A 56,873-nucleotide genomic window follows, 5' to 3' on the forward strand; every position below is an offset into this window, starting at 1 on the left:
GGGTTCGGGCGGCTTCGGGCCGGGGTCTGGCGGCTTGGGGGTTGGCGGCTCAACCCGTGGTGGCTCAACCCGCGGCGGCTCAACCGCGGGCGGCTTGATGGACGGGGGTTTCGGAAGCTCTCCCGGTCTGACGCCACCGAGCGCATCGAGAGCACCGTGACCTACCTTGCCCACCTTGGAGAGCGGCCCGCCCGGGAGGAACAACGTCAACACGTCGAACACGGATTTGCCGGCCGCTTCCGCAGGATTGGATTCCCATTCATCCCAGTGAGTGAGGCTCTTACCGACCCGCTTCCACGACTCCCAGACGCCAGGCCCCCCGTCGGGGCCCAACCCGACGAGCGGCAGAGAGCCCTGGACCATCCCGCCCATGTCTTTGGCATAGCCCACCGGGTCAAACAGCAGCCGCAGCTGACTGATGTCGTAGAGCCCCTTAACGAATCCGCCGGCCTCCGAATACACGCCTTTGGCGTACTGCCCCACTTGGTTGATGGCTCGGCCGACGTCGGTGCCGTGCAGGAACTGATCCCAATCCCGCGAGGCGTAGTCGCCCATCGTCGTAAGGATCGTTTCTGCCTCACCCACGGTGGCGGCGATCTCGGCTCGCAGCGCATCGACCTCTGCGGTGAATTGGTTCACCACCATGCGAATGTCGTCGGCGATCTTTTTGATCTCGTCTTCGTCTTCGTCGGTGAGAATGTCCCAGACCTCTTTGATCCCGGTCATCGGATCACAGATGCGGGCCAGCAGATCCAGGATCGCCGCGTGCACCTGGTCGACCTTCGCCGCGTAGTTGCTGAGTTGGGCGGCGATCTTCTGAGACTGCTGCACGATGCCGGTGGTGCTGCTGTAGGCCTCGGTGAACGCGCGATCGATGGCCGGGCCCTCCGGGATCTGTTGGCCGCGAATGGCTCCCATCGGACCGCCCGTCCCGAGGATCTCGGCGACTGCGAACTGTGTGCCCGCCGCGCTCCACGCCGCCGCCGCGGCGCGTAACTTCCCCGAATCCGCGCTCGGCCAAATCATCCCGATGAACGGGGCGACCCAACCCCAGCCGGCCGGGGCGCCGTCGCCGGTTCCGACCGATGAGGGCGGGGACCCCGCCGAGATCGGCCCCGTCGGGCGCGGCGCGGGAAGCGGGCTGCCATGGCCGGAAATGTCGGACTGCGCTTCGGCCAGCGAGTAATTGTGCGCCGACATCCGAACGCCAACACCCAGACCGCACAAGCCGTTTCGGGTGACCACCATCGCTTGGACGAGCTTGGCCGCCGACCCGTCGTAGCTGCGGCCGAGCGCCGCGCCGGCGGGATCTTCGCCGGCCATCCCGGCGCACCCGGACAGCGCCGCCGTCAACGTCGAGATCACCGAGCCCAGACCCTCGCCTGCCGTCACCACCTCGGCGCCCGCGCTATCGAGGGCCGCGGTGTCAACCGCCAGCGGCGCCATTAGCTCACGACCACATGCTCAAATTCTTGGCCATGGCGCCGGTGTAGTTGCCGTGCGCGGTATGCGCGGCTGCTCGCAATTGGGCCAGCGCCTCGCGCATCATCGCCTCGCCATGGGCCCAGTGCCGGTGCGCCTCGGCGTGGGCCGTTGCGCCTTCACCAGTCCAGGTCACGTGCAAATTGCTTACCAGAGAATCGATTTCGGACAGCATGCTTTCGGCGTAGCGCTGAAATTCGGACATCCGCTCGACCGCGTCGGCCAGCGCGTCGGGATCTACCTGAAACGCGTCAGCCATTACGCACCGCCCGCAACGCCTGCGCCGAGCCGGCCTCGTTCTGCTGATAGCCCGCGCCGGCCTGGGCGATCGCCTTTGCCAGCATCGACAAGCCCAGCTCCACCTCGGTGGCTCCGCGATGCCACATCTGCCACGCCGAGCCGTAGGCGTCGCCGGACGCGCCGCGCCAGCCCCCCAGCATCTCGCCGACCTGACCGTCGAGTTCGGCCAGCCGACTCCGCAGATCCTCGGCGGCGCCGCTCAGGCTTTGCGCGAATCCCTGCATCACCTGGGGATCTACGCGCAGATTGTCGTTAGCGGCCACAGCCGAAACCTAATCATTAGGGGGCGCGTCCACAATTCACCGCCAGGGCCGGTGCCACACTGGTGCCATGTCCCAGCCCGCACCTCGGCCGCAGGTGGAACTGCTGACCCGCCACGGGTGCAGCATCTGCGCGCGGGCACACGCCCGGCTGGCGGAACTGGCTGCTGAGCTGGGCTTCGACCTCTCGACGACCGACGTCGACGCCGCCGCCGAAGCCGGCGACCCGGAGCTGCGCGCCGAGTTCGGGGATCGTTTGCCGGTGATCTTGCTGGACGGCAGCGAACACAGCTACTGGGAGATCGACGAGCCCAGACTTCGTGCCGATCTAGCCCGGTGAGGATGCGGGCCGCCCGCCCCTAGGCGCCGGGCGATTATTTGGTAGCCCACCTGATAAACGTTTACCGTGGACACCAGTTCAGTTACTGGAGGAAGCAAGGGAGCTGGCCAGGTGATGCTGCCGTGAGCATCCTGCTTTTCGGAGTTTCGCACCGCAGTGCGCCGGTTTCCGTCCTGGAACAACTCAGCATCGACGATGCCGATCAGATCAAGATCGTCGATCGGGTGTTGCAGTCCCCACTGGTGACCGAGGCCATGGTGCTGTCGACATGCAACCGGGTCGAGGTCTACGCGGTGGTGGACGCTTTCCACGGCGGTTTGGCGGTGATTGGGCAGGTGCTGTCCGAATACTCCGGCATGTCGATGGGCGACCTGACCAAGTACGCCTACGTGCGCTACAGCGAGGCCGCCGTCGAGCACCTGTTCGCGGTTGCCAGCGGCCTGGATTCCGCGGTCGTCGGCGAGCAACAGGTGCTGGGCCAGGTCCGCCGCGCCTACGCCACCGCCGAGACGAACCGCACGGTGGGCCGGGTGCTGCACGAGCTGGCCCAGCGGGCCCTATCGGTCGGCAAGCGCGTGCATTCCGAGACCGCCATCGATGCGGCCGGCGCCTCGGTGGTCTCGGTCGCGCTCGGCATGGCCGAACGCAACCTGGGCGGGCTGACCGGCAAGACAGCCGTCGTGATCGGCGCCGGGGCGATGGGCGCGCTGTCGTCGGCGCACCTGGCCCGCGCCGGCATCGGGCACATCCTGGTGGTCAACAGGTCGTTGTCCCGCGCGCAGCGGTTGGTCCGTAAGATCCGCGAATCCGGCGCCAAGGCCGAGGCGCTGCCCCTCGACCGGCTGCCCGGCGCACTGGCGGAGGCCGACGTCGTCGTCAGCTGTACCGGGGCGGTAAGCCTCGTGGTTTCGCTGGCCGACGTGCACCACGCGCTCGCCGCCGCCCGCCGCGACGAAGCGACCCACCCGCTGGTGATCTGCGACCTGGGCATGCCGCGCGACGTCGATCCCGCGGTGGCCGGACTGCCCGGTGTCTGGGTCGTCGACGTCGAGCGCGTCCAGCACGAACCTTCCGCCCACGCGGCGGCGGCCGACGTCGACGCCGCCCGGCACATCGTGGCGGCCGAAGTCGCCGCCTACCTGGCCGGACAGCGGATGGCGGAGGTCACCCCGACGGTGACCGCGCTACGCCAGCGAGCGGCCGACGTCGTCGAAGCCGAGCTGCTGCGGCTGGAGAACCGGCTGCCCGGCCTGGAAAGCGCCCAGCGCGAAGAGGTCGCCCGCACCGTGCGCCGGGTGGTCGACAAGCTGCTGCACGCGCCGACCGTGCGCATCAAACAACTCGCCAGCGCCCCCGGCGGCGACAGCTACGCCGAGGCCCTGCGCGAGCTGTTCGAACTCGACCAGACCGCTGTCGACGCCGTCGCGGCCGGCGAATTGCCAGTGGTATCAACCGGATTCGATGCCGGCACCCCGCAGCAGCCCGCCGAGTAGCCGATTGGCACACGTGATTCGGATCGGCACGCGGGGCAGTCTGCTGGCCACCACTCAGGCCGCCGGCGTCAGGGACGCCCTGATCGCCAACGGCCACCCCGCCGAGTTGGTGACGATCAGCACCGCGGGCGACCGGTCGTCGGCGCCGATCGAAAGTCTCGGCGTGGGCGCCTTCACCACCGCACTGCGTGAGGCCATCGACGACGGGCGCGTCGACGCTGCCGTGCACTCGCACAAGGATTTGCCGACGGCCGAGGATCCCAGGTTCCTGGTGGCCGCGATACCCCCACGCAACGACCCCCGCGACGCGGTGGTGGCCCGCGACGGACTGGTGCTCGCGGAGTTGCCGGCCGGTTCGCTGGTGGGCACGTCCTCGCCGCGGCGGGCCGCACAGCTTAGAGCATTGGGTCTCGGTTTGGAAATCCGCCCCCTACGAGGCAACCTAGATACCAGGTTGAACAGGGTAAGCAGTGGTGATCTTGACGCCGTCGTCGTGGCCCGGGCCGGTCTGGCCCGGTTGGGCCGCCTCGGCGATGTCACCGAGACGCTAGAGCCGGTGCAAATGTTGCCAGCACCGGCTCAGGGCGCGCTCGCCGTCGAGTGCCGCGCCGATGACGAGTTAGCGGCGGTGCTGGCGGAATTGGACGATGCCGACACACGCGCGGCGGTCACCGCGGAGCGAGCCCTGCTGGCCGAACTGGAGGCCGGGTGCTCGGCGCCGGTGGGAGCGATCGCGGAAGTGGTCGAGTCCATCGACGACGACAACCGCGTCTTCGAAGAGCTGTCGCTGCGTGGCTGTGTGGCGGCGCTGGACGGATCCGACGTGATCCGCGCGTCCGGCATCGGCACCTCCGGTCGGGCACGAGAGCTGGGGCTCTCGGTCGCCGCGGAGCTGTTCGAGCTGGGCGCCCGTGAGCTGATGAGGGGAGCGCGGCAAGACCCCGCGCGAGGAAATTGAGTGGGAGCGACAATGACGACGCGAGGGCGTAAGCCGAGGCCGGGCCGCATCACGTTCGTGGGCTCCGGTCCGGGCGACCCCGGACTGCTGACCACGCGGGCCGCCACGGTACTGGCGAACGCGGCACTGGTGTTCACCGATCCCGACGTGCCCGAGGCGGTGCTGGCGCTGATCGGCCAGGACCTGCCGCCGGTCTCCGGCCCGGCGCCGGCCGACCCGGCACCCGGCAAGTCCGACGAGGCCGCCGGCGCGGACCCGGGCCAGGGTGCGCCCGCGGTGCTGCCGGGCGGTCCCGACATTCGCCCGGCGCTGGGCGAGCCCGCCGAAGTCGCCAAGATGCTTACCGCCGAGGCCCGTTCGGGCGTCGACGTGGTGCGGCTGGTGGCCGGTGACCCGCTGACCCTCGACGCGGTCATCACCGAGGTGAACGCCGTCGCGCGCAGCCACCTGCACCTCGAGATCGTGCCGGGGCTGGCCGCCACCAGCGCGGTCCCGACGTACGCCGGACTGCCGCTCGGCTCGGCGCACACCGTGGCCGACGTCCGTGGCGACGTCGACTGGGAGGCGCTGGCCGCGGCTCCCGGGCCGCTGATCCTGCAGGCCACCGCCTCGCATCTGGCCGATGCGGCGCGCACCCTGATCGAGCACGAGCTCGCCGAGACCACGCCGTGCGTGGTCACCGCCCAGGGCACGACCTGCCAGCAGCGCTCGGTGGAAACCACGCTGCACGGGTTGACTGACTCGGCCGTGCTGGGCGCCACCGACCCCGCGGGTCCGCTCACCGGACCACTGGTGGTGACCATCGGCAAGACGGTGAGCAGCCGGGCCAAGCTGAACTGGTGGGAGAGCCGCGCACTGTACGGCTGGACCGTCCTGGTGCCGCGCACCAAGGACCAGGCCGGCGAGATGAGCGAGCGGCTGACGTCGTACGGCGCCCTGCCGATCGAGGTGCCGACCATCGCCGTGGAGCCGCCGCGCAGCCCCGCGCAGATGGAGCGCGCCGTCAAGGGTCTGGTCGACGGCCGCTTCCAGTGGGTCGTGTTCACCTCCACCAACGCGGTGCGCGCGGTGTGGGAGAAGTTCGGTGAGTTCGGTCTGGACGCGCGCGCGTTCTCCGGCGTCAAGATCGCCTGCGTCGGCGAGTCGACGGCCGACCGGGTCCGTGCCTTCGGGATCAGCCCCGAGCTGGTGCCCGCCGGGGAACAGTCCTCGCTCGGCCTGTTGGATGATTTCCCGCCCTACGACAGCGTTTTCGACCCGGTGAACCGAGTCCTGCTGCCGCGGGCCGACATCGCCACCGAGACGCTGGCCGAGGGTCTGCGGGAGCGCGGCTGGGAGATCGAGGACGTCACCGCCTACCGGACGGTGCGCGCCGCGCCGCCGCCGGCGGCCACCCGCGAAATGATCAAGACCGGCGGCTTCGACGCGGTGTGTTTCACGTCCAGCTCCACCGTGCGAAACCTGGTCGGCATCGCCGGTAAGCCGCACGCGCGCACCATCATCGCCTGCATCGGCCCCAAAACCGCCGAGACCGCCGCCGAATTCGGCTTGCGGGTGGATGTCCAGCCCGACACCGCCGCGATCGGCCCGCTGGTCGACGCGCTGGCCGAACACGCCGCGCGGTTGCGCGCCGAGGGCGCGCTGCCACCGCCGCGTAAGAAGAGCCGCAGGCGCTAGTGGCGTTCCCGCGGCAGCGCCCGCGCCGGCTCCGCTCCACCCCCGCGTTGCGACGCTTGGTGGCGCAAACATCCTTGGAGCCAAGGCATTTGGTGCTGCCGATGTTCGTCGCCGACGGTATCGACGAACCGCGCGCCATCGCGTCCATGCCGAAAGTGGTTCAGCATAGCCGGGATTCGCTGCGCAGGGCCGCACAAGACGCCGTCGCGGCCGGGGTGGGCGGGCTGATGCTGTTCGGTGTTCCCCGCGAACAGGACAAGGACGCGGCCGGCTCGGCCGGCACCGACCCCGACGGGATCCTCAACGTCGCGCTGCGCGACCTCGCCAAAGATCTCGGTGACACCACGGTGTTGATGGCCGACACCTGCCTGGACGAGTTCACCGACCACGGGCACTGCGGCGTCCTCGACGAGCGCGGCCGGGTCGACAACGACGCCACCCTGGCTCGCTACGTGGAACTGGCTGTGGCACAAGCGGAATCGGGTGCCCACGTGGTGGGGCCGAGCGGGATGATGGACGGACAGGTGGGCGCCATTCGCGACGGCCTGGATGCGGCGGGCCACACCGACGTGGTGATCCTGGCCTACGCGGCGAAGTTCGCCTCGGCGTTCTACGGACCGTTCCGCGAGGCGGTGAGCTCCAGCCTGTCCGGGGACCGGCGCACCTACCAGCAGGAGCCGGGCAACCTGCGCGAGGCGCTGCGCGAGATCGAGCTGGACCTCGACGAGGGCGCCGACATCGTGATGGTCAAGCCCGCGATGGGCTATCTCGACGTGCTGGCCGCCGCGGCCAACATTTCGCCGGTGCCGGTGGCCGCGTATCAAGTGTCGGGGGAGTACGCGATGATTTGCGCTGCGGCCGCCAACAACTGGATCGACGAGCGCGCCGCGGCGCTGGAATCACTGACCAGCATCCGGCGCGCCGGAGCGGATATCGTGCTGACGTACTGGGCCGCGGACGCCGCGGGTTGGCTTTCGTGAAGTGGGAACGGGATGGGCTTGCTTTGACATCACAGACACCAGCGAGGGGTAACGACCCGAAGCCATTGTTCTACGAACCCGGTGCCAGCTGGTGGTGGGTGGCGTGGGGCCCGGCGGCGGCGGGCGCCATGCTCCTGATCGAACTCTGGAGCGGTGCCCCGGTGTCGTTCGTCGTCCCGGCGATCTTCTTGGTGCTGGTGTCGGCGTTCGTCGCGTTGCAGGTCAAGGCGGCGCGCATCCATGTCTCGGTCGAACTGACCGAAGACGCCCTGCGCCAGGGCACCGAAACCATCCTGGTCCGCGAAATCGTCAAGGTGTATCCGGAACCCGAGCACCTCGAAGCGTCCGGTAAGGAGCTGGCGAAGTGGCAGTCGTCGCGGGCGCTCGGCGAGTTGGTCGGGGTGCCGCGCCGCCGGGTGGGCATCGGTCTCAAGCTCACCGGGGGCCGCACCGCGCAGGCGTGGGCGAGGCGTCATCGTCACCTCCGGGCCGCGCTCACACCGCTGGTCCAGGAGCGCGTGGAGCCCGCCCGGTCGGACGTCAGCGACATCGATCGTGACGACGACCCCGGCTTGGCGCCGTGATCGCCCGCTACCGAGGCCCGGTTGAACTTGTGCTGGCCATCGCCGCGGTGGTGGGCGCGGCGGTGAGCTGGTCGCATGCGCGCCACGCTGTGAGCGTCGCGCCCATCGCGGAGGGGCAGCCGTTCACCACGTCGTTGGTTTACGACCCTCAAGCACTGCTGCTGACCCTGGTCCTGCTGACGACAGCCGGCGTGCTGGCGGTCGTCGGACTGGCCAGGCTGCGCCGCGAGCGGGGCGCTAGGCCGACTTCTTGATCAGCGGCAGCACCAGCTGACGCCGGCTGGCGATCGCGTCGGCCAGGTCGTGCAGCGCCTCGGGCAGTGAGCGCGTCGCATCCCAACCGTCGCCCAGCAGCTCGATGACCGCCGGGCTGGCGACCAACGTCCACTGCGCCCCGGCGGCGCCGCAATCCTCGTCGAGCATCTGCAACAGCGTGATGCCTGCCGGAGCAAAGTGCGTGACGCCGCTGAGATCGAGCACCACCGGGTTTTGCCCGACGATGAAGCGCCGGATGTACTTGCTGGCCCGATCGGCATTGACGGCGTCGATTTCGCCCCGGATGGTCACCACCGTCGCCAGGGAGCGACAGTGAGCGCGAATCTGGGCGCCACCGCAGTCAAAGGTGCAGTTTTCCTGTGGAGTCATGAGCGGCCCCATTCCCCGTGGCGTTGCGAAGGACGCAGCGCGACCATCCTGTTCCCCAACCAAACCAGCAGAATCTAAGGAGACCGAAAGCCACGTCTAACTCTTTGCTAAATAACCGGCGCCCCGGGACGGTTTCGGAGATCCGGGCAACGCCGAAAACGGCGATTTCCCGCGATTGGCACCCGGCGTGCCCCCAATTCGATGCCTTTCCGCGGCCAGCCACACCACGTGCTGTCCCGCCATCGCGGCGATCTCGCTGCTACGCTGCCATAGCTGCCGGTTGCTAGTCGGGGGGCTAAAAGCAGGGCGAAATCGCCCGGTCAGCCGGAGTAGAAGGCGAACGAAACAGCAGACTCCAAACGGAAAGAGCATCGTGCGCGGCGCAGAGATCAGGGGCGAGATCAGGGCCCTGACGGGACTCCGCATCGTCGCCGCGGTATGGGTGGTGCTGTTTCACTTCCGCCCGATGCTCAGCGACGCCTCGCAAGATTTCCGCGACGCTCTCGCCCCGGTGCTCAACTGCGGCGCGCAGGGCGTCGACCTCTTCTTCATGCTCAGCGGGTTCGTCCTGACGTGGAACTACCTCGACCGCATGGGCCGATCGTTCTCGGCGCGCGCCACACTGCACTTCCTGTGGCTGCGGCTGGCCAGGGTATGGCCGGTGTACCTGGTCACCCTGCACCTGGCCGCGCTGTGGGTGATCTTCACCCTGCACGTCGGGCACGTCCCGTCGCCGGACGCGGCTCAGCTCACCGCGATCAGCTACGTGCGCCAGGTCCTGCTGGTGCAGCTGTGGTTCGTGCCGTTCTTCGACGACTCCAGCTGGGACGGGCCGGCCTGGTCGATCAGCGCGGAATGGCTGGCCTACCTGCTCTTCGGTGTCCTCGTGCTGGTGATTTTGCGGATGAAGCAGGCGACGAGGGCGCGCAGCCTGATGCTGCTCGCGTTCGCGGCGTCGTTGCCGCCGGTGGTGATGCTGCTGAGCAGTGGTCACTTCTACACGCCGTGGAGCTGGTTGCCCCGCATCGTGACTCAGTTCACCGCCGGCGCCCTCGCGTGCGCCGCCGTGCGCCGGTTGCGGCTGACCGATCGTGGTCGGCGCGTTGCCGGTTACGTCTCGCTGCTTCTCCTGGCGGCCATGGTGGGCGTCCTGTACTGGTTTTCCGCGCACCCAATCAGCGGGGTCGTCGAGAACGACAGCGGCGGAGTGGTCGACGTGCTGTTCGTGCCGCTGGTGATCACGCTGGCAATCGGTCTGGGCAGCCTGCCGAAGCTGCTGTCGACGCGGGTGATGGTGTACGGCGGACAGATCTCGTTCTGCCTGTACATGGTGCATGAGCTGGTGCACACGTCGTGGGGTTGGACCGTCGAGCAGTTCGCTCTCGTGCCGCAGGACAATCCGTGGAAATGGAACGTCATCGGCCTGTTCGCGATCGCCGTGGGCATTTCGGTCGTGATGTATCACTTCGTCGAAGAACCGGCCCGCCGATGGATGCGCAAGATGGTCGACGTCCGGGCCGTGGACACCAAACCCGAGCCCGCCGAGCAGCCGACCCCCAAACTCCACCAGATCGACGGTGGGCTGGAAGCGGTGCCGGCACGCGCCGTGTGACAATTGCCACGATGCGCCAATGGTGCTGTGCCCCATACCCTCTCGAATACGGCCACGGTAGCGGCCAGCCGGGATTCTAGGGGCTCCGCCCGAATCGCGACCGCTAACCAGCGGGTTGACGCCGCTTCGCGTCGGTTTCCTCGTACGATTCCGTTGCTGAATGCGGCACACGAGGATGCCGTTCACGGGGAGGTAGTGGTGAGTCGTCTGACGACGTTCGTCATTAGTCTGGCTCTGCTGGCCGGAGTGGCCTTCGCGGACGTGGCGTGCCCGCCCCGCGTGCGCGCCTACGGTGTGCTGAGCGTGGATTCACGGCTCAACCACGTCGCGGTGATCGGTGACTCCTATACCACCGGCACCGACGAGGGCGGCCTGGGCCCGAATTCATGGACCGCCCACGCGTGGCAGGCGCTCGGCGCGCGCGGGCTGCGGATCGCGGCCGACGTCGCGGCCGAGGGCAAAGCCGGCTATGCCGTCCCCGGCGACCATGGCAGCGTCTTCGAGGACCTGACCGCCAGGGCGGTCAAGCCCGACGACACGCTGGTCGTGTTCTTCGGCTCGCGCAACGATCAGGACGTCGATCCCGGCCTGCTGACCGAGCGAGCCCGCAACGCCTTCGTTCTGGCGCGCCGCTTTGCGCCGCACGCGCGTTTCCTGGTGATCGGGCCGCCGTGGCCGACGGCCGACGTGCCCGGCTCCATGCTGATGATTCGCGACGTGCTCAACGGCGTGGCCCGGGCGGCGGGGGCGGCGTTCGTCGATCCGCTCGGCGACCGCTGGTTCGTCGACAGGCCCGACCTGATCGGGCCCGACGGCGTGCACCCCAACGACGCGGGCCACCAATACCTGGCGGACAAGATCGCACCGCTCATTCGCATGCAGTTGTCGAGGTGAGTGGCGGGCCGGCGGCCGAAACCGCCTGCCGCACAAGGTGTTCGGGTACAGACGGCGCGGACTTCAGTCGTCTGCGTGCCGGTCGTAGTCCCATTGCTCCAGACGCGATTGCAGGTGTGTAAGGCCTACTCCGACGACCGGTGTGGCAACGGCTATGCAGATCAGCAGCAGCGGAGTCATCTCCCCAAACCTCCAAAACCCTTCACTGATACGACGTTCGACTGCGATGAGAAGTTCATTGGCGGCTCATCCATTCGCCACCGCCCGGTCGGCCAGCGCGCCCATCAAAGGCGCCAACAGCTGCGCGTACTCGGTCGTCACGTGGTTGTCGTCGCGGAACACCAGTGTGTTGCCGACGATCATCGGGCAGCGGGCCGGGGTGCAGAACAGGTCGCTCAGATCGGCGTAGTGGCCACCGGCACCGCTCGTTGCCTTCTGCTCGGCGGCGATGCCGTCGCCGTTGACCGCGACCAATCGCGGTGGCGCGCAGGCGCTGGCGTCGTCGAGATGCGCGGACAGGCAGGCGGGCACCGAGGAACGCGGGTCCGCGACCGGCCCCAGGACTAAGACGGTAGAGCCGGCGTTGCGCAACTGATTGACGGTGCGGCCCAACGTGTCGACCCAACCCGCGTCATATGACGTAAAACCGAAATCCGCGCCGTAGCGCCGGCTCATGCTGAGCACCACAAGGCGCGGGTGTTCGGCCTGCAATCGCGCCATGATCTCGCCGCGCCACTGCTCGCACTCGGTGTACTCGCGGCCCAGATACGGGCTGTCGATGCGCAGATTCTGCAGCGGGCAGGTCACCTTGGCCAGCGTCTCGAGCCGCCAGTGCCGTTGCTCGGCGACCTGCTGGAAAGCCGGGTACCACATGGCGGCGTGCGAATCCCCGACCAGCGCCACCGTCGTCGGCGCGGCCGCGTCGCCGCCCGCGCACTCGGCTTGCCCGACGTCACGCCAGGACCGCGTGCAGCCGTTGACGAACACCGCCGCCTTGTCGGCCGGCGCGTCGGCGAGCGAGGGATCCAGGTTGGACGGGACGGCGCGCAGGTCCGCGGACGCCGCGACCGCGTCGCGCGCCTGCGCGAAGGCCTGGCGCACCGCCGCTTCCTGCGGGCTGACGTCGGGCGCCGGCGCCGGCGGCAGCGCGACGATGTTGGCCTTCGGGGCGGCCGTGCCGTGGCCCACCGGCACCGGTATGACGTTCAGCAGCAGCAGGCACGCGCACGCCGTGACGGCGCTGGCGCCGCCCGCCACCAGCAGGCTCGTCCGCGCCGATCGGCGCAGGGCGGCCGCGAACCGGCCGGGATTTTCGACCAGGTGCAGGGTGATCACGGCGAGCCCCGCCGAGACGACGGTCGCGCTCAGCCGGGCCGGCAATCCCGCGGGCATGCCCAGCAGCGGCGGCATCAGCAGCAGCACCGGCCAGTGCCACAGGTACCACGAGTACGAAATCCGGCCGATCGCCCGCATCGCCGGTCGGCACAGCACGCGGCCGGCCCCCAGGCTGCCGGTGACGCAGCCGCCGCCGATCACCAGCGCCGTGCCCAGGACGGGCAGCAGCGCCGCGGTGCCCGGGTACGGGGTGTGCGGGCCCAGCTGGGTGCAGGTCAGCGCGATCAGGGCCAGGCCGCCACATCCGACGATCGCCGCGGGCAGCAGCGGCAGCCGGCGCCATTGCCCGATCGTCAACGCCACCAGCCCGCCGACGGCCAGCTCCCAGGCTCGGGTGGGCAGCGAGAAGAACGCCCACGCGGGTGACGTGCGGGTCCACAACACGGCCGCCGCCAGCGACGCCGCGGCCACGACCGCGAGCACCAGCGCGTAGGGCGTCGCCGAGGTTTCAGGGGCGCGGCGGCGCAGCAGCGGGACCCGCCGCACCAGCCACGCGGCGCCGATGAGCAGCATCGGCCACACCAGGTAGAACTGCTCCTCGACGCCCAGTGACCAGTAGTGCTCGAACGGCGAGGGCGGCAGGTTCGAGGCCAGGTAGTCGGTGCCTTGCCGGGCGAACCGGTAGTTGCCGACGTAGAGGGCGCTCGCGACCCCGTCGACGAAGACGCTTCGCGCCTGCAACGGCGGCAGCACGATGGCCGCACCGATGGCGGTGGCGATGCCGGCGGTGGCCGCGGCGGGCAACAGCCGCCGCGCCCGCGCGCCGTAGAAGCGGCCGAGCCGGATGGTGTTCTCGGTGCTCACCTCGCGCCAGAGGATCCCGGTGATGAGGAACCCGGAGATGACGAAGAAGACGTCCACGCCGATGTAGCCGCCACTCACACCGGGTATGTCGGCGTGGTACAGCACGACGGCTAGCACCGCGACGGCGCGCAGGCCCTCGATGTCCGGGCGAAATCCGGTCCGCTTCACCGCCCGCTCCACTTGGCGGGGTGGGGGTGAGTTCCGCGGGATCGTCATCGGTCTCAGCTAGGTCGCCATCCAGGCTAGTTCGCCGGGCAATTGCGCGCGCCAGTAGTCCATGTCATGCCCCCCGTCCGAAAAGCCGCCCGCCGGAGGCTTTTTCAGCTGGTTGACGAATTGACGAGTGGCGAAGTAGAAGCGGTCACCGGTGCCGCAGTCGACGCGCAGCGGGATCTGCGACAGCGCCGGCAGCCCCACCACGCTGTTTTGCACCCAGTCGTCGTAGCTGTCGAACGCCCCCGGGGCGCTTCCGGTGTACGAGGTGTACAGCGCGGGACTGATCGCGCAGATCCCGGCCGTCCGCGACGGCCCCAGCTTGGCGCCCAGGTGCAGCGCGCCGTAGCCGCCCATCGACCAGCCCATGAAGGCCACCCGGGAGGTGTCGAAACCCATCGAGGACAGCATCGGCAGCAGCTCTTCGAGCACCATCGCGCCGGGGTCCTCGCCCGAGGCCCGGCGGTGCCAGTAACTGTTGCTGCCGCCGTCGACACCCACCACGGCGAAGGGGGGCTTGCCTTCCTTGACGAGTTGGGCGAGCGCTTTCTCCGCACCGCAGTCCAGCACCATGTTCGCGTTGCCGTCCTTGCCGTGCAGGGCGATCACCGGGCGCAGGGATCCGCTCTGGGAGTTCTGGCCGGGTGGCAGCGCGATCACCCAATTCGTCTTGACGCCGCCGCGGGCCGCCGAGATGAACGAGCCGCTGAGCTTGTTCGACAGGGTGCTGCCCGCCGCCGACGGCTCGAACGGCGCGGGAGCTTGCGGCAACGTCGCGGCTTGCGGCTCGAGCGGATCCAGGAGGCCGCTCAAAGCCCACAGTCCGGCGGCTCCCGCGCTGGCTCCGACGCCCATTCGCAAGATGGCGCGACGGGTCAGGTGAGGCATGGTCGCAATAATGCCGCGCTGAGCGGGTATTACCGGCCGAGCCACGCCGTATTGGAAGCATTGTGTGATCTCGTGTGATCACTCGGACACGAACCGGTTACCTTCGGTGCCGATTTGCGTCACCGTGGTAAGGCGAGGACGGCGGCCGATGAGGACCGGGACCACCGTCACGGGCGCGGTGACCGGCGGCGGTCGGTGAGCGTATTGCCTTCCGCCGCAGCCGAACACGAGGCGCCCCGCCCCAGCCCCATGCGCCGGGCCGCCGCCCCACGCCGAATCCCGCGCGGCCGGCCCGCCCCGGCTCCGGCGGCACCCGGGCCGGGATGCAATCTCGGCGGTTTCAACCCTCGCATGGCCCGCCGAGGTTTTACACGATGGAGCTTTCGCACAAGGGCCGACGGCTGACCGAAAGAGGATTGAATGAGCCTGGCATTTCACTGGTTTCTGCCGACCTACGGCGACTCCCGGAACCTGGTCGCGGGCGGGCACGGCACCGCGATGCACGGCGACAGGCCTGCGACGTTGCGTTACTTACACCAGATTTGCGCGGCCGCCGAGGACAACGGCTTCGAGGCGGTGCTCACGCCCACCGGATTGTGGTGTGAGGACGCGTGGTTGACGACGGCGACGTTGATCGAGGGCACCGACACGCTGAAGTTCCTGGTGGCGTTCCGTCCCGGGCTGCTCAGCCCGACCCTGGCCGCGCAGATGGCCGGGACCTTCCAGCGGCACTCGAACGGACGGCTGCTGCTCAACGTCGTCACCGGCGGCGAACCGCATGAGCAACGCGCCTACGGGGATTTCCTGGACAAGCAGTCGCGGTACGCCCGCACCGCCGAGTTCCTGCATGTGGTGCGGCAACTGTGGACCTCGACCGAGCCGGTCACCTTCGCCGGCGACCACATTCGCGTCGAGGGCGCGCAGCTGAACAACCCACCCGACCCGATACCCGCGGTGTTCTTCGGCGGGTCGTCGGGATCGGCCGGGCCGGTGGCGGCCAAGTACTCCGACGTCTACCTCACCTGGGGTGAGCCGCCCGCGGCGGTCGCGCAGAAGCTGGACTGGATCCGGGGACTAGCCGTCGACGCCGGCCGGGTTCTGCGGTACGGCTTGCGAATTCACGTGATCAGCCGACCCACCTCCGAGGAAGCGTGGGCGGAGGCCGACCGGTTGCTGGCGGCCGTCGACCCGGCGGATGTGGAACGGGTGCAGGCCAGCCTGGCGCGCAGCGAATCCGAGGGTCAGCGCCGGATGCTGGACTTGCACGGCGGCAGCGCCGACCGGCTACTGGTCGGGCCCAACCTGTGGGCCGGGGTGGGGCTGGTCCGCGGGGGAGCGGGCACCGCCCTGGTCGGGTCGCACGCCGAGGTCGCCGAACGGCTGGCCGAGTACGCCCAGCTGGGCATCAGCCACTTCATCCTGTCGGGGTATCCGCACCTGGAAGAGGCCTACTGGTTCGGCGAGGGCGTGCTGCCGCTGCTGGAGCGGATGGGCCTGTGGAAGCATCCCAGTCGTCAGTCGCAGCCGGCCGCGTCGACACCGTTCGCGATCGCGTCGGCGCACTAGTCATGGCAACCACGTTGCCCGACGCGGCGATCGCTGCGCCGGCAGGTCACGACGAATCCGACGCCCAGCGGCGACGGCGGCTGCGCATCGTCATCGCGGCAAGCCTGCTGGGCACCACCGTCGAGTGGTACGACTTCTTCCTCTACGCCACCGCGGCCGGCCTGGTGTTCAACAAGGTCTTCTTTCCCGACGCCAGCTCCCTGGTCGGCACCCTGCTGGCGTTCGCGACGTTCGCCGTCGGGTTCGTCATGCGCCCGATCGGCGGGCTGGTGTTCGGCCACATCGGCGACCGGATCGGCCGCAAGCGCAGCCTGGCGTTGACCATGCTGATCATGGGCGGCGCGACCGCATTGATCGGGGCGCTGCCCACCGCCGCGCAGATCGGCGCCTGGGCGCCGATCCTGCTGTTGGTGCTGCGCATTCTGCAGGGCTTCGCGCTCGGCGGCGAGTGGGCCGGCGCGGTGCTGCTGGCCGTCGAACACAGCCCGGGACACCGGCGCGGCCGCTTCGGGGCGGTTCCCCAGGTCGGCCTGGCGCTCGGATTGGCCCTGGGCACAGGCATATTCGCGTACCTGCAGATTGTGTTGGGGCAGAACAGGTTTCTGGCCTACGGCTGGCGGATCGGGTTCCTGCTGAGCCTGGTGCTGGTCGTCATCGGCATCGTGGTGCGGTTGCGCGTCGAGGAAACCCCGGCTTTCCGCGAGCTGCGCGACGCCGAGGCCGAGTCCAGCGTGCCGATCCGCGAGATCGTTCGCGAACCGCGTTCCCGGCGCAACACCGTGCTCGGGCTGCTGTCGCGCTGGGCGGAGGGTTCGGCGTTCAACACCTGGGGCGTTTTCGCGATCAGCTACGCCACCGGCGCGTTGGGATTGCACCGGGTGTCGGTCCTGGTGGTGGTGACCATCGCGGCCCTGCTGATGGCGGCGCTGCTGCCGGTGTCGGGAATCCTGACCGACCGCTACGGCGCTCGGCGCGTGTATCTGGCCGGGGTGGTCTGCTACGGCTTGGCGGCGTTTCCCGCCTTCGCGTTGTTCGGCACCAAGAACCTGCTCTGGTTCGGGCTGGCGATGGTCGTGGTGTTCGGTGTGGTGCACGCGCTGTTCTACGGCGCGCAGGGCACGCTGTATTCCGCGCTGTATCCCACGCGCACCCGCTACACCGGCTTGTCGTTCGTCTACCAGGTCTCCGGCATCTACGCCTCCGGGGTCACCCCGATGATCCTCACCGCGCTGATCGCGGCGGCCGGGGGCACGCCGTGGCTGGCATGCGGGTATCTCGTTGCGACGGCGGCGATCAGCGTGCTCGCCACCGCGCTGATCCGCGAGCGCGACCTGCATTTCTGAGCCCGGCCGGCGGCGCGCCCGGGTGGTGACCCGCCGGGCGATGTGCTGTGGTTAACCATGGCCGGCACAACGCAACTGCGCCAAGGGTTGTCGCAACGGCAGCTCAGCATGATCGCGCTCGGCGGGGTGATCGGTGCGGGACTGTTCGTCGGGTCGGGCGTGGTGATCCGCGATACCGGGCCCGCCGCATTCCTGACGTACGCGTTGTGCGGTCTACTGATCGTTCTGGTGATGCGGATGTTGGGGGAGATGGCGGCCGCGAACCCGTCGACCGGATCGTTCGCCGATTACGCGGGGCGGGCGCTGGGCGGCTGGGCGGGTTTTTCGGTCGCCTGGCTGTATTGGTACTTCTGGGTGATCGTCGTCGGCTTCGAGGCGGTCGCCGGCGGCAAGGTGCTGGGCTACTGGTTTCACGCGCCGCTGTGGCTGCTGTCGCTGTGCCTAATGCTGCTGATGACCGCGACGAACTTGTTCTCGGTGACGTCCTTCGGCGAATTCGAATTCTGGTTCGCCGGAATCAAAGTCGCGACGATCGCGATATTCCTCGCCGTCGGCGCGGTATTCGCGCTCGGGTTCCTGCCCGGCCATCACACGGATTTCTCCAACCTCACGTCGCACGGCGGATTCTTCCCGAAGGGCGTCGGCGCGGTCTTCGCGGCCATCGTGGTGGTGATCTTCTCGATGGTCGGCGCCGAGATCGTCACCGTCGCGGCCGCCGAGAGCCGCGATCCCGAACTCGCGGTCCAGCGCGCGACGCGATCGGTTGTCGCGCGCATCGCGGTCTTCTTCGTCGGCTCGGTCTTTCTTCTTGTCGTGATCCTGCCGTGGAATTCGGTCGAGGTCGGCGCCTCGCCGTATGTCGCCGCGCTCAAACGCATGGGTCTGCCCGCCGCGGGTCAGGTGATGAACGCGGTGGTGCTCACGGCGGTGCTGTCGTGCCTGAACTCGGGCCTGTATACGGCGTCGCGCATGCTGTTCGTCCTCGCCGACCGGCATGAGGCGCCGGCTCGGCTGGTCAAGCTCAGCCGGCGCGGCGTCCCGCATCTCGCGATCTTGTTTTCGTCGGCCGTCGGATTCGGCTGCGTCGTCATGGCGTGGCTGGCGCCCGGCACGGTGTTTCTTTTCCTACTCAACTCGTCGGGCGCCGTCATCTTGTTCGTCTACTGGCTGATCGCGCTGTCGCAGATCATCCTGCGCCGCCGGACACCGCCACAAAGGCTGCGGGTGAAGATGTGGCTCTTCCCGGTGCTGTCGGTTTTCACCCTCGCCGGAATCACCGCGGTGCTGGTGCAGATGGCGTTCGACCGCTCGGCGCGCAGTCAGCTCTGGCTGTCCCTGCTGTCGTGGGCGGTGGTCATCGGGCTATATCTCGCCACTCGAGCCCGCGGCCGAATCGCCGCGCGCCCAGCGCGATAGGTCAGTCGGCCTTGGTGAAAAGCACCGCCTGCTCGAACGGCAGCCTGGCGAAAACGGCCCGCCACCTGCCCTGCACGTGGGAGGCCGCCTCGGCCTTGCTGATGACCCGCGGGTCGGTGATGCCGAAAGTCTTGGCGCTGCGGCGCATCCGCCCGCCGCCCGCCGCTTTGAGGTTCTTCAGCCAGTCGCGGTCGGGGCCGTAGGTCAGCACGACGGCCACACCGGGTTTGCCGTCGACGCTGGTGTAGAACGCATTCACCGGTGTGCGGTAAGGCTTTCCGGAGCGCCGTCCGACATGCTCGATGATCGCGAACGGCGGCAGCCAGCCGGCCCACATCCGCTGAATGGGGTTGGTCACGTGACGGTTGAAGCGAGCGACTCGCTGGGGGAATTGCATGCCACCATCCAACTCGCCCCCGACGGCCGACTTCAACCCGTGCGGCGCGGCGCGGGCACCAGCGTGCGAGCCAGCCGAGCCGGCCGCGACGGCGGCGGATGCCACGGTTGCCGGTCGTCCGCGGGCCACGCGTAGCACGGCGTCCCGTCGGCGAGCAGCCGTCGCAGCCCAGGAATGGCGAGGGCGCCGGCGGACCAGTCGTAGAGGGGCTCGACGCGGGGCTGGATGACCCCGACGTCGAGCAGGTGCGCCACTCCATGTTCGGCCCGCAGGTAGGGAGCCAGGTCGTCGCCGAGCGGGTAGCGGTCGGGGAGGACCCGGGACAGCGACAGAAAGATGCCGGTCATGCCCAATCGCGGATCCCCGAGGGGCCGACCCGCGAACGCCAGCCAGCCGAGCGCGAGCCGGGGCGCGGCGACCAGCGCGTGGGCATAGAGAACCCGCATCAGCACCAGGTTGATGAAGAAGCGTTCGACGCGGGACTCGCGCGATGCCAGGTCCAGGTGGTCGAGATAGGCGCTGACGATGCTGATGTTGTGCGCCCGGTACCAGCGTCGCGCGGACGGATGCCGGATGAACTCGAGCGCCGCGGCGACCGCCGGGGAGCTGGGTTCGCCGGGGTGCCCGAACGCCAGGGCGCGGGCTTCCCAGCCGTCGCGGAGCAGGCGCTCGTTCATCGCGCGCCACCAGGGGCTTCCCGGGGCCTGCCCGTCGGCCGGGTTGAGCAGCCCGCGTCGCAGCTGCCAGCCCATGAAGGCCGACGTCGCCAGCCGATACGGCAGATGGCCCCGGTCGACCCGCCGCGGGACTTCGTACAGCTCACCCATCAGCGCCAGCCGGGCGTCCGGGTCCTCGCGGACCGCGGCAATCCTGCTGCGGGCGATCTCGACGGCCGTCTCCCGAGTCACCAGTCGATTGTCGCGGAGCCGACTCTTACACCCTGTAGTTGATAGGCACGCGGGGGCTGGAACACTGGTGGTCATGGGCAGCACTGACCAGGCCGCCGCAGCTACGAGGACCTCGGCGGCACTGTTCGACGATGCGTGCGCGGTCATTCCCGGCGGGGTGAACTCGCCGGTGCGCGCGTTCACGGCGGTGGGCGGCACCCCGCGCTTCATCACCGAGGCGCGCGGATGCTGGCTCACCGACGCCGACGGCAACCGTTATGTGGACCTGGTCTGTTCGTGGGGTCCGATGATCCTGGGCCACGCCCACCCGGCCGTCGTCGACGCCGTCGCCAAGGCCGCCGCCAACGGACTGTCCTTCGGGGCGCCGACTCCGTCCGAGACGCAGCTGGCCGCCGAGATCATCGGCCGGGTGACGCCGGTCGAGCGGATCCGGCTGGTGAACTCCGGCACCGAGGCCACCATGAGCGCGGTCCGCCTGGCCCGCGGCTTCACCGGTAGGGCGAAGATCGTCAAGTTCTCGGGCTGCTACCACGGGCACGTCGACGCGTTGCTCGCCGACGCGGGTTCCGGGGTGGCGACGCTGGGTCTGCCGTCCTCGCCCGGGGTCACCGGCGCCGCCGCGGCCGACACAATCGTGTTGCCCTACAACGACATTGACGTCGTCCGCGACACATTCGCCCGACACGGCGACCAGATCGCCGCGGTGATCACCGAGGCCAGCCCCGGCAACATGGGGGTCGTGCCGCCCGCGCCGGGCTACAACGCGGGACTGCGCGCGATCACCGCCCAGCACGGTGCGTTGCTGATCGTCGACGAGGTGATGACGGGTTTCCGGGTCAGCCGAAGTGGTTGGTACGGAATCGATCCGGTCGCCGCCGACCTGTTCACGTTCGGCAAGGTGATGAGCGGCGGGCTGCCGGCCGCCGCGTTCGGCGGGCGGGCCGAGGTGATGGAGCGGCTGGCGCCGCTGGGGCCGGTGTATCAGGCCGGCACGCTATCGGGCAACCCGGTGGCGATGGCCGCCGGGCTGGCCACGCTGCGCACCGCCGACGACGCGGTCTACGCCGCACTGGACGCCAACGCCGACCGCCTGGCCGGTCTGCTCTCCGAGGCGTTGACGGAAGCCGGTGTCCCACATCAGATTCCGCGGGCCGGCAACATGCTCAGCGTGTTCTTCTCCGATAGCCCGGTCACCGATTTCGCGTCCGCCCGCGCCAGCCAGACCTGGCGGTTTCCGCCGTTCTTCCACGCCCTGCTGGACGCCGGCGTCTACCCGCCGTGCAGTGCTTTCGAGGCGTGGTTCGTCTCGGCGGCTCTGGACGACGCCGCGTTCGACCGGATCGCCGCCGCGCTGCCCGCCGCCGCGCAGGCGGCCGCCCGGAAGGACGGACCCTGATGGCCGAGCACACGCGCGTCAATGTCGTGCGGCACGGCGAGGTGTACAACCCGAGCGGGGTCCTCTACGGCCGGCTGCCCGGATTCCACCTGTCCGAGGCGGGCCGGGCGCAAGCGCAGGCGGTCGCCGACGCGCTGGCCGACCGCGACGTCGTCGCGGTGATCTCCTCCCCGTTGCAGCGGGCCCAGGAAACGGCCGCGCCCATCGCCGCGAAGCACAACCTCCCCGTCGACACCGACCCGGATCTGATCGAATCGGCCAACTTCTTCGAAGGCCGGCGCGTCGGCCCGGGCGACGGCGCCTGGCGCGATCCGCGGTTTTGGTGGCAGCTGCGCAACCCGTTCACCCCGTCCTGGGGCGAGCCGTACGCCGAGATCGCGGCCCGGATGACGACCGCGGCGGACAAGGCGCGCGCCCGCGGCGCCGGCCACGAGGTGGTGTGCGTCAGCCATCAACTACCCGTGTGGACGCTGCGGCTGCACCTGACCGGCAAGCGGCTCTGGCACGACCCGCGCCGGCGGGAATGCGGGCTGGCCTCGGTGACCACGCTGGTCTACGACGGCGACCGGCTGGTCGACGTCGAGTACTTCCAGCCGGAGAGCACTTGAGCGTGCGGTGGCTGGCGATGGCCGGGGCGGTGGTGGCCATGGTGTTGGCCGGCTGCTCGGGCCGCGATGCGGTAGCCCAGGGTGGCACCTTCGAATTCGTGTCGCCGGGCGGCAAGACCGACATCTTCTACGACCCGCCCGCAAGCCGCGGCCGTCCGGGCCCGCTGGCCGGGCCGGACCTCGCGGATCCGGCGCACACGATCTCGCTGGCCGACCAGACCTTCGCCGGCAACGTCGTCGTCGTCAACGTCTGGGGGCAGTGGTGCGGGCCGTGCCGGGCCGAGGTCGATCAACTGCAGCGGGTCTACGACGGCACCCGGGCCACCGGGGTGTCCTTCCTCGGCATCGACGCGCGCGACAACAACCGCCAAGCCGCCCTGGACTTCGTCGACGATCGGCACGTGACATACCCGTCGATCTACGACCCGGCGATGCGTACCTTGATCGCGTTCGGGGGCAAGTACCCCACGACCGTCATCCCGTCCACGCTGGTGCTGGACCGCCAACACCGGGTCGCGGCGGTGTTCCTGCGTGAGCTGCTGGCCGACGACCTGCGACCGGTGGTCCAGCGCGTGGCGCAGGAACGATGAACGGCTTCACCCAGCTCGCCGCCGCCGGCCCGCTGCTGGTGGCGCTGGGGGCGTGCCTGCTGGCGGGGCTGGTGTCGTTCGCCTCGCCGTGCGTGGTCCCGCTGGTGCCGGGCTACCTGTCGTACCTGGCCGCGGTCGTCGGGGTGGATGAAGAGCCCGGGCCCGGCGGCGTCAAAGCCCCGCCCGCGGCCCGGTGGCGGGTCGCGGGGTCGGCGGCGTTGTTTGTGGCCGGGTTCACCGCCGTCTTCGTGCTCGGCACCGTCGCGGTCCTCGGCGTGACCACCACGCTGATCACCAATCAGCTTGCGCTGCAACGGGTTGGGGGCGTGCTGACCATCGTTATGGGGCTGGTGTTCGTCGGCCTCGTCCCGGTCCTGCAGCGCGAGGCCCGCTTCAGCCCGCGCCGGTTCACGACGGTGGCCGGGGCGCCGGTGCTGGGCGCGGTGTTCGCGCTCGGCTGGACGCCGTGCCTCGGGCCGACGCTGACCGGCGTGATCACCGTCGCGTCGGCCACCGAGGGTGCGAACGTGGCGCGCGGCATCGCGTTGGTGATCGCCTACTGCCTGGGTTTGGGGATTCCGTTCGTCTTACTGGCGTTCGGTTCGGCGGGGGCGGTGGCGGGCCTGGGCTGGCTGCGCCGGCACACCCGTGCCATCCAGATCTTCGGCGGCGCGCTGCTGATCGCGGTCGGCGCTCTGCTGGTCACCGGGGTATGGAACGACTTCGTCTCCTGGTTGCGCGACGCCTTCGTGTCCGACGTGAGGCTGCCGATTTGAGGCAACTCCTCGCTTGGACACGCAACACCTGGCGCGCGCTGACGTCGATGGGCACCGCGCTGGTGCTGCTGTGCCTGCTCGCACTCGGCGCGATACCCGGTGCGCTGCTGCCGCAACGAAACCTCAATGCCGGCAAGGTCGACGACTACCTGTCCACCCACAAGGTCATCGGCCCGTGGCTCGATCGGCTGCAGGCCTTCGACGTGTTCTCCAGCTTCTGGTTCACCGCGATCTACGTGTTGTTGTTCGTGTCTCTGGTCGGCTGCCTCACCCCGCGGACGATCGAGCACGCCCGCAGCCTGCGCGCCACCCCCGTCGCGGCGCCACGCAACCTCGCCCGGCTGCCCAAGCACGCCGAGACCCGGATCGTCGCCGGGCCCGAGGAGCTGAACAGGCTGGCGAACACCATCGCCCGCCGCCTTCGCGGCTGGCGCACGGCCATCCGCCATGAGGGCGAAGTCGTCGAGGTGTCCGCCGAGAAGGGGTACCTGCGCGAATTCGGCAACCTGGTCTTCCACTTCTCGCTGCTGGGCCTGCTGGTCGCGGTGGCCGTCGGCAAGCTGTTCGGCTACGAGGGCAACGTTATCGTCATCGCCGACGGCGGCCCGGGCTTCTGCTCGGCGTCGCCCGCGGCGTTCGACTCGTTCCGCGCCGGGAACACCGTCGACGGCACGTCGCTACACCCAATGTGCATCCGGGTCAACGACTTTCAGGCGCACTACCTGCAGTCGGGGCAGGCCACCTCGTTCGCCGCCGACATCGACTATCAGGCCGGCCGTGACCTGGCGGCCAACAGCTGGCGGCCCTACCGGCTGGAGGTCAACCACCCGCTGCGGGTCGGCGGTGACCGGGTATACCTGCAGGGCCACGGCTACGCGCCCACCTTCACGGTCACCTTCCCGGACGGGCAGACGCGCACGTCGACCGTGCAATGGCGACCCGACAACCCGCTGACGCTGCTCTCGTCGGGCGTGGTGCGCATCGACCCGCCCGCCGGCAGCTATCCCAACCCCGGCGAGCGCCGCCAACACGAGATCGCGATCCAAGGCCTGCTGGCGCCGACCGAGCAACTGGACGGCACGCTGTTGTCGTCGCGATTCCCGGCGCTGAACGCCCCCGCGGTCGCCGTCGACATCTACCGCGGCGACACCGGCCTGGACACGGGCCGGCCCCAATCGTTGTTCACCCTCGACCCGCGGCTGATTCAGCAGGGCCGGCTGACCAAGGAAGCCAGGGTCAACCTGCGCGCCGGGCAAGAGGTCAGGATCGACCATGGCCCGGCGGCGGGCACCGCGGTCCGATTCGACGGCGCCGTGCCGTTCGTCAACCTGCAGGTCTCCCACGACCCCGGCCAGAGATGGGTGCTGGTTTTCGCCATCACGATGATGGTCGGACTGTTGGTGTCGCTGCTGGTGCGCCGGCGCCGGGTCTGGGTCAGGCTCACTGATGCCGGCGACGACGCGGCCGGTACCGTGAACGTCGAATTGGGCGGGCTGGCGCGCACCGACAACTCCGGGTGGGGCGACGAGTTCGAGCGGTTGACCCAGCGGTTGTTGGACGGACTGGGCGAGCCAGCGTCCAGAAGGAGTTCTCAGGTGGACGTCACATGAACACCCTGCACGTCAACGTCGGCCTGGCGCGCTACTCGGACTGGGCGTTCACCTCGGCGGTGGTGGCCCTGGTTGTCGCGTTGCTGCTGCTGGCCGTCGAGCTGGCCTACGTCGGCGGGCGCCGCGCGGATCACCGCGCGCAGGTGTTGGCAGGTTCGGTCGCCGTGGACAGCGCCAGCCCCGGCATCGTGGACGACGTCCCCCAGCGGCCGCTCGACGAACGCGTCGGGCGGGCCGGGCTGGCGGTGCTCTATCTCGGTATCGGTCTCCTGCTGGCGTGCATCGTGCTGCGCGGCCTGGCCACCGTGCGGGTGCCGTGGGGCAACATGTACGAGTTCATCAACCTGACCTGCTTCTGCGGCCTGGTGGCCGGCGCCGTGGTGCTGCGCCGCCCGCAGTACCGCCCGCTGTGGGTTTTCCTGCTGCTGCCGGTACTGATCCTGCTGACCGTTTCCGGGCGCTGGCTCTACACCAACGCCGCCCCGGTGATGCCGGCGCTGCAGTCGTACTGGTTGCCCATTCACGTGTCGGTGGTCAGCCTCGGTTCCGGGGTGTTCCTGGTCGCGGGCATCGCCAGCATCCTGTTCCTGCTGCGCACCTCGCGGCTGGGCGAGCCGGAGGCCGAAGGCACGCTGGCACGCATGTTGCGGCGATGCCCCGACGCCCAGACCCTGGACCGCATCGCCTACCGCACCACGATCTTCGCGTTCCCGGTGTTCGGTTTCGGGGTCATCTTCGGCGCGATCTGGGCCGAGCAAGCCTGGGGCAGGTATTGGGGCTGGGACCCCAAGGAGACGGTCTCCTTCGTCGCGTGGGTGGTCTACGCGGCTTATCTGCACGCCCGGTCGACCGCCGGCTGGCGGGACAGGAAGGCGGCGTGGATCAACGTGGTCGGGTTCGTGGCCATGGTCTTCAATTTGTTCTTCGTTAATCTGGTGACCGTGGGCCTGCATTCCTATGCGGGCGTGGGGTGACAGTTAGCGACCGACCCGAGAAAACTGCAGCAAGGGGGAGTGCACGTGTCCGACCAGCCAAGCGTGGGGGCGCCCGAACATCCGACCACCGAGTTGCGGTCCCCGGACTCGACCGAGCGACCCGCCGGTGAATCGGCGGCGGATACCGGTGAAGCACCGACCCGGGCCTTCGCCGGATTCCGCACCGAGCGGCGGGTGCCCGGACCCGAGCGGCAGGAAACGTCTCCGCCCACGGCGGCGGCCCCGGCGGGAATGCCGCCCTGGGATCCCACACCCGTCACCGGTATTCCGCGGGTCGACCCGACGGCATTCGGCGCCTACTACAACGGCGCGCCCGACGCGCCTCCCTTGAAAGGGCAAGAAACCCCCTACCGCCCAGAGCATGTCCCCCACACGCCCTACCCGGAACTGTCCACCGGCATGCTGCTGCGGCCCGTCAAACCGCCGCCGTCGGAGGGCTGGCGCCGGCTGCTCTACGTGCTGTCCGGCCAGCTGATCAACCTGGGGGAGAGCCCGCGGGCCGCCCGCTACAACAACCTGGTGGCGCAGGTGAACCGGCCGTTGCGGGGTTCCTACCGGGTCGCGCTGCTGTCGTTGAAGGGCGGGGTGGGCAAAACCACGATCACCGCGACGCTGGGGTCTATCTTCGCCTCGATCCGCGGCGATCGGGTGGTGGCCGTGGACGCCAACCCCGACCACGGCACGCTGAGCCAGAAGATCCCGCTGGAGACGTCGGCCACGGTGCGTCAGCTGCTGCACGATGCCGGAACGATCGAGCGCTACAGCGACGTCCGCCGGTACACCTCGAAGGGGCCCAGCGGGCTGGAAATCCTTGCGTCGGACAGCGACCCGTCGATCTCGGATGCGTTCAGCGCCGACGACTACACCCGCACCCTGGACATCCTGGATCGGTTCTACGGCCTGGTGCTCACCGACTGCGGTCCCGGGCTGTTGCATTCGGTGATGTCGTCGGTGCTGGAGAAGGCCGACCTGCTGATCGTCGTCAGTTCGGGATCCATCGACGGCGCGCGCACCGCCTCGGCGACGCTGGACTGGCTGGACGCCCATGGTCACGAAGAGAAGGTCCGCAATTCGATCGCGGTCATCAACGCGGTGCGGTCTCGCACCGGCAAGGTCGACATGAACAAGGTGGTCGACCACTTCTCCCGGCGCTGCCGCGCGGTGCGGCTGATACCGTTCGACCCCCATCTGGAAGAGGGCGCGGAGATCGCTCTGGATCAGCTGCGGCGCCCCACCCGCGAAGCGCTGACCGAACTGGCGGCCGTCGTGGCCGATGGCTTCCCCGGCGAGCGAAACCCGGGCGTCGCCTAGGGGAGGGTGCTACAGAGGGTTCTAGAGAGGGTTGTTGTCGCCGTTTCCCAACCGCCGCAAGAACTCTGGATCGTCGTCGGGTCCGATGACGCGACTCTTCGGGCGGTGGGTCTGGGCCCGCGCCGCGCGCCAGCCAATGTAGATCAGCGTCCCCAAGACCAGGACGAGCAGCAGGTAGAGCACTCAACACCTCCTTTGAGCGAATATACCCGCGCCGTAGGCTCGCACCTGTGTCAGAAGAGCCTAGGCCCGGCGCGGGCGAGCGCACCAGAAATCACGTCGTCGTCGACGTCCTGGTCTACGCGGCCGCACGGTTGCTTTTGGTGGTCGCGCTCGCCGCCGCGATCTACGGAATCGCCCGTCTGCTCGGGGTCACCCAGTTCCCCGTCGTCGTCGCGGCGTTGTTCGCATTGATCATCGCGATGCCGTTGGGCATCTGGCTGTTCGCCCCGCTGCGCCGACGCGCCACCGCCGGGCTCGCCGTCGCCGGCGAACGCCGCCGCCGCGAGCGGGAACAGCTGCAGGCCCGGCTGCGCGGCGAGGCGGGCGACGCCGACCACGACGACGCGTGAGCACACGGTCAGCCGTTGGGCATCACAACGACCTGCGCGGCGTAGCTCAGGCCGGCGCCGTAGCCGATCAGCAGCGCCAGATCGCCGGCCTTGGCGGCCCCAGTCTCCAGGAGTTCGGCCATCGCCAACGGGATGGACGCCGCGGACGTGTTCCCCGTGTGCTCGATGTCGTTGGCGATCACCGCGTCCGGGCGCAAGTCCAGGTTCTTGGCGAGGACTTCGTTGATTCGGCTGTTGGCCTGGTGCGGGATGAACACGTCGATCTCGTCGGGCCGGATTCCCGCCGCGTCCATCGCCTGCCGACCGACCTTGCCCATCTCGAACGCCGCCCAGCGGAACACCGCGCTGCCCTCCAGCCGCAAGAAGGGACGCGGGCCGGTCGGTTCGTCCATGTAGTCGATCCAGTCGATGTCCTGGCGGATGGCCTTGACCTGTTCACCGTCACTGCCCGAGATGGTCGGTCCGATGCCTTGAACGGGCGTCTCGCCCACCACGACGCCGGCCGCGCCGTCGGCGAAGATGAAGCAGTTGCTGCGGTCCTGCATGTCGATCGTGGGGGACAGCTTCTCCGAGCCGATGACCAGCATCTTGGCGGCGCTGCCACCCCGGATCATGTCGGCCGCAACGCCGATCGCGTAGCCGAAGCCTGCGCACCCCGCCCCGATATCGAATGCGGGCACACCGGCAGCGCCCAGACCCGTCGCGACCTCCGGGGCACAGGGCGGGGTCTGCAGGAAATGGGTGCTGGTCGCGACGATCACGCCGTCGATGTCGCTGGCCGCCAGTCCGGCGTTGTCGATCGCCAGCCGGCCCGCCTCGATCGCCATGGACGCGGCTGATTCGTCGCGGGCGGCGAATCGGCGCGTCTTGATTCCCGTTCGCGATTGGATCCACTCGTCGGAGGAATCGATGTTGCGGCACAGCTCGTCGTTGGTGACGACCCGCTCGGGCCGGTATGCGCCGACGCTGAGCAATCCGATGCTCTTGGGCCCACTGGTCGTGGTGATCTGATTCATGGGGTCCTCGATCCGACGCCGGTCCCTCATTGTTACCGGATTGACCGAGTCGATGAGCGGGCGGGACCCGATTTGTCAAGCTTTATTGACGTCTGCCGAGTGTCAAGTTACATTGACGTCTATGACGGAACTGTCCGACCTGCCCGACCTCGGGCCCGCCGCCGATGCGGCGAGCAACGCCGACCCCGCGATAGGCCTGCGCGCGGTGCGCGCGCTGCAGCGACTGCAGGAGCGCCTGGAGGCGATCCACGTCGCCAACGCCCGCGAGCGGGGCTGGAGCTGGCAGGCGATCGCCGAGGCGCTCGGGGTGAGCCGGCAGGCCGTGCACCAGAAGTACAACCGGAGGAGATGACGCATGTTCGAGCGCTTCACCCGTCAAGCCCGGGTCGCCGTCGTGCTCGCCCAGGAGGAAGCCCGTGAACTGCGGACCCGCGAAATCACGCCGCAGCACCTGCTGCTCGGCGTCCTGGAGGCGGCGGGCAACGAGCTGTCCGGGGTGCTGAGCGGCTACGGCCTGACCGCCGACGGGGTTCGGGCCCGGTTGCTCGAGGCCGCCCCGAGCACCGACGATTCCTTCGACGAGGACGCGGAGGCGCTGCGCGCCATCGGCATCGACCTACGCGCGGTGCGCGACAGCGTGGCGCGCACGTTCGGCGCCGACGCGTTCGACAACGCGCTGCCCCGCTCGGGCCGGCGGCGCCGCCGTCGCGGGCACATCCCGTTCAGCCGCGCCGCCAAGAAGTGCGTCGAGCTCGCCGTGCGAGAAGCGTTGCACCACAAGGACAACGAGATAGCCTGCGCGCATCTCCTCCTGGGCATCATGCGCAGCGGCGACAAGCCGGCCGTCGGACTGATCACCGAGCACGTCTACACCGCGCAATTGCGCGCCGCGATTCTGGAGCTGCTCGACAAGGCCGCCTAGGCCGCGCTCTCATCACTTCGCCTAGCGTGTGCGGCCCTGGCGCCCTGAGCGCACACTCAAAGCCCTGAGCGCACACTCAACGCCGCCGCCACCGCGATCGCCCACACGATCATCGCCAGCCCGGTATCGCGCAGCACCGGGATCAGCTCGGGCCCGCCGCGGCCGGATCGGACCGGCCGCGCGGCGCGCAGGGCCAGAGGCGTGGCCACCAATCCCGTTGCGCACCACGGCGTCGCGAGCATCAGCACCAGGGTCAACACCCCGGCGGTCGCCAGCAACGCCTGATACAGCACCCGGGTGCGGGCATCGCCCAGCCGTACCGCCAGGGTGATCTTGCCGGACTGCGCATCGGTCGGAATGTCCCGCAAATTGTTGGCGACCAACACCGACGACGACAGCGCCCCGATCGATAGCGCCAGCACCAGTCCCACCCAGTCCACCCGCAGCGCCTGGGTGTACTGGGTGCCGAGCACGGCGACCAGGCCGAAGAACACGAACACCGCGACCTCGCCAAAACCCGAGTACCCGTAGGGTTTTGACCCGCCGGTGTACAGCCACGCCCCGGCGATGCAGCCCGCGCCGACCACGATCAGCCACGGCGAGCTCACCAGCGCGAGCGCCAAACCGACCGCCGCGCCGACCGTCAGGCCCGTCACCGCGGCCGTCAGCACCGAGCGCGGGCTGGCCAGCCGCGAGCCGACCAGGCGCACCGGGCCGGCCCGCTCGTCGTCGGTGCCCCGGATGCCGTCGGAGTAGTCGTTGGCGTAGTTGACGCCGATGATCAGCGCGACCGCGACGGTCAGCGCCAGCAGAGCCTTCCACCACACGGCCGAGTGCAGCCACGCCGCCGCGCCGGTGCCCGCGACCACCGGTGCCACCGCGTTGGGCAGCGTCCGCGGCCGAGCCCCGGAGATCCACTGCGCGAAACTGGCCACCAGGGCATCCTGCCCTATGCACCACAATGGTCGGATGCTCGGAGTGATTGGCGGCAGCGGCTTCTACACGTTCTTCGAGTCCGGCGTCCGCGACATCGACGTGGAGACCCCGTACGGCGAACCCAGCGCCCCGGTCACGGTCGGCGCGGTCGCGGGGCACGAGGTCGCTTTCCTGCCACGCCACGGCGCCAAACACGAATACTCGGCACACACCGTGCCCTACCGGGCCAACATGTGGGCGCTGCGCAAGCTCGGGGTGCGACGGGTCTTCGCGCCGTGCGCGGTCGGCAGCCTGAATCCCGCCTACGGGCCCGGCAGTGTGGTGGTGCCCGACCAGCTGGTGGACCGCACCACCGGTCGCCCCGACACCTACTTCGACTCCGGCGCCGTCCATGTCGACTTCGCCGACCCCTACTGCCCGACATTGCGCTCGGCGGTCACCGGCCTGCCCGGCGTGATCGACGGCGGCACCATGGTGGTGATTCAGGGGCCGCGATTTTCCACACGCGCGGAAAGCCGGTGGTTCGCCTCGGCTGGCTTCGGCCTGGTCAACATGACCGGATATCCGGAGGCGGTGCTGGCTCGCGAACTCGAAATGTGCTATGCGGCAATCGCTTTGGTGACCGATCTGGATGCCGGTGTCACGACGGGCGAGGGCGTGAAGGCCACCGACGTGTTCGCCCAATTCGAAAAGAACATGGGGTCGTTCAAGAAGCTGGTGGCTTCGGCGATCGGCCGGGTCGCCGCCGAACGCGGTTGCACTCACTGCCTGGCGCACACCGGGGTGACGTTGCCGGTGGAGCTGCCGTGAGGGTGTTGCTCACCGGGGCGGCCGGGTTCATCGGATCGCGGGTGGACGCGGCGCTGCGGGCGGCCGGACACGAGGTGATCGCCGTCGACGCGCTGCTGCCCGCAGCGCACGGCCCGAGCGCGGTGTTACCGGCGGGATGCCGAAGGGTCGACGTCCGCGATGCCGACGCGCTGGCCCCGCTCTTGCGCGGTGTCGACCTGGTCTGCCACCAGGCCGCGATGGTGGGCGCGGGCGTGGACGCCGCCGACGCGCCCGCCTACGGCGGCCACAACGATTTCGCCACCACCGTGCTGCTGGCCCAGATGTTCGCCGCGGGCGTGCGGCGTCTGGTGCTGGCGTCCTCGATGGTGGTCTACGGGCAGGGCCGCTATCACTGCCCCGAACACGGGCCCGTCGACCCGCTGCCGCGGCGCCGCGCGGACCTGGATGCCGGGATCTTCGAGCACCGCTGCCCGGTCGGCGGCGAGGAACTGGGGTGGCGGCTCGTCGACGAGGACGCCGCCCTGCGGCCGCGCAGCCTGTACGCGGCCAGCAAGACCGCGCAGGAGCATTACGCGCTGGCGTGGTCGGAGTCGACGGGCGGCTCGGTCGTGGCTTTGCGCTACCACAACGTCTACGGTCCGGGCATGCCGCGCGACACCCCCTACTCCGGCGTGGCCGCGATCTTCCGTTCATCACTGGAAAAGGGTGAGCCGCCAAGGGTTTTCGAGGACGGCGGCCAGATGCGTGACTTCGTCCACGTCGACGACGTGGCCGCCGCCAACGTGGCGGCAGCGTCGGTTTCGGCCGGCGGCTCCGGCTTCACCGCGGTCAATGTCTGCTCGGGACAGCCGATTTCGATCCTGGAGGTCGCCACGGCACTGTGCGATGCGCGCGACGGTTCGGTCAATCCGGTGATCACCGGGCAGTATCGCAGCGGCGACGTGCGCCACATCGTCGCGGATCCCACCCGGGCCGGCCAGGTGCTGGGTTTCCGTGCGGCCGTCGACCCGCGCGACGGGCTGCGCGAATTCGCGTTCGCGCCGCTGCGCTAGCGACCGGCCGGCGGCCGGTAGATCTTGGGTTTCGGGACGGGAATCTGGCGGGTGCCGGAGTCGTCGCCGCGGAAGATCCGGGGCGCGTCGGATCCGCCGCCGACCCGCACACGCGTCGTCGGTGCGGCCGACGGTGGCGGCGGTGCGCCGGCAGGGATGCGGGTGGTCGCCGCCTCCTGCTGAGGACGCGCGGGCTCAGTCCCCGCCGCACGCGTGTGCGCCGCGCGGGGCGTCTTCCGTCGCAGCCGCCGGCCGGTGAGTTGGCCCGTGACGATCGCGGCGGCCAGGATGCACAGCGCCAGCCCGCACAGGGCCACGTCGAAAGTGCTGGTGATCTGCTGGGCGAGATTGTTTCCGTAGACCGGGTTTTGCGCGGCGGAGTTCGGAATTTCCTCGAACCGCGGGGCCAGCACGACACCGACCACCACGCGCGAAATGCTCAGTGTGGCAACGAGTCCGCACAGCGACGAGATCAGCCGCGCGGATACCGCGTCGTTGGCGAGGTTGACGCGCAGCCAGATCGCGAGGGCGGCGGTGCCCAGATCGAACCCCGCGAGCACGATGCTGTCGTATCGCGAGTACGGGTAGTTCAGCGCCACCCCGACGAACAGGTCGGTAATCCGCATCGCCATGGATCCGACACACCACACGATGATCAGCAGCAAGCCATTTCGGGCCGCCGCGCGCCAGGCGTTTTCCTGGGTCGTCGACCGGGTGCGGTCGCCGAACAGTGCCCGGGGCGCAAAAATCGCCGCGGCCGCTGCCCACGCGAGGTAGCCCTCGAACCCGACCCCGGCTGTCGACGTGTTCTGCGCGATGCCGTGGAACGCGTCGATGTCACGACCGACGGGAAGGATCCATACGACGATCCCGGCGGCGAGCGTCGACGTTCCGAGCGCGACGGTGGCCAGCCGGGAAGCCTTGGTGCTGCGAAGCAGCCACCGCGACGCGACGAGCACGGCGATTAACGCCACGACGCCGTACACCACCGCCGTGATGATGACCGAGATGTTCTGCTTGCCGAAGCCCGAACCGCCGGTCACCGCGTATTTGACCCGCCAGTACAGGTTGAACCCGAAGCTGAGCACCGCCAGCACCAGCGACGCGTAGCCGATGATCCGGGCGGAGCGCTGCCACCCGGCGAACTTCTCGTCGTCGGCGCCCACACCGGTGATCGCCGGTTGCGCGCACAGCAGCGATCCGGCGATGCCGAACCATGCGCCCGGGCCGACGCCGCCGGGCACGGTGACGGTGCCGCCGAATCGGACGGTCTCGACCGCGTCGAAGGCGACGAACGCGAGCACCAGCAGCATGTAGGGGACGTTGAGCCACAGACGGATTCGGTTGGCCGCCGCGGCGTTGAATTGCGGGCTGGTCGATCTCCAGGCCCCGGCCGCGACGAGTGAGATCAGGGACAACAACGTCACCGCGAACAGCACCGCGAGCAGGTTCCGGCTGCTGCGCGGGATCCCCAAACCGGAGTACAGATTCCACGGCAGCACCAGCGCGATCACCAGCAAGGCGGCGGCGAATAGGTCGCTGACGATGTTTCGGCGACGCCTCGGCCGCTCCGCCGCGCGCGGAACCGGAGCCTGAGCGGGCGCGCCGACGGCGGCGAGTCGCTGCGTTTGGTCGTTGATCGGGCCGGTGGGCGCGTCGTCGCTGCTCTGGCTCACGGTTCCCCCCGGGTATCGAGGACGGTTGCTGGCGGCGCCGCTTCGGTTGGGTGGCGAGGGAACCACCTGCCCGGCCGACTGCGTTGCTTACTTGGAAACATAATCCCCGTTCGGACGACGCGGCAGTGGCTGTGATGAGAACGTGCGATTCCGCGGACGTTGTTCCGCGGAGACGGTCCCGAGGTTTGGGAACCGGTTACGCTGCGCTCAGAGGCGGACGCTGTCGCCCGAATGACTGTTACTGCCGACGGTATCGCAGTGTAGTGATGCCAGGACATGCTGGTTGCGGGGTGGCCAGCCGAAGGAGAGTCGGGATGGACGTCGTGTTGGGGGTCGCGGTCACCGGCCCCATTGCCCACTTGGCGCTTATTGGGCGGGGCGCGCAGGGTGCCGACGTGATCGACCAATCCGAAGTCGACCTGGCCGACAACCCGGTCGGCACGCTGACCGAGACCGTGGTCGGCACGAATCGGCTGTTGGCCGACCAGAACCACCGCCTGACCGCCACGCGGCTTTGCTGGACCGACCATCCCCAAGCCGATCAGTTGCGACGGGCGCTGGAGGATTCCGGCGTCATCGACGTCAGGGTGCTGTCGGAATCGCAGGCTGTCGCGGCGCTGATGCGCGCGGCGGGGCGGTCCGGTCCCGCGCTGGTGGTCGGCGACGACGCGGCGACCCTGTTGGGCCCGGTGGTGGAGGACGAGAGTGCGCCGCCCACCCTGCTGGCCAGCGCACCGCTGGCGGGCGAATCCGGCGATCAAGCCACGGGCACACTCGACACGTTGATGGCCAGGCTCGCCGACCAGCCGGACGCCGCGGGAGACCTTTATCTCGTGGGCGCGTCGTCCGACATCAACACCGTCGCCGAGCAGATCCGCGAGGCGTCGACGATGCGGGTGCAGATCCCCGACGACCCCACCTTCGCGCTGGCCCGCGGAGCGGCATTGGCCGCCGTGCCGGGGGCGCTGTTGTCGGCCGGAGACGCGACCGCGATGGCGCCGGCGGCGGGACTCACTGGAGACGAGACGGCCTATTCGCCGGTGACCGGGCGGACCGGAGACGAGACGGCCTTCGCGCCTGCGGCCGAACCGGCCGCCGAGGACCAGCAGCTGGCGTATTCGATGGCCGACGAGGGCGAGCCCCTCGGTGCCGGCGGGTTAGACGACGAGTACGGCGAGTTCGACGGTGACGACGCCGAGACCGGGCCGCTGCCGTTGAGCAGGCGGTCGGTGTTGCTCGGCAACGCGGTCATCGCGTTCGCGGTCGTCGGATTCGCGTCGTTGGCGGTCGCGGTGGCGGTGGCCGTCCGGCCGACCGCGAGCGCGCAACCGGTGGTCGGGCACCAGAACGCCGCCCCGGGCAAGTTCATGCCGCTGCTGCCGACGCAACAGCAGGCGCCGGTTCCGCCGCCCCCACCGGATCAGCCCAACGCCGGATTCCAGGGCGGCGTCGTTCCGGACTCCAACGGCTACATTCCCCCGCAGTTGATGTCGGGCGGAGCGCCGGCTGCCCCGGTCAACCCCGCGCCGGGCGTTCCCGGTTTCGTGCCGAATCCCAATCCCTATGTGCCGATACCGATTCCGATCATCGTTCCGTACCCGCCGCTCGGACCCACTACGACGACCACGACGACGCTGACGACGACCACCACGACAACGACCTCGCTGGGCCCCTCGTCAACTACCACCACGACGCCGACGACGACCACGACGGAGCCGACCACGACCACGACCCAGCCGACCACGACCACGACGCAGCCGACCACGACCACCACGCAGCCGACGACGACGCAGAAGCAGCAGGTGGTGACGACGACACCGCCGACCTCGACGGTGCAGCAGACAGTTCCGACTCAGACGATTCCGACTCAGACGATTCCGACTCAGACGATTCCGACTCAGACGATTCCGAAGCAGCCGGTCACCCCGCAACAGCCGGTGACCCCTCAGCAGCCGGTGACCCCCAAGGCGCCAATTCTCACCCCCCACCACTGAGCCCCGTCGGGTATCGAGCGCTGGTGGTCGGGTGCGCTCGAGCGGTTTGCTGACCCGCCTACGCCCACAGGCAAACAATATTGCCCAAATGACTGGTATTGCGGGCGGTATCGCAGTGTAATGATCCCAGGACATGCTGGCTGAAGGTTAGCCAGCCGAAGGAGCGCCGGGATGGACGTCGTCTTGGGAGTCGCGGTCGCAGGTCCCGTCGCCCGCCTGGCGCTTGTCGGGTCGGACGCACCAGGATCTGGCGTGCTCGACCAATCCGTCTTCGACATCGCCGACCACCCGATCGACACCCTGACCCGGACCGTGGTCGGAACAGATCGGCTGCTGGCCGACGAGGGCAATCGCCTGGTCGGGACCCGGCTGTGCTGGCCGGATACCCCGAAGGCCGACCAAGTCCGCCGGGCGCTCGAAGACTCGGGTGTCCACAATGTTGCCGTGCTGTCGGAGTCCGAGGCGGTGACGGCATTGATGCGTGCGGCCGGGCGGGCCGGCGGTGTGCTCGTCGTCGACGACGACACGGCGACGCTGTCGCTGGTGGGCGCGGCCGGCGAAGGTGAAGCACCGACCATGCTGGCCAGGCGGCCCCTTGGGGGCGGTGACGCTACCGCCGCGTTGGACACGATGATGGCCACCCTCGACGGCCAGCCGGGGGCCCCGCAGGACGTCTACCTCGTCGGCTCGTCGTCGAACCTCATCGGGGTTGCCGACCAGCTTCGCGACGCGTCAACGGTGCGGGTGGAGATTCCCGAAGACCCCACGTTCGCACTCGCCCGCGGCGCGGCGCTGGCAGCCGGGTTGACGCCCACGACGCCGGTCACAGCGGGAGCGGCGACCTCGATAGCTCCCGTGACCGCGGTCAGCGGAGACGCGACCGGGATCGCCCCCACGTCCGGGCTGGCGGATTCCGGTGCGGAAGAACCACGGCTTGCGTACTCGGAGGCCGAGGATGCCGAACCGTTCGCAGACGAGGTTGACGAGTACGACGACTTTGATGAAGACCCAGCCGCGACCGTTCGGATACCGCTGAGCCGACGGTCAGTGCTGCTCGGCAATGCGGTCATCGCGTTCGCCGTCATCGGATTCGCGGCGCTGGCCGCTGCCGTGGCCATCGCGGTTCGGCCGACCGCGAGCGCGGCGCCGCTGGTGGGGATCCAGAATGCCGCCCCGGGCAAGTTCATGCCACTGTTGCCGACACAGCAGCAGGCGCCGATACCGCCGCCCCCGCCCGACCAGCCCAACGCCGGCTTCCAGGGCGGCGTCATTCCGGACTCCAAGGGCTACATTCCGCCGCAGTTGGTGTCGCGCGGCGGGGACAGTCCCGCGCGGGTTGTCCAGGTGAACCCGGCGCCGGTTGCTCCGGTCAACCCGGCGCCGGTAGCGCCGGTCAACCCTGCGCCGGTAGCACCGGCCCTACCAGGTTTTGTGCCCAACCCGAACCCGCTTATTCCGATCCCGATCATCATTCCGTTGCCGGTGCAACAAGCGCCCCCAAACTTGCCGCCCGTAGTCCCGCAGCCGCCCGTGGTGGTGCCCCTGCCGCCGGTGGCTCCGCAACCGCCGGTGGTGCCGCAGCAGCCGGTGCCCCAACAGCCGGTAGTCCCGAAGCCGGTGGTGCCGCAGCAGCCGGTGGTGCCGCAACAGCCGGTAGTCCCGAAGCCGGTGGTGCCGCAGCAGCCAGCGCCCCAGCAGCCGGTGGTCCCGCAACAGCCCGTGGTCCCGCAGCAGCCGGTGGTCCCGCAACAACCGGTGGTTCCGAAGCCGGTGGCGCCGCAGCAGCCGGTGGTCCCGCAACAGCCGGTGGTTCCGAAGCCGGTGGTGCCGCAGCAACCGGTGGTGCCGCAGCAGCCACTGGTCCCGCAACAGCCGGTGGTCCCGAAGCCGGTCGTGCCGCAGCAGCCGGTGGTCCCGCAGCAGCCGGTGGTCCCGCAACAGCCGGTGGTCCCGAAGCCGGTCGTGCCGCAGCAGCCCGTGGTCCCGCAGCAGCCCCTCTTCCCGCAGCAGCCACGCCACTACTAAGGGCCCCGCCACGGCATATCGAACCCCCTTAGCGGGCCGTCGGCCCGCATTGTCGCCCGGCTATTGTCGGCAGCCATGCCCGACGACGCGGTGACGGTGGTGCTGCCCTGCCTCAACGAGGAGGAGTCGCTGCCGGCGGTGCTGGCAGCTATCCCCGCCGGCTATCGGGCGCTGGTGGTCGACAACAACAGCACCGACGACACCGCAGGGGTCGCGGGCCGACACGGCGCCGAGGTGGTCGTGGAGCCGCGGCCCGGGTACGGCTCGGCGGTGCACGCGGGCGTCGTCGCCGCGACCACGCCGATCGTGGCGGTCATCGACGCCGACGGCTCCATGGACCCTGGCGACTTGCCGCGGCTCGTCGCCGCGCTCGAGGACGGTGCCGACCTGGTGATCGGCCGGCGCCGACCCGTGCCGGGACTGCACTGGCCGTGGGTCGCCCGAGTCGGCACGATCGTGATGAGCTGGCGACTGCGCACCCGCCACGGCCTGCCCGTGCACGACATCGCGCCGATGCGGGTTGCGCGGCGGGAGGCGCTGCTGAACCTGGGAGTCGCCGACCGGCGATCGGGGTATCCGCTCGAGCTGCTGGTGCGAGCCGCGGCCGCCGGCTGGCGGGTGGTGGAGCTCGACGTCAGCTATGGCCCCCGGACGGGCGGCAAGTCGAAGGTCAGCGGTTCGCTGCGGGGCAGCATCACCGCGATCGTGGACTTCTGGAAGGTGATTTCTTGAGCGGCTTGCCGGTGGCCCTGCTGGTGGTGGCCAAGGCTCCGGAACCCGGCCGCGCCAAGACCCGGCTCGCCGCGACGGTCGGCGACGAGGTCGCCGCCGACATCGCCGCGGCCGCGCTGCTGGACACGCTGGATGCGGTGGCCGCCGCGCCGGTGGCGGCGCGGGTGGTTGCGCTTACCGGCGATCTGGACACCGCCGCCGGCGCCGCCGAGATCCGGCGACGGCTCGCATCGTTCACTGTGATCGAGCAGCGCGGTGACGGCTTCGCCGACCGGCTCGCCAACGCGCACGCCGACGCGGGCTTCGAGGGATATCCGGTGCTGCAGATTGGCATGGACACCCCGCAGGTGACCGCCGACCTGTTGACCGGCTGCGCGCGGCGGCTAGTCGAGTCGCCCGCCGTGCTGGGGCCGGCGCGCGACGGCGGATGGTGGATGCTGGGCGTGCGCGCGCCGGCGATGGCCGAATGCCTACGCCACGTCCCGATGTCTCAGCCCGACACAGGGGAGCTCACGGTGAAGGCGTTGCGGGACAACGGTATTGACGTCACCCTGGTGGAACCGTTGGCCGACTTCGACGTCGTCGCCGACATCGCCGCGGTCCGGGATGCGTGCGGGCCGGCCAGTCGGTTCGCCCGCGTCACCCGCGCGGCCGGGCTATAAGACCGCTCGCGTGTGCGTCCTGGGCGGTCAGTGTGCGTCCTGGGCGCCATCGACGCACACGCGGCAGGGGAGCTCAGGCCCGCAACCGCAACACCACGAACCGGCCGACGATCCCGACGGCGAACACGGCCAGCCCCGCAACCGCCGAAGTCCACGGCAGGGTGGCGACCAGTAGCAGGCAACCCGCCAGGCCGCAGACGTTGAGGATGCGGCGGCGCCTTTCGCCTCGCAGCGTATAGGCGGAGGCGTTGGCGATCGCGTAGTAAATCAACACCCCGAACGACGAGAAGCCGATCACCCCGCGCAGGTCGACGGTGGCCACCAGGATGCAGACGACGACGCCCAGTGCGACCTCGGCGTGGTGCGGTACCCGGTAGCGCGGGTGAACGGCCGCCAGCCACCCGGGCAGATCGCGATGACGGGCCATCGCCAGCACGGTGCGGCCGAGCCCGGCGATCAGCGCGAGCAGCGCGCCCAGGCTGGCCAGCGCGGCGCCGACGGTGATCACCGGCACCAGCGCCGGGACCCCGGCGGCCCGGACGGCCTCCGCCAGCGGCGCGGCGGCATGCGCGAGCCGATCGGGTCCCGCGGCGAGCAGGGCCGCCACTCCGACCACGAAATAGATCGCGACCGCGATCGCCAGGGCGAGGGTTATCGCGCGGGGGATCGTGCGGGCTGGGTCGCGAACCTCCTCGCCCATCGTCGCGATCCGTGCGTAACCGGCGAACGCGAAAAACAGCAACCCTGCCGACTGCAGAACGCCGTAGACCGTGCCGGTCGGCCAGTGCATTAACTGTGACGGTGCAGGCCTGGTCACCGCGATCCCGACGACCACCGCGGCAAGTGCAATCACCGTGCAGGCCAACAATATTCGGGCCAGCAGCGCGGTCTTGGTGACGCCCCGGTAGTTCAGCGCGATCAGCAGGACTACGGATCCCACCCCGATGATTCGCTGCGCCCATGCCGGCCCCGGAATCGCGTAGCTGGCGACCGTGAGCGCCATGGCCGCGCACGACGCGCTCTTGCCGATCACGAAACCCCACCCGGCGATGAAGCCCCACCAGGGGCCGAGGCGTTCACGCCCGTAGATGTACGTCCCGCCCGACGTCGGATAGACCGCGGCCAGTTGCGCCGACGCGGTGGCGTTGCAGTATGCGATGGCGGCGGCCACCGCCAGCCCCATCAGCAGGCCCGCGCCCGCTGCCCGCGCGGCCGGGCCGAACGCCGAGAACACACCGGCGCCGATCATCGAGCCCAGCCCGATCACCACCGCGTCGGTCGTGCCGAGCCGACGGGCCAGGCGTGGCTGTTCTTCCATGGCCGCCTACCAGTTCGTGAAGATTACGGAGTTGATCACCAGGGCGCCGGTAGCGTTGAGCGCCAACCACATTCGGTGTGAGCGTACCGGCAGCAGCGCGGGTGCCGCGGTGAGCCAGACGGTGAACGGCAGCCAGATCCGCTCGACCTCGGCCTTGCTCAGCATGCTCAGGTCGGCGACGACGATGGCCGCCAACATCGCGAGCAGCACCAGGTGAAAACCGGAGCGGCCACGAATCGCGGCCCGGTCGAACAGCCGGGCGATCCCCGCGACGCTGCCCAGCCCGACCGCGCACACCACGCTGGCCAGGTTGGCCCAGCTCCAGTACGCGAACGGCCGGTCCTTGGCCACTCCCTGCCAATAGCGTTGCTGCACAAGGGTATAGCCGTCGAACCAGTAGAACCCGGCCACGGCGAAGGTCACCGCCACCGCCAGCGCGGCCAAAAACGCCGGCCCGAGCGCCCGTAGGACCGCTCGCCACCCGGGCGCCGACACCAACACCGCCAACGCCGGGATGCCCATCAGTGCCAGGCCGTAATTGACGAACACCCCCCAGCCGAGTAGCAGACCCGCGGCGGCGGCGACCAGCGCGGGGAACCGGACCGGCCGGTGCACCGCGACCGCCAGCAGCGCGATGCCCCACGCCGCAACCCCCGCGAAGTAGGCATCGGCGGAGACCGCCACCCAGATCGCCGTCGGCGCCACCGCGACGAACGGTGCGGCCCGTCGCGCGGTCGGCTCGTCGGCCAGCGCGCGAACACCGATCAGCACGGCCGCCGCCGCGCTGGAGCCGGCCAGCAGGCACAGCAGGGCCGCCCAGGCCCCGCCGTGCAGGCCGATCCGGTCCAGCCACACGAACGTCAGCAGCGCACCCGGCGGATGCCCCGAGACGTGGGTGATCCACGAGTTCGGCTGGAAGTCGAGGATCCGGCTGGAGAACGTGCGCACCGCCGCTGGAATATCGGTGATGCTTCCCACCTGCGACAGGTACTCGTCGCGGGTGGTCAGCCGTCCGGCGAAGCCGCGTTGCCAGCCGTCGATCATCGCCAGCGCAAACGCCCACCCGCACGCGGTGGCCCAGCTGGCCAGAAGTAGGGCCCGCCACGAAAGACGTTGCGCCACAGTCGGTCCCCACAACACGGCGGCGACCGCGATGAGAATCGCCGGGCCGGTTCCCCAGCCGACATGGGCGTCCCAATAGCCGAAGATCGGCGCGGCGCCCGCCCGCATGGCGAAATGTTCCAGGCCGGTATCCGAACGGGGTTTGACGCCCCAGTTCAACCGCGGCAGCACGAACGCCGCGGCCAGCAGGACGACAGCGACGGCGACGGCCAACCACTCCCGGCGAGCAATCCTCACGATCGCCCAGCCTATTGATCGCCCGCATCGGCGAACCGGCGCACCAACGCCGCCCGGTCCACCTTGCCGATCCCGCGTCGCGGCAGCGCCGCGACGATGTGCAGCTCGCGCGGTGCGGCGGTGGCGTCGAGCGCGCGCGACACGTGCGCCCGCAGCGCGTCCAGCGTCGGGGGCGCGCAACCGTCGCTCACCACGACCGCGGCGACCACACGCTGGCCCAACGTCGGGTCGGCCAGCCCGAACACCGCGCAGTCGCTGATGGCGGGATGGGCGCATAGCGCCGCCTCGACCGGCTGCGGCAGCACGGTCAACCCTCCGGTACTGATCGCGTCGTCGGCGCGGCCGAGCACGGTCAGCACGCCCGCGTCGTCGAGGGCGCCGAGGTCGTCGGTGCGAAACCAGCCGGGCTCGGCAAATGGATCGGGATCGACCGGGTTGCGATAGCCGTTGGCCAGCGTCGCCCCGCCGATCACGATGCGCCCGTCGGTCACCCGCAGCCGGACCCCGTCCAGCGGGACGCCGTCGTAGACACAGCCCCCGGCGGTCTCGCTCATCCCGTACGTGCGCACCACGGTGATGCCCGCCGCGGCGGCGGCCTCGAGCACCGGCCGCGGAGCCGGCCCTCCGCCGATCAGCACGGCGTCCAGGCCGGCCAGCGCCGCCGTCGCCGCGGGATCGGTCAAAGCCTTGGCCAGCTGCGCGGCAACCAGCGACGTGTACCGCCGGCCGGAGCCCAATCGCCTTACGGCGCCGGGCAATTGGGTGACGTCGAAGCTGGCGGAAACATCCAGCTCGACGGGCGCAGAACCGGCGAGCACGCTGCGCACCAACACCTGTACGCCGGCGATGTGATGGGGCGGCAACGCCAGCAGCCAGCTCCCCGGACCGCCGAGACGGTCGTGCGTCGCCGATGCGCTGGCGACCAAGGCGGCCGCGGTCAGCAAGGCTCCCTTGGGCGCGCCGGTGGTGCCCGACGTCGTCGCCACCAGGGCGATGTCGTCGTCTATGGCTTCGCCCACGCGCAACGCGCGCAGCTCGGAGTCGCTCGCACCCGCGGGGGCCACGACCAGAGCGGGATCACCGCCATCCAGCACCCCGGCCAGCGCCGGCAACAGCGCCTCGGTGGCGGCGCCCGGTGCGACGCGCAGCGCCCGCAGAACGGCTATGCGTGGGCCCCGTCGTCGTGCTCTTCATCGAGCGGCCAGCCCTTGGCGGCCAACCGGGCATGCACCCGCTCGATGTCGTCCTCGGACGGCAGTTCGTCGGTCAGCTTGCTGATCGCCACGCCGATGTCGATCTTGTCGAATTCGCCGCGCGCCATCAGGTCACCGGCCACGGCTTTGACTTCGTCGTTGGTCAGCCGCCGGGACAGCAGCGCGAGCACCGCGAAGGTGTCGGTCGCTGGAACGCCCTCCGGATATCCCGCGCGCAACCACGAGACAACGGAACTCAGGAATCGGTTCACTTGCTATCTCTCCGCGCGAGGGATCGGCAGGTCGGTGGACAACGATTCAATGCTACTTAGGTTTGGCCCCTAGGAAGGCCTGACCCGTCTGGTGCGCAATGAAATCGCGGGAAATGTACAGCAGAGCCAGGGCGATCACGGCGATCACGACCGCATAGATGGCCCACGCGATCGCCAGCAGCACCGGATTCTTGTGCGGTGCGCCGCCGTCGGGGTTGACCTGTCCGGCGCCGACGGCGTGGAACCGCAGTCCGAGCGCAAACAGCCCCGGCAGCGCCCCGCCGGCCAGCATGGCGAAGAGCAGGATCTTCAGGGAGGCCCGGTAGTTGAACCATTCGCTGAAGTGGCTCATGACGCGTTGCCCGCGATCACGGTGTCGTGCGAGCCGGTGCCGGCCGCGCCACCTGCCCTAGGGCCCGCATCGGACGGCGGTTTTTCGTCCGAACCCTCGAGGCCGGCGGTGAGGCTGCCTTCCCATTCGGCGTTGACGTTCTTGTGGTCGACCTTGACCCTGCGCGACCGCAGGTAGATCGCCGACGAGACGGCGATCAGCAGGCCGAAGCCGATGATCGCGCCGGGGAATCCCCCGATGAGGTGCACGATCCAATAGGTGACCGCCCCGACCAAGCCGGCCAACGGAAGCGTCACCAGCCATGCGACCACCATGCGGCCGGCCACGCCCCAGCGCACCTCGCCGCCGGGCTTGCCCAGCCCGCTGCCCAGCACCGAACCGGTGCAGACCTGCGTCGTCGACAGCGCGTAACCGAAGTGTGCGGACAGCAGAATGACTGCGGCCGAAGATGATTCGGCTGCCATACCCTGCGGCGACTTGATCTCGACCAGCCCCTTACCCAGGGTGCGGATGATCCGCCAGCCGCCCAGGTAGGTGCCCAAGGCCATCGACAGCGCGCAACAAACGATCACCCACAGGGGCGGAGCCAGGTCGGTCTTGCTGACCGCGCCGTAGGACATCAGCGCCAGGAAGATGATGCCCATCGTCTTCTGCGCGTCGTTGGTGCCGTGCGCCAGCGAGACCAGCGACGCCGAACCCCACTGGCCGTAGCGGAACCCGGCCTCGGTGCGGTTGCTCGGGATTCCCCGGGTGATCCGGTAGACCAGCCAGGTGGCGAGGGCTCCGACGGCGATGGCCAGGATCGCGGACACGACGGCCGGGATGATCGCCTTGGACACCACGCCCTTCCAGATCACACCGTGCCCGCCGACGGCGGCGATCGTCGCGCCGACGATGCCGCCGATCAGCGCGTGCGAGGAGCTGGACGGGATGCCGAGCAGCCAGGTCAGCAGGTTCCAGACGATGCCGCCGACCAGGCCGGCGAACACCAGCTGCAGGGTCACGATGTGCGCGTCGATCAGGCCTTTGGCGATGGTGGCCGCGACCGCGGTGGACATGAACGCGCCCACCAGGTTGAGCACCGCGGACAGCGCGACGGCGGCCTTGGGCGCCAGGGCGCCGCTGGCGATGGAGGTCGCCATCGCGTTGCCGGTGTCATGGAAGCCGTTGGTGAAATCGAAAGCGAGTGCCGTGATTACGACGATGATGAGGAGGAACAAATCGATGTTCACAGCGCCTGATTCTGGTAGTTGGGGGATTAAATTGTCGAACGCTGGGCTGGCGGAAACGCAGGTGTACCTCGACTCGTCGTTGAATATTAGCGCTTAGTTAACCTTACGTTCCCCACGGTCGCCGCGCGTGTCTCGGCGCAGGGGGTGGTCGGGCGGGACCTCGACGAAAATCAGCGTGATTCCGTCTGGATCGGTGACGTGCATCTCGCGCAGGCCCCACGGTTCCTGCCGCGCCTCGCGGGCGATCGCCACCCCGCGGCCCTCCAGCTCGGCCTGGGTGGCCGCGACATCGCGGACCTGTAGCCACAGCGCGCCGGGAAAGGGGCCCCGGGAGTGGTCGGGGCTGCCGTAGCCAGCCAGCTCCAGCAGGGATTGGCCGGCGAAAAACACTGTGCCCGCGCCGTAGTCGCGGGCGATGGCCAGGCCGATCTTGTCGCGATAGAAGCTCAACGACTGCTGATAGTCCGCCGGCCGGAGCAGCATCCGGCTGGCCAGGATCTCCATAGCGTCGTGTCTATCACGTGCACCGGCTGCGCAGCGTGGGCACGCCGGGGCCGGCGAGGTCGTCGCAGCCAGCGGCGCGACCGGTCATCGCGAGGAGCAACGACAGCAGTGGACCCTCTACCGCCTCGCCCTCTCCGTGCTGCCAGTCGTCGTCGGTGGCCTTCAGGGCGAGCCCCGCGACGCGCTTCTTGGATCCGATCAGCATGTTGGAGCCCTTGAAGAAGTCGATCACCTCCCGAACCGCGTCGGGCGGGTAGGTGTGCGCGATGCCCAGCGGACGGCGCATGTCCTCGCCATGCACCACCACCTCACCGAGCCAGGAGGTCTTGGGGCCGGGCGGCGCCGAGGTGGAGTTCTGCAGGTCACGGAATTCGCTCAGGGTGGCGGCCGGGTCGGGGCCGCGGTGCTTGGCGATCTGCGCGTTGGCGAACTTGTCGAAGCTAAACCCGGCCTTGGCCATGTTGAGAAAGAACGTGGCCGGGTTCAGCGAGGCGGTCGCCGACAGGTGCGCGACGATGTCGCGGACCGTCCAGCCCGGGCAGAGTGACGGCGTCTCCCACTGCGCCGGCTCCAGGTCGGCGAGGTCGTTGGCGAGCGCCCCGCGCTCGGCCGCGATGGTGGCCCACAGATCAGGCATGGCGACCTCCCGGAGTTAGTGGGAATCGTTGAGGTGGTCGGCGCGGCGTGCCATGAGTGCATTGACCCAGCGGGGGCCGACGGTGTTCAACGCGTTGAGGGCGACGGCCATCCGCGGCGCGATCCGCACCGGCCGGGTGCGGGCGGCGGTGACCATCCATTCGGCGGCTTCTTCCGGGCTCAAAGCGGGCATCCCGTCATACGCCTTCGTCGGTTTGATCATAGGAGTTGCGACCAGCGGATAGTAGAGCGTTGTCGAGTGCACGCCCTTGTGGCCCCACTCGGTTTCCACGACCCGGCCGATGGTTCCCAGCGCGGCCTTCGACGCGTTGTACACCCCGAACATCGGCGATGCCTCCGACATCACTCCCCAGGTCGAGACGTTGATGATGTGCCCGTCGCCGCGCTCGATCATCCCGGGGGCGAGCCCGCGGATCAGGCGCAGCGGGCCGTAGTAATTCAGCGCCATGATTCGCTCGACGTCGTGCCAGCGTTCCAGCGACTGGGCCAGCGGTCGCCGGATCGACCGGGCGGCGTTGTTGATCAGAATGTCGATGCCGCCGAGGCGCTCGTCGACCTCGGACACCAGCGCGTCGATGGCGTCCATGTCCGAGAGGTCGCACGGGATCGCCGTCGCCGCGCCACCCGTGGCCGCGATCCGGTCGACCAGCGCGTCCAGCAGCTCCTGGCGGCGGGCCACCGCGACCACGGTGGCCCCGTGTTTGGCGAACAGTTCGGCGCCGGCCTCGCCGATGCCCGACGACGCGCCGGTGAGCAGAATCCGCTTGCCGTCGAGGCTGACCGGTTTGATCGCGGGCCGGTTGATGAGAATTTGCGGCGAAATCGGCGGCCGCATGGTGGCCAGCACTAGCTGGTCGGTCAGGCGGCGAAGGGGACTCTTGCTCACAGGGGGCGAGTGTAGGCGCGCCGGACCGCTCAGAAATAGCGCGGGAACGGGGTCCAGTCCGGTGCACGCTTCTCCAGGAACGCGTCGCGGCCCTCGACGGCCTCGTCGGTCATGTACGCCAGTCGGGTGGCCTCGCCCGCGAACAGCTGCTGACCCACCAGACCGTCGTCGAGCAGATTGAACGCGAACTTCAACATCCGTTGTGCCTGAGGCGATTTCGCGTTGATCTCGCGCGCCCACTGCACCCCGACGCGTTCGAGCTCGGCGTGCGCGACGACCTCGTTGACCGCGCCCATGTGGTGCATCTGCTCGGCGGTGTACGCGCGGCCGAGGAAGAAGATCTCGCGGGCGAACTTCTGGCCGACCTGACGGGCCAGGTACGCGCTGCCGTAGCCGCCGTCGAAGCTGCCGACGTCGGCGTCGGTCTGCTTGAAGCGGGCGTGCTCGCGGCTGGCCAGGGTGAGATCGCAGACCACGTGCAGGCTGTGCCCGCCGCCGGCCGCCCACCCGTTGACCAGGCAGATGACCACCTTGGGCATGAACCGGATCAGCCGCTGCACCTCGAGGATGTGCAGCCTGCCGGCCCGGGCGGCGTCGACGGTGTCGGCGGTTTCGCCGGAGGCGTATTGATAGCCCGACCGGCCGCGGATGCGCTGATCGCCGCCGGAGCAGAACGCCCAGCCGCCATCCTTGGGCGATGGTCCGTTGCCGGTCAGCAGGACCACGCCCACGTCGGGGGACATGCGGGCGTGGTCCAGTACCCGGTACAGCTCGTCGACGGTGTGCGGCCGAAACGCGTTGCGCACCTCGGGCCGATCGAAGGCCACCCGCACCGTCGCATCCTCGACGTGGCGGTGGTAGGTGATGTCGGCCAGATCGTCGAAGCCGTCGACGGGCCGCCACGCCGCCGCGTCAAAAGGGTTGTCACTCAAGGCAGCCATGGTGCAACCCTAACCATGCCCGCCGAGCGTGACGCCACCGTCACACTCGACCGCGAACGTGACCGCAGCGTCACGTTGGGGCCCAACGCATTAGCCGACGGCGCGTCCCGCGCCTTCCCAGAACTGCGCACGGACGGCCTTCTTGTCCGGCTTGCCCAGCCCGGTCAACGGCAGCGACTCGGCGATGACCACCCGCTTGGGCGACTGCACCGAGCCCTTGCGGTCTTTGACCGCGGCCTGAATCTCGGCGGTCATCGCCTCGATCGCGGCGTCGTCGCGGGCCGCGTCCGAGCGCAGCACCACGACGGCGGTGACGGCCTCGCCCCACTTGTCGTCCGGCGCCCCGACGACACAGACCTGCGCGACGGACGGATGTTCGGCGACGACATCCTCGACCTCGCGGGGAAACACGTTGAAGCCGCCGGTGACGATCATGTCCTTGACCCGGTCGACGATGAAGTAGAACCCGTCGTCGTCCTCGCGGGCCATGTCGCCCGTATGCAGCCAGCCGTCCTTGAACGTCTCGGCGGTCGCGTCGGGCAGATTCCAGTAGCCGCCGGCCAATAGCGGTCCGCTGACACAGATTTCGCCCGGCTCGCCCTGCGGCACCGGCTTGCCGTCCTCGCCCAGCAGCGCGACCCGCGCGAAAAGCGTTGGGCGCCCGCAGGATGTCAGTCGCTTCTCGTCGTGATCGCCCTTGGCCAGGTAGGTGATCACCATCGGCGCCTCGGACTGCCCGTAGTACTGGGCGAAGATCGGGCCGAACCGCCGGATCGCCTCGGCCAGTCGCACCGGGTTGATCGCCGAGGCGCCGTAGTACACGGTCTCCAGCGACGACAGGTCACGGGTGCGCGAATCCGGGTGATCCATCAGCGCGTACAGCATCGAGGGCACCAGCATGGTCGCCGTAATGCGTTGCTCTTCAATGACTCTCAGCACCTCGGCCGGGTCGAACTTGGCGAGCACGATCATCTGGCCACCCTTGACCAGGGTGGGCGTGAAGAACGCCGCCCCCGCATGCGACAGCGGCGTGCACATCAGGAAGCGCGGGTTTTCCGGCCATTCCCATTCGGCGAGCTGGATCGACGTCATGGTGGCGATGTTGCCGGTGGTGCCGATCACGCCCTTGGGCTTGCCGGTGGTGCCGCCGGTGTAGGTCAGGCCGCCGATATGGTTCGGCGGCAGGTCGGCAACGACCAGCGGCTTCGGCTGGTACTTGGCGGCCTCGGCGGACAGGTCGACGGCCACGCCACTCAATGCCTCGGGGACCGGGCCGATGGTGAGGATCTGCTTCAGCGAGTCCACCTTTTCCAGCAGTCCCAGCGCGCGCTCGACGAAATTCGGGTTGGGGTCGATGATCAGCGCGCTCGCCCCGGCGTCGTTGAGCACGTAGGCGTGGTCGTTCAGCGAGCCGAGCGGGTGCAGCGCGGTGCGCCGATAACCCTGGGTCTGGCTGGCGCCGAGGATCATCAGGACCTCGGGACGGTTGAGCGACAGCAGGCCGACCGTGACGCCGGTGCCGGCGCCCAGCGCCTCGAACGCCTGCGTGTACTGGCTTATCCGCTCGGCCAGCTGGCCGCCGGTCAGCGTGGTGTCGCCGAGGAAGAGCACCGGCTTGTTCTTGTGGCGCTTGAGCGAGCCCACCAGCAGGTGGCCGTTGTGGGTCGGGTTGCGCAGCAGCTCGTCACTCATGGCGCCACTCCTCCTCATCGCTTCGTCCCCCGCAAGCGGGCGGTACCCCCACTGCATCGTCGCCGGCGCGACTCATGGCCCCAAGACTAGAACGTGTTGCAATTCGGGTCAGCCGGACCCTGGGATCACTAGGATTCCTGCACATGACGCAGGCAGATGTCGTCATCACCGGGACCGTGCTCACCGTCGACGACGCGCGCCCCACCGCCGAGGCCGTCGCCGTTGCCGATGGCCGGATCATCGCCGTCGGCGCCCGGTCCGACGTCGAGGGCCTGATAGGTCAAGGCACCCAGACCATCGACGTCGGCTCGCTAGGTGGAGGCTGCATCATGCCGGGATTCGTTGAGGCGCACGGTCATCCGCTGATGGAGGCCGTCGCGCTGTCGGAGCGGATCGTCGACATCCGCCCGGTCACCCTCCGCGGCGCCGACGACGTGGTCGCGGCGGTCCGGCGCGAAGTGAGCAAGCGGGGCGCGGACGGCGCCTACCTCAACGGGTGGGATCCGCTGCTGCAGCCCGGACTTCCGGAGCCCACGCTGGCCTGGCTGAACGAGATCGCGCCCGACGGACCGTTGGTGATCATCCACAACTCCGGCCACAAGGCCTTCTTCAACTCGCACGCCGCGCACCTCAACGGCCTGACCCGCGACACCCCCGACCCCAAGGGCGCCAAGTTCGGCCGCGACGCCAAAGGAGAACTCGATGGCACCGCCGAGGAGATCGGCGCGGTGTTTCCGCTGCTGGGCGGCGCCATCCAGGCCGATAGCTACCCGGCGATGCTGCTCGCCGAATGCGCCCGGCTCAACCGGGCCGGGCTGACCACGTGTTCGGAGATGGCGTTCGACCCGAATTTCCGGCCGCTGGTCGAGCAGCTGAGCGGGCAGCTGACGGTGCGGCTGCGCACCTATGAGGTGTCCAACCCGCAGATGTCCACCGCCGTGGCGCCGGGGGAGGGCGACGACATGTTGCGTCAGGTCGGCATCAAGATCTGGGTGGACGGCTCCCCGTGGATCGGCAACATCGCCCTGTCCTTTCCGTACTTGGACACCGACGCAACCCGCACCATCGGCGTAACGCCCGGCTCCTGCGGATGCGCCAACTACACCGCCGAGCAGCTGACCGAAATCGTCGGCGCCTACTTTCCGTTGGGCTGGCAGATGGCCTGCCACGTGCAGGGCGACGCCGGCGTCGACACCATCCTGGATGTCTACGAGGAGGCGCTGCGCCGCGATCCGCGCGACGACCACCGGCTGCGCCTCGAACACGTCGGGGCCATCCGGCCCGACCAACTCCGGCGCGCCGCCGCGCTCGGCGTCACGTGCAGCATTTTCGTCGACCAGATCCACTACTGGGGCGACGTCCTCGTCGACGGTCTGTTCGGGCCGGAGCGCGGATCCCGTTGGATGCCAGCGGGTTCCGCGGTGGCCACCGGCATGCGTATCTCGTTGCACAACGACCCGCCGGTCACGCCCGAGGAGCCGCTGCGCAACATCAGCGTGGCCGCGACCCGGACGGCGCCCAGCGGCCGGGTGCTGGCGCCCGAGGAGCGGCTGACGGTCGAGCAGGCGATCCGCGCGCAGACCATCGACGCCGCCTGGCAGCTGTTCGCCGACGACGTGATCGGCTCGCTGGAGGTCGGCAAGTACGCGGACATGGTGGTGTTGTCGGCCGATCCCCGGACCGTGCCGCCCGAGCAGATCGCCGAGCTCGACGTGCGCGCCACGTTTCTGGCGGGCCGCCAGGTTTACCGCCGGTGAAGCCCGCCTTGGACGACCTGCTGGACCGCCTGCACGTGGTGGCGCTGCCCATGCGGGTGCGGTTCCGCGGCATCACCACCCGTGAGGTCGCGCTGATCGAGGGCCCGGCGGGCTGGGGCGAGTTCGGTGCTTTCGTGGAATACGGGCCCGCCGAGGCCGCCGCGTGGCTGGCGTCGGGCATCGAGGCCGCCTACCGCCGCCCGCCGCCGCCGCGACGCGACCGGATCCCGATCAACGCCACCGTGCCGGCCGTTCCCCCCGATGAGGTCGGCGAGGTGCTGGCGCGGTTTCCGGGCGCCCGCACCGCCAAGGTGAAGGTCGCCGAACCGGGACAGACGCTGGCCGACGACGTCGAGCGCGTCAACGCGGTGCGGGAGCTGTGCCCCACCGTGCGGGTGGACGCCAACGGCGGCTGGAGCGTCGAGGAGGCGGCCAGGGCCGCGGCCGCCCTGACCGTCGACGGCCCGCTCGAGTACCTCGAGCAACCGTGCGCCACCGTCGACGAACTCGCCGAACTACGCCGGCGCATCGACGTGCCGATCGCCGCCGACGAAAGTATCCGCAAAGCCGACGACCCACTCGCCGTGGTCCGCGCCCGCGCCGCCGACGTCGCGGTGCTGAAAGTCGCTCCGCTGGGCGGGGTTTCGGCGCTGCTCGACATCGCCGCACGGATCGACATCCCGCTCGTGGTCTCCAGCGCGCTGGACTCGGCGGTCGGCATAGGCCAGGGCTTGACCGCCGCGGCGGCCCTGCCGCACCTGCGCCATGCCTGCGGGCTGGGCACCGGCGGCCTGTTCGCCGAGGATGTCGCCGAGCGCGCCGCACCCGTCGACGGGAGCCTGGCCGTCGCGCCTGTGACGCCCGATCCCGCGCGGCTGGGGGCGCTGGGCGCGCCGCCGGAGCGGCGGCAGTGGTGGATCGACCGGGTCAAGGCCTGCCACCCGCTGCTTGTAACGTGCTCCGAGTGACCAACCTGGCTTACGACGACCGCGGAACGGGGGAACCCGTCGTCTTCATCGCAGGCCACGGCGGTGCCGGGCGCACTTGGCTGCCGCATCAGGTGCCGGCGTTTCTGGCGGCCGGGTATCGCTGCATCACCTTCGACAATCGCGGCATCGGCGCCACCGAAAACGCCGAAGGGTTCACCACCCAGACCATGGTGGCCGACACGGCGGCCCTGATCGAAAAGCTGGGCGCCGCCCCGGCCCGAGTCGTCGGCGTCTCGATGGGCTCCTACATCGCCCAGGAACTCATGGTGGCCCGGCCCGATCTGGTGAGCGCCGCGGTGCTGATGGCGACGCGCGGCCGCCTGGACCGCGCCCGGGAGTTCTTTCACCAAGCCGAGAACGAGTTCTACCAGTCCGGTGCCAAGCTACCCGCCGGCTACGAAGCGAAAATGCGCTTGATGGAAAGCTTTTCACGCAAGACCCTCAACGACGACGTGGCCGTCGCGGACTGGATCGCGATGTTCAGCACGTGGCCGGCCAAGCAAACCCCGGGAACGCGCTGCCAGCTGAACATTTCCCCGCAGACCAATCGCCTGCCCTCCTACCGCAGCATCTCGGCGCCGGTGCTCGTCATCGGCTTCGGCGACGACCTGGTGACGCCACCGCACCTGGGGCGCGAGGTGGCCGACGCCATACCCAACGGCCGCTACGTGCAGATCCCCGACACCGGTCACCTCGGATTCTTCGAGCGGCCCGAGGTCGTCAACGCCGAGATGTTGAAGTTCTTCGCCGACGACAAGGCCTGAGGCCTGTTCAGCGGCCCTGTGACACCCTGTAGGAGTGAACCCCTCGACGACACAGGCTCGCGTCGTCGTTGACGAGCTGATCCGCGGCGGCGTCCGCGACGTGGTGCTGTGCCCCGGCTCGCGCAATGCCCCGCTGGCATTCGCGTTGCAGGACGCCGATCGTTCCGGCCGGCTCCGGCTGCACGTCCGCATCGACGAGCGCACCGCCGGCTATCTCGCCATCGGTCTGGCGATCGCCGCCGACGCGCCGGTGTGCGTCGCGATGACGTCGGGCACGGCCGTGGCCAACCTCGGCCCGGCGGTGGTGGAGGCCAATTACGCGCGGGTGCCGCTGATCGTGCTCTCGGCCAACCGGCCCTACGAACTGCTCGGCACCGGGGCCAACCAGACCATGGAGCAGCTGGGCTACTTCGGCACCCAGGTTCGCGCCACCATCAGCCTGGGCCTGGCCGAGGACGCGCCCGAGCGCATGCCCGAGTTCAACGCCACCTGGCGATCGGCCACCTGCCGAGTGTTGGTGGCCGCCACGGGTTCTCGCACCGCCAACGCCGGCCCCGTGCACTTCGACATCCCGCTGCGTGAACCGTTGGTGCCGGATCGGGACCCTCAATCGGTGACGCCGCCGGGCCGGCCCGGCGGCAAACCGTGGACCTACACGCCAGCGGTCAGCTTCGACCAGCCGCTGGACATCGACCTGTCGCCCGACACGGTCGTCATCGCCGGGCACGGCGCGGGCGCGCAGCCCGAGCTGGCGCAGTTGCCCACCGTCGCCGAGCCGACGGCCCCGCCCCCGGCCAACCCGCTGCATCCCCTGGCGCTGCCGCTGCTGCGCCCCAAGCAGGTGATCATGCTCGGCCGCCCGACACTGCACCGGCCGGTGTCGGCGCTGCTGGCCGACCCGCAGGTGCCGGTGTTCGCCCTCACCACCGGGCCGCGCTGGCCCGACGTCTCGGGTAACTCGCAGGCCACCGGCACCCGGGCCGTCACCACCGGGACGCCGAATCCGGCGTGGCTGCACCGCTGCGCGGAGATGAACCGCCACGCCGTCACCGCGGTCCGGGGCCAGCTCGCGGCCCACCCGCTGACCACCGGCCTGCATGTCGCGGCCGCGGTCTCCGACGCGCTGCGCCCGGGCGACCAGCTGGTGCTCGGCGCGTCGAACCCGGTGCGCGATGCAGCCTTGGTCGGCCTGAACACGCACGGCATCAAGGTCCGGTCCAACCGCGGCGTCGCCGGCATCGACGGCACCGTCTCGACCGCGATCGGGGCGGCTTTGGCATTTGAGGGGCCCCACGAGGGACGCACGGTCGCGCTCATCGGTGACCTCACATTCGTCCACGACAGCTCCGGTTTGCTGATCGGCCCCACCGAGCCGACACCGCGACGCCTGACCATCGTGGTGTCCAACGACAACGGCGGCGGCATCTTCGAACTCCTCGAGCAGGGCGACCCGCGGTTCTCCGACGTGTCGTCGCGGATCTTCGGAACGCCGCACGACGTCGACGTGGGCGCGCTGTGTCGCGCCTACCACGTGGAGAGCCGGCAGATCGAGGTCGAAGAGCTGAGTGCGGCCCTCGACGAACCCGGGGCCGGTATGCGGGTGCTGGAAGTCAAGGCTGACCGGTCTTCCTTGCGACAGCTGCACGCCGCCATCAAGGCGGCCCTATGAGGATCGGTGTGATATCGCCGAAGACGTTGTTGCGCATCCTCATTCACGGCCGCAGTGATGAACCACCGAAGACCCGCCCGAGAATCGTGTTGCGGTGGGTACGCATTGCGGTGCTGATCGTGGCCGGCTTGGTGACGCTGCAGTCGGTGCTGCTGGTCGCCGGCGCCTGGCGCGACGACCTTGCCATCCGACGCAACATGGGCGTCGCGCAGGCCGAAGTGCTCAGCGCCGGCCCACGGCGATCCACGATCGAATTCGTCACGCCCGAACGCATCACGTATCGGCCCGAGCTGGGTGTGCTGTATCCGTCGGAATTGTCAACCGGCATGCGAATTTACGTCGAATACAACAAGCGGGATCCGAACCTGGTCCGCGTGCAGCACCGCAACGCCGGGCTGGCGATCATCCCGGCGGGGTCCATCGCGGTGGTGGCCTGGCTGGCCGCCGGCGCCGTGTTGGTCGCTCTGGCGCTATTGGACAGGCGGCTGGACGGCCGCGTGAAGGGCGGCAAGGAGCCGGGCGAGTCACCGTCTTAGGCCCTTAAGCAGCAGATTTCGCGCCCCGTATGCCAGTCGGCAACCTTGACGACAGGCAATGCTGGCATTGTGATGGCGTGCGCGTTGCAATCGTCGCCGAATCATTCCTCCCCAATGTCAACGGTGTCAGCAACTCGGTGCTGCGCATCCTGGAGCATCTGCGCCGCACCGGTCACGAAGCCCTCGTCATCGCGCCGGACAACCCGCCGGGCCAGCCCCGGGCGGATCGGGTTCACGACGGCGTGCGGATACATCGGGTGCCGTCGCGGATGTTCCCCAAGGTGACCACGTTGCCGCTCGGTGTGCCAATGCCCCGGCTGCTCAGTGTGCTGCGCGGTTTCAATCCCGACGTCATGCACCTGGCGTCGCCGGCGCTGCTCGGTTACGGCGGCGTGAAGGCCGCCCGGCGGCTGGGGGTGCCGACGGTCGCGGTGTACCAAACCGACGTCCCCGGTTTTGCGGCCAGCTACGGGATTCCGATGACGGCACGCGCGGCGTGGGCGTGGTTCCGCCACCTGCACAGCCTCGCCGACCGCACCCTGGCTCCATCCAGCGTGACCATGGAATCTCTTGTGGCCCACCGGTTTCCGCGGGTACACCGATGGGCACGCGGTGTCGACGTGCTGCGGTTCGCGCCGTCGGCGCGCAGCGAGGCGCTGCGGCGGCGGTGGTCGCCGCAGGGCAAGCCGATCGTCGGGTTCGTCGGTCGCCTTGCGCCGGAAAAGCACGCCGAGCGGTTGGCCGCGCTGACCGCCGACGAGTCGGTGCAGGTTGTCATCGTCGGCGACGGCGTGGACCAACGCAAGCTGCAACTGGCCATGCCCACAGCGGTTTTCACGGGTGCGCTGTATGGCGAGGAGCTCGCCGAAGCGTATGCCAGCATGGACGTCTTCGTGCACACCGGCGAGCACGAGACGTTCTGCCAAGTCGTG

At 69.5% G+C, this 56,873-nt stretch carries 56 protein-coding genes and 2 pseudogenes (1 of these 58 running past the window's edge); 34 read left to right on the top strand and 24 right to left on the bottom strand.

Features of this window, described 5'->3' with window-relative positions; genetic code table 11:
* The 3 genes and pseudogenes from ACQI5H_RS01435 to ACQI5H_RS01445 all read right to left on the bottom strand — a co-directional run.
* A pseudogene (locus ACQI5H_RS01435) lies at positions 1–1,446 on the bottom strand (NAD(+)--arginine ADP-ribosyltransferase); the annotation flags it as partial.
* 4 nt (positions 1,447–1,450) lie between these two features.
* Positions 1,451–1,741 carry a WXG100 family type VII secretion target gene (locus ACQI5H_RS01440; RefSeq protein WP_427077671.1) on the bottom strand — a complete coding sequence of 97 codons (291 nt, stop codon included), beginning with the start codon at positions 1,739–1,741 and terminating at the stop codon, positions 1,451–1,453.
* Positions 1,734–2,045 (bottom strand): WXG100 family type VII secretion target, encoded by a 312-nt coding sequence (locus ACQI5H_RS01445; protein ID WP_427077672.1) that lies wholly within the window; start codon positions 2,043–2,045, stop codon positions 1,734–1,736. Before ACQI5H_RS01445 ends, ACQI5H_RS01440 begins: the two co-directional genes overlap by 8 nt.
* 67 nt (positions 2,046–2,112) lie before the next feature.
* Between ACQI5H_RS01445 and ACQI5H_RS01450 the strand changes: the two genes are divergently transcribed.
* The 7 genes from ACQI5H_RS01450 (at position 2,113) to ACQI5H_RS01480 (ending at position 8,328) form a co-directional block, all read left to right on the top strand.
* On the top strand, positions 2,113–2,382 hold the full coding sequence (locus ACQI5H_RS01450; protein ID WP_427077673.1) for a glutaredoxin family protein: 270 nt from the start codon (positions 2,113–2,115) through the stop codon (positions 2,380–2,382).
* Between the two features lie 122 nt (positions 2,383–2,504).
* Positions 2,505–3,875 carry a glutamyl-tRNA reductase gene (locus ACQI5H_RS01455; RefSeq protein WP_427077674.1) on the top strand — a complete coding sequence of 457 codons (1,371 nt, stop codon included), beginning with the start codon at positions 2,505–2,507 and terminating at the stop codon, positions 3,873–3,875.
* A gap of 13 nt (positions 3,876–3,888) precedes the next feature.
* The gene (hemC, locus tag ACQI5H_RS01460) at positions 3,889–4,833 is read left to right on the top strand and encodes a hydroxymethylbilane synthase (RefSeq protein ID WP_427077975.1); all 945 of its coding nucleotides are present in this window, start codon (positions 3,889–3,891) and stop codon (positions 4,831–4,833) included.
* A gap of 12 nt (positions 4,834–4,845) precedes the next feature.
* The gene (locus ACQI5H_RS01465; RefSeq protein WP_427077675.1) at positions 4,846–6,510 is read left to right on the top strand and encodes a uroporphyrinogen-III synthase; all 1,665 of its coding nucleotides are present in this window, start codon (positions 4,846–4,848) and stop codon (positions 6,508–6,510) included.
* Positions 6,510–7,490, top strand: coding sequence for a porphobilinogen synthase (hemB, locus tag ACQI5H_RS01470; protein ID WP_427077676.1), 981 nt, complete (start codon positions 6,510–6,512; stop codon positions 7,488–7,490). Before ACQI5H_RS01465 ends, hemB begins: the two co-directional genes overlap by 1 nt.
* A gap of 65 nt (positions 7,491–7,555) precedes the next feature.
* On the top strand, positions 7,556–8,074 hold the full coding sequence (locus ACQI5H_RS01475; RefSeq protein ID WP_427077677.1) for a DUF3093 domain-containing protein: 519 nt from the start codon (positions 7,556–7,558) through the stop codon (positions 8,072–8,074).
* A complete protein-coding gene (locus ACQI5H_RS01480) occupies positions 8,071–8,328 on the top strand; it encodes a hypothetical protein (RefSeq protein WP_427077678.1) in 258 nt (85 codons plus the stop codon). The genes ACQI5H_RS01475 and ACQI5H_RS01480 overlap by 4 nt, the downstream gene beginning before the upstream one ends.
* On the opposite strand, the gene ACQI5H_RS01485 is transcribed toward ACQI5H_RS01480, so the two are convergent.
* Complete coding sequence (locus tag ACQI5H_RS01485) at positions 8,312–8,719, bottom strand: STAS domain-containing protein (RefSeq protein ID WP_427077679.1); 408 nt, start codon at positions 8,717–8,719, stop codon at positions 8,312–8,314. The two genes, ACQI5H_RS01480 and ACQI5H_RS01485, sit on opposite strands and share 17 nt — an antisense overlap.
* 373 nt (positions 8,720–9,092) lie before the next feature.
* Between ACQI5H_RS01485 and ACQI5H_RS01490 the strand changes: the two genes are divergently transcribed.
* Both ACQI5H_RS01490 and ACQI5H_RS01495 read left to right on the top strand, forming a co-directional pair.
* Positions 9,093–10,331 carry an acyltransferase family protein gene (locus ACQI5H_RS01490; protein ID WP_427077680.1) on the top strand — a complete coding sequence of 413 codons (1,239 nt, stop codon included), beginning with the start codon at positions 9,093–9,095 and terminating at the stop codon, positions 10,329–10,331.
* A 198-nt stretch (positions 10,332–10,529) separates the two neighbouring features.
* Positions 10,530–11,225 (top strand): Rv0518 family GDSL lipase, encoded by a 696-nt coding sequence (locus ACQI5H_RS01495; RefSeq protein WP_427077681.1) that lies wholly within the window; start codon positions 10,530–10,532, stop codon positions 11,223–11,225.
* A 246-nt stretch (positions 11,226–11,471) separates the two neighbouring features.
* Here ACQI5H_RS01495 and ACQI5H_RS01500 read toward each other — a convergent pair whose 3' ends face one another.
* Together ACQI5H_RS01500 and ACQI5H_RS01505 are read right to left on the bottom strand one after the other, a co-directional pair.
* Positions 11,472–13,604 (bottom strand): SGNH hydrolase domain-containing protein, encoded by a 2,133-nt coding sequence (locus ACQI5H_RS01500; RefSeq protein WP_427077976.1) that lies wholly within the window; start codon positions 13,602–13,604, stop codon positions 11,472–11,474.
* Positions 13,605–13,649: 45 nt separating this feature from the next.
* Complete coding sequence (locus ACQI5H_RS01505) at positions 13,650–14,525, bottom strand: alpha/beta hydrolase (RefSeq protein WP_427077682.1); 876 nt, start codon at positions 14,523–14,525, stop codon at positions 13,650–13,652.
* Positions 14,526–14,945: 420 nt separating this feature from the next.
* Between ACQI5H_RS01505 and ACQI5H_RS01510 the strand changes: the two genes are divergently transcribed.
* From ACQI5H_RS01510 to ACQI5H_RS01520, 3 genes are read left to right on the top strand one after another with little or no spacing between them, the layout of a single operon-like run.
* Entirely contained in the window at positions 14,946–16,091 is a 1,146-nt protein-coding gene (locus tag ACQI5H_RS01510; protein WP_427077683.1) for an LLM class flavin-dependent oxidoreductase, read from the top strand.
* Between the two features lie 2 nt (positions 16,092–16,093).
* Positions 16,094–17,434 (top strand): MFS transporter, encoded by a 1,341-nt coding sequence (locus tag ACQI5H_RS01515; protein ID WP_427077684.1) that lies wholly within the window; start codon positions 16,094–16,096, stop codon positions 17,432–17,434.
* 57 nt (positions 17,435–17,491) lie between these two features.
* Entirely contained in the window at positions 17,492–18,850 is a 1,359-nt protein-coding gene (locus tag ACQI5H_RS01520) for an amino acid permease (RefSeq protein ID WP_427077685.1), read from the top strand.
* A 1-nt stretch (position 18,851) separates the two neighbouring features.
* On the opposite strand, the gene ACQI5H_RS01525 is transcribed toward ACQI5H_RS01520, so the two are convergent.
* Together ACQI5H_RS01525 and ACQI5H_RS01530 are read right to left on the bottom strand one after the other, a co-directional pair.
* Positions 18,852–19,247 carry a nitroreductase family deazaflavin-dependent oxidoreductase gene (locus ACQI5H_RS01525; RefSeq protein WP_427077686.1) on the bottom strand — a complete coding sequence of 132 codons (396 nt, stop codon included), beginning with the start codon at positions 19,245–19,247 and terminating at the stop codon, positions 18,852–18,854.
* 32 nt (positions 19,248–19,279) lie between these two features.
* A complete protein-coding gene (locus ACQI5H_RS01530) occupies positions 19,280–20,155 on the bottom strand; it encodes a hypothetical protein (protein ID WP_427077687.1) in 876 nt (291 codons plus the stop codon).
* A gap of 73 nt (positions 20,156–20,228) precedes the next feature.
* On the opposite strand from ACQI5H_RS01530, the gene hemL reads away from it, so the two are divergent.
* From hemL to ACQI5H_RS01565, 7 genes are all read left to right on the top strand, one after another.
* The gene (gene hemL, locus ACQI5H_RS01535; RefSeq protein ID WP_427077688.1) at positions 20,229–21,551 is read left to right on the top strand and encodes a glutamate-1-semialdehyde 2,1-aminomutase; all 1,323 of its coding nucleotides are present in this window, start codon (positions 20,229–20,231) and stop codon (positions 21,549–21,551) included.
* A complete protein-coding gene (locus ACQI5H_RS01540) occupies positions 21,551–22,159 on the top strand; it encodes a histidine phosphatase family protein (RefSeq protein WP_427077689.1) in 609 nt (202 codons plus the stop codon). Before hemL ends, ACQI5H_RS01540 begins: the two co-directional genes overlap by 1 nt.
* Entirely contained in the window at positions 22,156–22,749 is a 594-nt protein-coding gene (locus ACQI5H_RS01545) for a TlpA disulfide reductase family protein (RefSeq protein WP_427077690.1), read from the top strand. Before ACQI5H_RS01540 ends, ACQI5H_RS01545 begins: the two co-directional genes overlap by 4 nt.
* The gene (locus tag ACQI5H_RS01550; protein ID WP_427077691.1) at positions 22,746–23,525 is read left to right on the top strand and encodes a cytochrome c biogenesis CcdA family protein; all 780 of its coding nucleotides are present in this window, start codon (positions 22,746–22,748) and stop codon (positions 23,523–23,525) included. Before ACQI5H_RS01545 ends, ACQI5H_RS01550 begins: the two co-directional genes overlap by 4 nt.
* Before the next feature lie 47 nt (positions 23,526–23,572).
* Complete coding sequence (resB, locus tag ACQI5H_RS01555) at positions 23,573–25,135, top strand: cytochrome c biogenesis protein ResB (RefSeq protein WP_427077977.1); 1,563 nt, start codon at positions 23,573–23,575, stop codon at positions 25,133–25,135.
* A complete protein-coding gene (gene ccsB / locus ACQI5H_RS01560; protein WP_427077692.1) occupies positions 25,132–26,109 on the top strand; it encodes a c-type cytochrome biogenesis protein CcsB in 978 nt (325 codons plus the stop codon). The genes resB and ccsB overlap by 4 nt, the downstream gene beginning before the upstream one ends.
* A gap of 93 nt (positions 26,110–26,202) precedes the next feature.
* Positions 26,203–27,441, top strand: coding sequence for an AAA family ATPase (locus ACQI5H_RS01565; protein ID WP_427077978.1), 1,239 nt, complete (start codon positions 26,203–26,205; stop codon positions 27,439–27,441).
* A gap of 21 nt (positions 27,442–27,462) precedes the next feature.
* On the opposite strand, the gene ACQI5H_RS01570 is transcribed toward ACQI5H_RS01565, so the two are convergent.
* Entirely contained in the window at positions 27,463–27,624 is a 162-nt protein-coding gene (locus ACQI5H_RS01570) for a hypothetical protein (RefSeq protein ID WP_427077693.1), read from the bottom strand.
* A 47-nt stretch (positions 27,625–27,671) separates the two neighbouring features.
* On the opposite strand from ACQI5H_RS01570, the gene ACQI5H_RS01575 reads away from it, so the two are divergent.
* A complete protein-coding gene (locus ACQI5H_RS01575; protein WP_427077694.1) occupies positions 27,672–28,013 on the top strand; it encodes a DUF4229 domain-containing protein in 342 nt (113 codons plus the stop codon).
* An 8-nt stretch (positions 28,014–28,021) separates the two neighbouring features.
* Here the strand turns inward: ACQI5H_RS01575 and ACQI5H_RS01580 are convergent, their stop codons facing one another.
* Positions 28,022–29,029 (bottom strand): beta-ketoacyl-ACP synthase III, encoded by a 1,008-nt coding sequence (locus tag ACQI5H_RS01580; protein WP_427077695.1) that lies wholly within the window; start codon positions 29,027–29,029, stop codon positions 28,022–28,024.
* 121 nt (positions 29,030–29,150) lie between these two features.
* Between ACQI5H_RS01580 and ACQI5H_RS01585 the strand changes: the two genes are divergently transcribed.
* Together ACQI5H_RS01585 and ACQI5H_RS01590 are read left to right on the top strand one after the other, a co-directional pair.
* Positions 29,151–29,381, top strand: a complete 231-nt coding sequence (locus ACQI5H_RS01585; RefSeq protein WP_076123526.1) for a helix-turn-helix domain-containing protein — start codon at positions 29,151–29,153, stop codon at positions 29,379–29,381.
* A gap of 3 nt (positions 29,382–29,384) precedes the next feature.
* The gene (locus ACQI5H_RS01590; RefSeq protein WP_427077696.1) at positions 29,385–29,951 is read left to right on the top strand and encodes a Clp protease N-terminal domain-containing protein; all 567 of its coding nucleotides are present in this window, start codon (positions 29,385–29,387) and stop codon (positions 29,949–29,951) included.
* A 56-nt stretch (positions 29,952–30,007) separates the two neighbouring features.
* Here the strand turns inward: ACQI5H_RS01590 and ACQI5H_RS01595 are convergent, their stop codons facing one another.
* Positions 30,008–30,886, bottom strand: a complete 879-nt coding sequence (locus ACQI5H_RS01595) for a 1,4-dihydroxy-2-naphthoate polyprenyltransferase (RefSeq protein WP_427077697.1) — start codon at positions 30,884–30,886, stop codon at positions 30,008–30,010.
* Positions 30,887–30,920: 34 nt separating this feature from the next.
* On the opposite strand from ACQI5H_RS01595, the gene ACQI5H_RS01600 reads away from it, so the two are divergent.
* Positions 30,921–31,697: an S-methyl-5'-thioadenosine phosphorylase gene (locus tag ACQI5H_RS01600; protein ID WP_427077698.1), complete on the top strand. Its 777-nt coding sequence runs from the start codon at positions 30,921–30,923 to the stop codon at positions 31,695–31,697.
* Positions 31,694–32,731 carry an NAD-dependent epimerase/dehydratase family protein gene (locus ACQI5H_RS01605; protein ID WP_427077699.1) on the top strand — a complete coding sequence of 346 codons (1,038 nt, stop codon included), beginning with the start codon at positions 31,694–31,696 and terminating at the stop codon, positions 32,729–32,731. Before ACQI5H_RS01600 ends, ACQI5H_RS01605 begins: the two co-directional genes overlap by 4 nt.
* Here ACQI5H_RS01605 and ACQI5H_RS01610 read toward each other — a convergent pair.
* The gene (locus ACQI5H_RS01610; RefSeq protein ID WP_427077979.1) at positions 32,728–34,278 is read right to left on the bottom strand and encodes a hypothetical protein; all 1,551 of its coding nucleotides are present in this window, start codon (positions 34,276–34,278) and stop codon (positions 32,728–32,730) included. The genes ACQI5H_RS01605 and ACQI5H_RS01610 overlap by 4 nt on opposite strands.
* 443 nt (positions 34,279–34,721) lie before the next feature.
* Here ACQI5H_RS01610 and ACQI5H_RS01615 point away from each other — a divergent pair, with 443 nt between their 5' ends.
* The 4 genes from ACQI5H_RS01615 (at position 34,722) to ACQI5H_RS01630 (ending at position 39,820) form a co-directional block, all read left to right on the top strand.
* Positions 34,722–36,401, top strand: a complete 1,680-nt coding sequence (locus ACQI5H_RS01615; protein WP_427077700.1) for a hypothetical protein — start codon at positions 34,722–34,724, stop codon at positions 36,399–36,401.
* A gap of 171 nt (positions 36,402–36,572) precedes the next feature.
* Entirely contained in the window at positions 36,573–38,426 is a 1,854-nt protein-coding gene (locus ACQI5H_RS01620) for a hypothetical protein (protein WP_427077701.1), read from the top strand.
* Between the two features lie 75 nt (positions 38,427–38,501).
* Positions 38,502–39,158, top strand: a complete 657-nt coding sequence (locus tag ACQI5H_RS01625) for a glycosyltransferase family 2 protein (protein WP_427077702.1) — start codon at positions 38,502–38,504, stop codon at positions 39,156–39,158.
* On the top strand, positions 39,155–39,820 hold the full coding sequence (locus ACQI5H_RS01630; protein ID WP_427077703.1) for a TIGR04282 family arsenosugar biosynthesis glycosyltransferase: 666 nt from the start codon (positions 39,155–39,157) through the stop codon (positions 39,818–39,820). The genes ACQI5H_RS01625 and ACQI5H_RS01630 overlap by 4 nt, the downstream gene beginning before the upstream one ends.
* A 73-nt stretch (positions 39,821–39,893) precedes the next feature.
* Here ACQI5H_RS01630 and ACQI5H_RS01635 read toward each other — a convergent pair whose 3' ends face one another.
* From ACQI5H_RS01635 to ACQI5H_RS01690, 12 genes and pseudogenes are all read right to left on the bottom strand, one after another.
* Positions 39,894–41,138: an APC family permease gene (locus ACQI5H_RS01635; protein WP_427077704.1), complete on the bottom strand. Its 1,245-nt coding sequence runs from the start codon at positions 41,136–41,138 to the stop codon at positions 39,894–39,896.
* Between the two features lie 6 nt (positions 41,139–41,144).
* Entirely contained in the window at positions 41,145–42,497 is a 1,353-nt protein-coding gene (locus tag ACQI5H_RS01640) for a hypothetical protein (protein ID WP_427077705.1), read from the bottom strand.
* Between the two features lie 11 nt (positions 42,498–42,508).
* Positions 42,509–43,591 carry an o-succinylbenzoate--CoA ligase gene (gene menE / locus ACQI5H_RS01645; RefSeq protein WP_427077980.1) on the bottom strand — a complete coding sequence of 361 codons (1,083 nt, stop codon included), beginning with the start codon at positions 43,589–43,591 and terminating at the stop codon, positions 42,509–42,511.
* A gap of 68 nt (positions 43,592–43,659) precedes the next feature.
* Complete coding sequence (locus tag ACQI5H_RS01650; protein WP_427077706.1) at positions 43,660–43,962, bottom strand: DUF3349 domain-containing protein; 303 nt, start codon at positions 43,960–43,962, stop codon at positions 43,660–43,662.
* Between the two features lie 52 nt (positions 43,963–44,014).
* Complete coding sequence (locus ACQI5H_RS01655; RefSeq protein WP_427077707.1) at positions 44,015–44,314, bottom strand: hypothetical protein; 300 nt, start codon at positions 44,312–44,314, stop codon at positions 44,015–44,017.
* A complete protein-coding gene (locus ACQI5H_RS01660) occupies positions 44,311–45,546 on the bottom strand; it encodes an inorganic phosphate transporter (protein ID WP_427077708.1) in 1,236 nt (411 codons plus the stop codon). The genes ACQI5H_RS01655 and ACQI5H_RS01660 overlap by 4 nt, the downstream gene beginning before the upstream one ends.
* Before the next feature lie 93 nt (positions 45,547–45,639).
* Positions 45,640–46,050, bottom strand: a complete 411-nt coding sequence (locus ACQI5H_RS01665) for a VOC family protein (RefSeq protein WP_427077709.1) — start codon at positions 46,048–46,050, stop codon at positions 45,640–45,642.
* Positions 46,051–46,063: 13 nt separating this feature from the next.
* A complete protein-coding gene (locus ACQI5H_RS01670) occupies positions 46,064–46,687 on the bottom strand; it encodes a maleylpyruvate isomerase family mycothiol-dependent enzyme (protein WP_427077710.1) in 624 nt (207 codons plus the stop codon).
* Positions 46,688–46,702: 15 nt separating this feature from the next.
* The gene (locus ACQI5H_RS01675) at positions 46,703–47,593 is read right to left on the bottom strand and encodes an SDR family oxidoreductase (RefSeq protein ID WP_427077711.1); all 891 of its coding nucleotides are present in this window, start codon (positions 47,591–47,593) and stop codon (positions 46,703–46,705) included.
* Between the two features lie 29 nt (positions 47,594–47,622).
* On the bottom strand, positions 47,623–48,525 hold the full coding sequence (locus ACQI5H_RS01680) for a 1,4-dihydroxy-2-naphthoyl-CoA synthase (protein WP_427077981.1): 903 nt from the start codon (positions 48,523–48,525) through the stop codon (positions 47,623–47,625).
* 99 nt (positions 48,526–48,624) lie between these two features.
* Positions 48,625–50,226 (bottom strand): fatty-acid--CoA ligase FadD8, encoded by a 1,602-nt coding sequence (fadD8, locus tag ACQI5H_RS01685; protein ID WP_427077712.1) that lies wholly within the window; start codon positions 50,224–50,226, stop codon positions 48,625–48,627.
* Positions 50,219–50,296 (bottom strand): annotated as a pseudogene (locus ACQI5H_RS01690) (hypothetical protein); the annotation flags it as partial. The pseudogene ACQI5H_RS01690 and the gene fadD8, both read right to left, overlap by 8 nt.
* A 73-nt stretch (positions 50,297–50,369) precedes the next feature.
* On the opposite strand from ACQI5H_RS01690, the gene ACQI5H_RS01695 reads away from it, so the two are divergent.
* From ACQI5H_RS01695 to ACQI5H_RS01720, 6 genes are all read left to right on the top strand, one after another.
* On the top strand, positions 50,370–51,983 hold the full coding sequence (locus tag ACQI5H_RS01695; RefSeq protein ID WP_427077713.1) for an amidohydrolase: 1,614 nt from the start codon (positions 50,370–50,372) through the stop codon (positions 51,981–51,983).
* Positions 51,980–52,951 (top strand): o-succinylbenzoate synthase, encoded by a 972-nt coding sequence (locus ACQI5H_RS01700; RefSeq protein WP_427077714.1) that lies wholly within the window; start codon positions 51,980–51,982, stop codon positions 52,949–52,951. The genes ACQI5H_RS01695 and ACQI5H_RS01700 overlap by 4 nt, the downstream gene beginning before the upstream one ends.
* Complete coding sequence (locus ACQI5H_RS01705; protein ID WP_427077715.1) at positions 52,948–53,736, top strand: alpha/beta fold hydrolase; 789 nt, start codon at positions 52,948–52,950, stop codon at positions 53,734–53,736. The genes ACQI5H_RS01700 and ACQI5H_RS01705 overlap by 4 nt, the downstream gene beginning before the upstream one ends.
* A 34-nt stretch (positions 53,737–53,770) precedes the next feature.
* A complete protein-coding gene (gene menD / locus ACQI5H_RS01710) occupies positions 53,771–55,405 on the top strand; it encodes a 2-succinyl-5-enolpyruvyl-6-hydroxy-3-cyclohexene-1-carboxylic-acid synthase (protein ID WP_427077716.1) in 1,635 nt (544 codons plus the stop codon).
* An 8-nt stretch (positions 55,406–55,413) separates the two neighbouring features.
* Positions 55,414–55,941, top strand: coding sequence for a DUF3592 domain-containing protein (locus tag ACQI5H_RS01715; protein WP_427077982.1), 528 nt, complete (start codon positions 55,414–55,416; stop codon positions 55,939–55,941).
* A gap of 77 nt (positions 55,942–56,018) precedes the next feature.
* Positions 56,019–56,873 carry the 5' portion of a glycosyltransferase family 4 protein gene (locus tag ACQI5H_RS01720; protein WP_427077717.1) on the top strand. The gene runs 300 nt beyond the window's last position, so only the first 855 of its 1,155 coding nucleotides appear in the window; the start codon lies at positions 56,019–56,021; its stop codon lies off the right edge, out of view.

It is taken from the genome of Mycobacterium heidelbergense, from assembly GCF_050205645.1.
Taxonomy (GTDB): domain Bacteria; phylum Actinomycetota; class Actinomycetes; order Mycobacteriales; family Mycobacteriaceae; genus Mycobacterium; species Mycobacterium heidelbergense_A.

Excerpts from the sequence above, each read along its gene's own strand:
- ACQI5H_RS01585 (WP_076123526.1), top strand. The coding sequence starts at position 29,151 with ATGACGGAACTGTCCGACCTGCCCGACCTCGGGCCCGCCGCCGATGCG.
- ACQI5H_RS01520 (WP_427077685.1), top strand. The coding sequence starts at position 17,492 with ATGGCCGGCACAACGCAACTGCGCCAAGGGTTGTCGCAACGGCAGCTC.
- ACQI5H_RS01450 (WP_427077673.1), top strand. The coding sequence starts at position 2,113 with ATGTCCCAGCCCGCACCTCGGCCGCAGGTGGAACTGCTGACCCGCCAC.
- ACQI5H_RS01665 (WP_427077709.1), bottom strand. The coding sequence starts at position 46,050 with ATGGAGATCCTGGCCAGCCGGATGCTGCTCCGGCCGGCGGACTATCAG.
- ACQI5H_RS01550 (WP_427077691.1), top strand. The coding sequence starts at position 22,746 with ATGAACGGCTTCACCCAGCTCGCCGCCGCCGGCCCGCTGCTGGTGGCG.
- ACQI5H_RS01505 (WP_427077682.1), bottom strand. The coding sequence starts at position 14,525 with ATGCCTCACCTGACCCGTCGCGCCATCTTGCGAATGGGCGTCGGAGCC.
- hemL (WP_427077688.1), top strand. The coding sequence starts at position 20,229 with ATGGGCAGCACTGACCAGGCCGCCGCAGCTACGAGGACCTCGGCGGCA.
- ACQI5H_RS01540 (WP_427077689.1), top strand. The coding sequence starts at position 21,551 with ATGGCCGAGCACACGCGCGTCAATGTCGTGCGGCACGGCGAGGTGTAC.
- ACQI5H_RS01695 (WP_427077713.1), top strand. The coding sequence starts at position 50,370 with ATGACGCAGGCAGATGTCGTCATCACCGGGACCGTGCTCACCGTCGAC.
- ACQI5H_RS01615 (WP_427077700.1), top strand. The coding sequence starts at position 34,722 with ATGGACGTCGTGTTGGGGGTCGCGGTCACCGGCCCCATTGCCCACTTG.
- ACQI5H_RS01635 (WP_427077704.1), bottom strand. The coding sequence starts at position 41,138 with ATGGAAGAACAGCCACGCCTGGCCCGTCGGCTCGGCACGACCGACGCG.
- ACQI5H_RS01600 (WP_427077698.1), top strand. The coding sequence starts at position 30,921 with ATGCTCGGAGTGATTGGCGGCAGCGGCTTCTACACGTTCTTCGAGTCC.
- ACQI5H_RS01515 (WP_427077684.1), top strand. The coding sequence starts at position 16,094 with ATGGCAACCACGTTGCCCGACGCGGCGATCGCTGCGCCGGCAGGTCAC.
- ACQI5H_RS01655 (WP_427077707.1), bottom strand. The coding sequence starts at position 44,314 with ATGAGCCACTTCAGCGAATGGTTCAACTACCGGGCCTCCCTGAAGATC.
- ACQI5H_RS01525 (WP_427077686.1), bottom strand. The coding sequence starts at position 19,247 with ATGCAATTCCCCCAGCGAGTCGCTCGCTTCAACCGTCACGTGACCAAC.
- ACQI5H_RS01625 (WP_427077702.1), top strand. The coding sequence starts at position 38,502 with ATGCCCGACGACGCGGTGACGGTGGTGCTGCCCTGCCTCAACGAGGAG.
- ACQI5H_RS01590 (WP_427077696.1), top strand. The coding sequence starts at position 29,385 with ATGTTCGAGCGCTTCACCCGTCAAGCCCGGGTCGCCGTCGTGCTCGCC.
- ACQI5H_RS01485 (WP_427077679.1), bottom strand. The coding sequence starts at position 8,719 with ATGACTCCACAGGAAAACTGCACCTTTGACTGCGGTGGCGCCCAGATT.
- ACQI5H_RS01620 (WP_427077701.1), top strand. The coding sequence starts at position 36,573 with ATGGACGTCGTCTTGGGAGTCGCGGTCGCAGGTCCCGTCGCCCGCCTG.
- ACQI5H_RS01670 (WP_427077710.1), bottom strand. The coding sequence starts at position 46,687 with ATGCCTGATCTGTGGGCCACCATCGCGGCCGAGCGCGGGGCGCTCGCC.
- ccsB (WP_427077692.1), top strand. The coding sequence starts at position 25,132 with ATGAACACCCTGCACGTCAACGTCGGCCTGGCGCGCTACTCGGACTGG.
- ACQI5H_RS01465 (WP_427077675.1), top strand. The coding sequence starts at position 4,846 with ATGACGACGCGAGGGCGTAAGCCGAGGCCGGGCCGCATCACGTTCGTG.
- ACQI5H_RS01510 (WP_427077683.1), top strand. The coding sequence starts at position 14,946 with ATGAGCCTGGCATTTCACTGGTTTCTGCCGACCTACGGCGACTCCCGG.
- ACQI5H_RS01440 (WP_427077671.1), bottom strand. The coding sequence starts at position 1,741 with ATGGCTGACGCGTTTCAGGTAGATCCCGACGCGCTGGCCGACGCGGTC.
- ACQI5H_RS01580 (WP_427077695.1), bottom strand. The coding sequence starts at position 29,029 with ATGAATCAGATCACCACGACCAGTGGGCCCAAGAGCATCGGATTGCTC.
- resB (WP_427077977.1), top strand. The coding sequence starts at position 23,573 with ATGGGCACCGCGCTGGTGCTGCTGTGCCTGCTCGCACTCGGCGCGATA.
- fadD8 (WP_427077712.1), bottom strand. The coding sequence starts at position 50,226 with ATGAGTGACGAGCTGCTGCGCAACCCGACCCACAACGGCCACCTGCTG.